At 62.4% G+C, this 57,671-nt stretch carries 51 protein-coding genes and 1 tRNA gene (2 of these 52 cut by a window edge); 32 read left to right on the top strand and 20 right to left on the bottom strand.

What is annotated here, in order from left to right; all coding sequences use genetic code 11:
* From J2W46_RS09510 to lpxC, 14 genes are all read left to right on the top strand, one after another.
* On the top strand, positions 1-1,226 hold the 3' portion of the coding sequence (locus tag J2W46_RS09510) for a peptidoglycan D,D-transpeptidase FtsI family protein (RefSeq protein ID WP_087751758.1). It extends 640 nt beyond the left edge of the window; only the last 1,226 of its 1,866 coding nucleotides appear in the window; its start codon lies beyond the left edge, outside the window; its stop codon occupies positions 1,224-1,226.
* Positions 1,223-2,794, top strand: a complete 1,572-nt coding sequence (locus J2W46_RS09505) for a UDP-N-acetylmuramoyl-L-alanyl-D-glutamate--2,6-diaminopimelate ligase (protein WP_310353045.1) — start codon at positions 1,223-1,225, stop codon at positions 2,792-2,794. Before J2W46_RS09510 ends, J2W46_RS09505 begins: the two co-directional genes overlap by 4 nt.
* Positions 2,791-4,218, top strand: coding sequence for a UDP-N-acetylmuramoyl-tripeptide--D-alanyl-D-alanine ligase (locus J2W46_RS09500; RefSeq protein WP_310353043.1), 1,428 nt, complete (start codon positions 2,791-2,793; stop codon positions 4,216-4,218). Before J2W46_RS09505 ends, J2W46_RS09500 begins: the two co-directional genes overlap by 4 nt.
* 17 nt (positions 4,219-4,235) lie before the next feature.
* Positions 4,236-5,405 (top strand): phospho-N-acetylmuramoyl-pentapeptide-transferase, encoded by a 1,170-nt coding sequence (gene mraY, locus J2W46_RS09495; RefSeq protein WP_020071217.1) that lies wholly within the window; start codon positions 4,236-4,238, stop codon positions 5,403-5,405.
* Between the two features lie 23 nt (positions 5,406-5,428).
* Complete coding sequence (gene murD, locus J2W46_RS09490; protein ID WP_310353039.1) at positions 5,429-6,943, top strand: UDP-N-acetylmuramoyl-L-alanine--D-glutamate ligase; 1,515 nt, start codon at positions 5,429-5,431, stop codon at positions 6,941-6,943.
* Positions 6,940-8,208, top strand: a complete 1,269-nt coding sequence (gene ftsW / locus J2W46_RS09485; RefSeq protein ID WP_310067264.1) for a putative lipid II flippase FtsW — start codon at positions 6,940-6,942, stop codon at positions 8,206-8,208. The genes murD and ftsW overlap by 4 nt, the downstream gene beginning before the upstream one ends.
* A gap of 121 nt (positions 8,209-8,329) precedes the next feature.
* Entirely contained in the window at positions 8,330-9,448 is a 1,119-nt protein-coding gene (murG, locus tag J2W46_RS09480) for an undecaprenyldiphospho-muramoylpentapeptide beta-N-acetylglucosaminyltransferase (RefSeq protein WP_087751763.1), read from the top strand.
* On the top strand, positions 9,445-10,848 hold the full coding sequence (gene murC / locus J2W46_RS09475; protein ID WP_020071222.1) for a UDP-N-acetylmuramate--L-alanine ligase: 1,404 nt from the start codon (positions 9,445-9,447) through the stop codon (positions 10,846-10,848). The genes murG and murC overlap by 4 nt, the downstream gene beginning before the upstream one ends.
* A gap of 1 nt (position 10,849) precedes the next feature.
* A complete protein-coding gene (locus J2W46_RS09470; protein ID WP_310353035.1) occupies positions 10,850-11,803 on the top strand; it encodes a D-alanine--D-alanine ligase in 954 nt (317 codons plus the stop codon).
* A gap of 49 nt (positions 11,804-11,852) precedes the next feature.
* Complete coding sequence (locus tag J2W46_RS09465) at positions 11,853-12,605, top strand: cell division protein FtsQ/DivIB (protein WP_020071224.1); 753 nt, start codon at positions 11,853-11,855, stop codon at positions 12,603-12,605.
* A 27-nt stretch (positions 12,606-12,632) separates the two neighbouring features.
* A complete protein-coding gene (gene ftsA, locus J2W46_RS09460; protein ID WP_012434417.1) occupies positions 12,633-13,865 on the top strand; it encodes a cell division protein FtsA in 1,233 nt (410 codons plus the stop codon).
* A 149-nt stretch (positions 13,866-14,014) separates the two neighbouring features.
* Positions 14,015-15,211, top strand: coding sequence for a cell division protein FtsZ (ftsZ, locus tag J2W46_RS09455; RefSeq protein ID WP_020071225.1), 1,197 nt, complete (start codon positions 14,015-14,017; stop codon positions 15,209-15,211).
* A gap of 217 nt (positions 15,212-15,428) precedes the next feature.
* Positions 15,429-15,932 carry a peroxiredoxin gene (locus J2W46_RS09450; RefSeq protein ID WP_020071226.1) on the top strand — a complete coding sequence of 168 codons (504 nt, stop codon included), beginning with the start codon at positions 15,429-15,431 and terminating at the stop codon, positions 15,930-15,932.
* 295 nt (positions 15,933-16,227) lie between these two features.
* Entirely contained in the window at positions 16,228-17,145 is a 918-nt protein-coding gene (gene lpxC / locus J2W46_RS09445) for a UDP-3-O-acyl-N-acetylglucosamine deacetylase (RefSeq protein ID WP_020071227.1), read from the top strand.
* A gap of 84 nt (positions 17,146-17,229) precedes the next feature.
* On the opposite strand, the gene J2W46_RS09440 is transcribed toward lpxC, so the two are convergent.
* A complete protein-coding gene (locus J2W46_RS09440) occupies positions 17,230-17,715 on the bottom strand; it encodes a DciA family protein (RefSeq protein WP_020071228.1) in 486 nt (161 codons plus the stop codon).
* Between the two features lie 1,216 nt (positions 17,716-18,931).
* Between J2W46_RS09440 and ltrA the strand changes: the two genes are divergently transcribed.
* The 5 genes from ltrA (at position 18,932) to J2W46_RS09415 (ending at position 26,379) form a co-directional block, all read left to right on the top strand.
* On the top strand, positions 18,932-20,632 hold the full coding sequence (ltrA, locus tag J2W46_RS09435) for a group II intron reverse transcriptase/maturase (RefSeq protein ID WP_310353030.1): 1,701 nt from the start codon (positions 18,932-18,934) through the stop codon (positions 20,630-20,632).
* Positions 20,633-20,834: 202 nt separating this feature from the next.
* Positions 20,835-23,645 (top strand): preprotein translocase subunit SecA, encoded by a 2,811-nt coding sequence (gene secA, locus J2W46_RS09430; protein WP_310353026.1) that lies wholly within the window; start codon positions 20,835-20,837, stop codon positions 23,643-23,645.
* A gap of 163 nt (positions 23,646-23,808) precedes the next feature.
* Positions 23,809-25,050, top strand: coding sequence for a bifunctional glutamate N-acetyltransferase/amino-acid acetyltransferase ArgJ (argJ, locus tag J2W46_RS09425; RefSeq protein WP_310353024.1), 1,242 nt, complete (start codon positions 23,809-23,811; stop codon positions 25,048-25,050).
* A 40-nt stretch (positions 25,051-25,090) separates the two neighbouring features.
* Positions 25,091-25,960 (top strand): ATP-binding protein, encoded by an 870-nt coding sequence (locus J2W46_RS09420; protein ID WP_020071231.1) that lies wholly within the window; start codon positions 25,091-25,093, stop codon positions 25,958-25,960.
* A complete protein-coding gene (locus J2W46_RS09415) occupies positions 25,957-26,379 on the top strand; it encodes an NUDIX domain-containing protein (RefSeq protein ID WP_310353021.1) in 423 nt (140 codons plus the stop codon). Before J2W46_RS09420 ends, J2W46_RS09415 begins: the two co-directional genes overlap by 4 nt.
* A 31-nt stretch (positions 26,380-26,410) precedes the next feature.
* Here J2W46_RS09415 and yacG read toward each other — a convergent pair whose 3' ends face one another.
* The 9 genes from yacG to J2W46_RS09370 all read right to left on the bottom strand — a co-directional run bounded on the left by yacG (position 26,411) and on the right by J2W46_RS09370 (position 34,577).
* Positions 26,411-26,608: a DNA gyrase inhibitor YacG gene (yacG, locus tag J2W46_RS09410; RefSeq protein ID WP_020071233.1), complete on the bottom strand. Its 198-nt coding sequence runs from the start codon at positions 26,606-26,608 to the stop codon at positions 26,411-26,413.
* 124 nt (positions 26,609-26,732) lie between these two features.
* Positions 26,733-27,488 carry a cell division protein ZapD gene (gene zapD, locus J2W46_RS09405; RefSeq protein WP_020071234.1) on the bottom strand — a complete coding sequence of 252 codons (756 nt, stop codon included), beginning with the start codon at positions 27,486-27,488 and terminating at the stop codon, positions 26,733-26,735.
* A 180-nt stretch (positions 27,489-27,668) separates the two neighbouring features.
* Positions 27,669-28,280: a dephospho-CoA kinase gene (gene coaE, locus J2W46_RS09400; RefSeq protein WP_310353019.1), complete on the bottom strand. Its 612-nt coding sequence runs from the start codon at positions 28,278-28,280 to the stop codon at positions 27,669-27,671.
* Positions 28,281-28,283: 3 nt separating this feature from the next.
* Positions 28,284-29,237 (bottom strand): prepilin peptidase, encoded by a 954-nt coding sequence (locus J2W46_RS09395; protein WP_310353017.1) that lies wholly within the window; start codon positions 29,235-29,237, stop codon positions 28,284-28,286.
* A gap of 28 nt (positions 29,238-29,265) precedes the next feature.
* Positions 29,266-30,495 carry a type II secretion system F family protein gene (locus J2W46_RS09390; RefSeq protein WP_310353015.1) on the bottom strand — a complete coding sequence of 410 codons (1,230 nt, stop codon included), beginning with the start codon at positions 30,493-30,495 and terminating at the stop codon, positions 29,266-29,268.
* On the bottom strand, positions 30,492-31,790 hold the full coding sequence (locus J2W46_RS09385) for a GspE/PulE family protein (protein WP_310353014.1): 1,299 nt from the start codon (positions 31,788-31,790) through the stop codon (positions 30,492-30,494). Before J2W46_RS09385 ends, J2W46_RS09390 begins: the two co-directional genes overlap by 4 nt.
* A 159-nt stretch (positions 31,791-31,949) precedes the next feature.
* Positions 31,950-33,248, bottom strand: a complete 1,299-nt coding sequence (locus J2W46_RS09380; RefSeq protein ID WP_088175759.1) for an HlyC/CorC family transporter — start codon at positions 33,246-33,248, stop codon at positions 31,950-31,952.
* Positions 33,249-33,458: 210 nt separating this feature from the next.
* A tRNA-Pro gene (locus J2W46_RS09375) sits at positions 33,459-33,535 on the bottom strand.
* Between the two features lie 49 nt (positions 33,536-33,584).
* The gene (locus J2W46_RS09370) at positions 33,585-34,577 is read right to left on the bottom strand and encodes a polyprenyl synthetase family protein (RefSeq protein ID WP_020071241.1); all 993 of its coding nucleotides are present in this window, start codon (positions 34,575-34,577) and stop codon (positions 33,585-33,587) included.
* 229 nt (positions 34,578-34,806) lie between these two features.
* Here J2W46_RS09370 and rplU point away from each other — a divergent pair, with 229 nt between their 5' ends.
* The 4 genes from rplU (at position 34,807) to proB (ending at position 37,929) form a co-directional block, all read left to right on the top strand.
* Positions 34,807-35,118, top strand: a complete 312-nt coding sequence (gene rplU / locus J2W46_RS09365; protein ID WP_006051835.1) for a 50S ribosomal protein L21 — start codon at positions 34,807-34,809, stop codon at positions 35,116-35,118.
* Positions 35,119-35,143: 25 nt separating this feature from the next.
* Positions 35,144-35,407 carry a 50S ribosomal protein L27 gene (gene rpmA, locus J2W46_RS09360; RefSeq protein WP_020071242.1) on the top strand — a complete coding sequence of 88 codons (264 nt, stop codon included), beginning with the start codon at positions 35,144-35,146 and terminating at the stop codon, positions 35,405-35,407.
* A 213-nt stretch (positions 35,408-35,620) separates the two neighbouring features.
* Positions 35,621-36,742, top strand: coding sequence for an Obg family GTPase CgtA (cgtA, locus tag J2W46_RS09355; RefSeq protein ID WP_310353011.1), 1,122 nt, complete (start codon positions 35,621-35,623; stop codon positions 36,740-36,742).
* Positions 36,743-36,810: 68 nt separating this feature from the next.
* Positions 36,811-37,929 (top strand): glutamate 5-kinase, encoded by a 1,119-nt coding sequence (gene proB, locus J2W46_RS09350; protein ID WP_027779645.1) that lies wholly within the window; start codon positions 36,811-36,813, stop codon positions 37,927-37,929.
* Between the two features lie 90 nt (positions 37,930-38,019).
* Here the strand turns inward: proB and J2W46_RS09345 are convergent, their stop codons facing one another.
* A complete protein-coding gene (locus tag J2W46_RS09345) occupies positions 38,020-38,577 on the bottom strand; it encodes a CNP1-like family protein (RefSeq protein ID WP_087751775.1) in 558 nt (185 codons plus the stop codon).
* A 94-nt stretch (positions 38,578-38,671) separates the two neighbouring features.
* Positions 38,672-39,415 (bottom strand): RNA pyrophosphohydrolase, encoded by a 744-nt coding sequence (locus J2W46_RS09340; RefSeq protein ID WP_310353009.1) that lies wholly within the window; start codon positions 39,413-39,415, stop codon positions 38,672-38,674.
* A 298-nt stretch (positions 39,416-39,713) separates the two neighbouring features.
* Here J2W46_RS09340 and J2W46_RS09335 point away from each other — a divergent pair, with 298 nt between their 5' ends.
* Together J2W46_RS09335 and J2W46_RS09330 are read left to right on the top strand one after the other, a co-directional pair.
* Positions 39,714-41,450 carry a proline--tRNA ligase gene (locus tag J2W46_RS09335; protein WP_020071247.1) on the top strand — a complete coding sequence of 579 codons (1,737 nt, stop codon included), beginning with the start codon at positions 39,714-39,716 and terminating at the stop codon, positions 41,448-41,450.
* 12 nt (positions 41,451-41,462) lie between these two features.
* Entirely contained in the window at positions 41,463-42,062 is a 600-nt protein-coding gene (locus J2W46_RS09330) for a MarC family protein (RefSeq protein WP_020071248.1), read from the top strand.
* A 153-nt stretch (positions 42,063-42,215) separates the two neighbouring features.
* Here the strand turns inward: J2W46_RS09330 and J2W46_RS09325 are convergent, their stop codons facing one another.
* Positions 42,216-42,767, bottom strand: coding sequence for a hypoxanthine-guanine phosphoribosyltransferase (locus tag J2W46_RS09325; protein WP_020071249.1), 552 nt, complete (start codon positions 42,765-42,767; stop codon positions 42,216-42,218).
* 120 nt (positions 42,768-42,887) lie between these two features.
* Positions 42,888-44,255, bottom strand: a complete 1,368-nt coding sequence (gene ffh, locus J2W46_RS09320; RefSeq protein WP_020071250.1) for a signal recognition particle protein — start codon at positions 44,253-44,255, stop codon at positions 42,888-42,890.
* An 81-nt stretch (positions 44,256-44,336) separates the two neighbouring features.
* On the opposite strand from ffh, the gene J2W46_RS09315 reads away from it, so the two are divergent.
* The 7 genes from J2W46_RS09315 to J2W46_RS09285 all read left to right on the top strand — a co-directional run bounded on the left by J2W46_RS09315 (position 44,337) and on the right by J2W46_RS09285 (position 52,763).
* Entirely contained in the window at positions 44,337-45,290 is a 954-nt protein-coding gene (locus J2W46_RS09315; protein WP_020071251.1) for a cytochrome C assembly family protein, read from the top strand.
* 9 nt (positions 45,291-45,299) lie between these two features.
* Positions 45,300-45,617, top strand: coding sequence for a PP0621 family protein (locus J2W46_RS09310; protein WP_310353004.1), 318 nt, complete (start codon positions 45,300-45,302; stop codon positions 45,615-45,617).
* Positions 45,614-46,210 (top strand): 1,6-anhydro-N-acetylmuramyl-L-alanine amidase AmpD, encoded by a 597-nt coding sequence (ampD, locus tag J2W46_RS09305; protein WP_310353002.1) that lies wholly within the window; start codon positions 45,614-45,616, stop codon positions 46,208-46,210. Before J2W46_RS09310 ends, ampD begins: the two co-directional genes overlap by 4 nt.
* 538 nt (positions 46,211-46,748) lie before the next feature.
* Positions 46,749-49,772: a ribonucleoside-diphosphate reductase subunit alpha gene (locus J2W46_RS09300; protein ID WP_310352999.1), complete on the top strand. Its 3,024-nt coding sequence runs from the start codon at positions 46,749-46,751 to the stop codon at positions 49,770-49,772.
* 670 nt (positions 49,773-50,442) lie between these two features.
* The gene (locus J2W46_RS09295) at positions 50,443-51,675 is read left to right on the top strand and encodes a ribonucleotide-diphosphate reductase subunit beta (protein ID WP_027779653.1); all 1,233 of its coding nucleotides are present in this window, start codon (positions 50,443-50,445) and stop codon (positions 51,673-51,675) included.
* 86 nt (positions 51,676-51,761) lie between these two features.
* Positions 51,762-52,088 (top strand): hypothetical protein, encoded by a 327-nt coding sequence (locus tag J2W46_RS09290; protein WP_020071258.1) that lies wholly within the window; start codon positions 51,762-51,764, stop codon positions 52,086-52,088.
* A gap of 30 nt (positions 52,089-52,118) precedes the next feature.
* Positions 52,119-52,763 carry a histone H1-like DNA-binding protein gene (locus tag J2W46_RS09285; protein WP_020071259.1) on the top strand — a complete coding sequence of 215 codons (645 nt, stop codon included), beginning with the start codon at positions 52,119-52,121 and terminating at the stop codon, positions 52,761-52,763.
* Between the two features lie 283 nt (positions 52,764-53,046).
* Here J2W46_RS09285 and J2W46_RS09280 read toward each other — a convergent pair whose 3' ends face one another.
* From J2W46_RS09280 to accC, 6 genes are all read right to left on the bottom strand, one after another.
* On the bottom strand, positions 53,047-53,523 hold the full coding sequence (locus J2W46_RS09280) for an outer membrane lipoprotein (protein WP_027779656.1): 477 nt from the start codon (positions 53,521-53,523) through the stop codon (positions 53,047-53,049).
* A gap of 24 nt (positions 53,524-53,547) precedes the next feature.
* Positions 53,548-54,486: a carbohydrate kinase family protein gene (locus J2W46_RS09275; RefSeq protein ID WP_310067307.1), complete on the bottom strand. Its 939-nt coding sequence runs from the start codon at positions 54,484-54,486 to the stop codon at positions 53,548-53,550.
* A 93-nt stretch (positions 54,487-54,579) separates the two neighbouring features.
* Positions 54,580-55,080 carry a thiol peroxidase gene (gene tpx / locus J2W46_RS09270; protein ID WP_020071262.1) on the bottom strand — a complete coding sequence of 167 codons (501 nt, stop codon included), beginning with the start codon at positions 55,078-55,080 and terminating at the stop codon, positions 54,580-54,582.
* Between the two features lie 73 nt (positions 55,081-55,153).
* Positions 55,154-56,434, bottom strand: coding sequence for a DUF3426 domain-containing protein (locus tag J2W46_RS09265; RefSeq protein WP_310352995.1), 1,281 nt, complete (start codon positions 56,432-56,434; stop codon positions 55,154-55,156).
* Between the two features lie 48 nt (positions 56,435-56,482).
* On the bottom strand, positions 56,483-57,385 hold the full coding sequence (gene prmA, locus J2W46_RS09260) for a 50S ribosomal protein L11 methyltransferase (protein ID WP_020071264.1): 903 nt from the start codon (positions 57,383-57,385) through the stop codon (positions 56,483-56,485).
* A gap of 3 nt (positions 57,386-57,388) precedes the next feature.
* A protein-coding gene (gene accC, locus J2W46_RS09255) for an acetyl-CoA carboxylase biotin carboxylase subunit (protein WP_020071265.1) crosses the window boundary here: on the bottom strand, positions 57,389-57,671 show its 3' portion. It continues 1,085 nt past the right edge of the window; 283 of the gene's 1,368 nt are visible here — the last part of the coding sequence; its start codon lies off the right edge, out of view; the stop codon is at positions 57,389-57,391.

Here is a 57,671-nt window from a genome sequence, read left to right as displayed (position 1 = left end):
ACATCATCGAGGACGTGGACGAGCAGGTCGTGCCGCACAACGGCCAGGACGTGGATCTGTCGATCGACAGCAAGATCCAGTACATCGCGTACACGAACCTGAAAGCGGCCGTCGAAAAATTCAAGGCGAAGGCCGGCGCGGCAATGGTGATCGACGTGCGGACCGGCGAAGTGCTGGCGCTCGTCAATTACCCGACCTACAACCCGAACGACCGGTCGCACATGACCGGCGACCAGTTGCGCAATCGCATCCTGACCGATACGTTCGAGCCGGGCTCGATCATGAAACCGTTCACGGTGTCGCTCGCGCTCGATCTGCACCGCGTCTCGCCGACTACACTGGTTGATACAGGCGGCGGCCGCTTCGTGCTTGACGGTGCGCCGATTACCGACGACAGCGCGTTCGGTGTCCTGACCGTCGGCGGCGTGATCCAGAAGTCGAGCAACATCGGCGCGACGAAGATTGCGATGCAGCTCAAGCCCGAAGAGATGTGGAATATGTACACGAGCATCGGTCTCGGTCAGGCGCCGAAGGTCGGTTTCCCCGGCGCGGCGGCGGGACGTCTGCGTCCGTGGAAAAGCTGGCGCCGTATCGAGCAGGCGACCATGTCGTACGGCTATGGCCTGTCGGTGTCGCTGTTCCAGTTGGGGCGCGCATATTCGGCCATCGCACACGACGGTCAGATCATGCCGGTGTCGATTTTCCGCACGCCTGGCGACCAGCCGGCAACGGGTCCGCAGATCTTCTCGCCGACCACCGCCCGCGAAGTGCGCGCGATGCTCGAAACGGTCGTCTCGCCGGGCGGCACGTCGCCGGATGCGGCGGTGCCGGGTTATCGCGTCGGCGGCAAGAGCGGTACGGCGTATAAGCACGGTCCGCATGGTTACGACCACTCGAAATATCGCGCGTCGTTCGTCGGCATGGCACCCATGCCGAACCCGCGTATCGTCGTCGCCGTATCGGTCGACGAGCCGACCGCGGGTAGCCACTTTGGTGGCCAGGTGTCCGGCCCCGTGTTCTCGGGCATCGTCGGCGATACGTTGCGTTCGCTGAACGTGCCGCCGCAAATGCCGGTCAAGCAGATGGTGGTATCGGACGATTCCGCGTCTGCCGCACCGTCTGCAACGCCCGCGCCGTCCGCTGCGAAAAAGATCTCGACCAGCGCCGGCGCAAAGAAGATGACGATTTCCGCGAACGCGAAGAGCCATCCGGGAGTCGTTCGATGAGCGCGCTGCGCAACAATCATCCGGCGCATCGGGAGATCGCCGAAGCGCTGAACTGGCTGCGCGCACGGGTGCAGCCGGGCGCGCATCTGCACGCCGACACGCGCTCGCTCGCCGCCGGCGACGCATTCTTCGCCTACGCAGTGGATGGCGCGGACAACCGTCCGTTCATCGACAGTGCAATTGAACGCGGTGCTGCCGCCGTGCTCGTTCAGGCCGAAGGATTTAGCGGCGCGATCGATGCATCTACGACGCTTGCGGTGCCGGCGTTGAACGACCTCGCCGGTTCAATCGCGAGTGCCTGGTACAACGATCCGAGCGACAGCATGCTGACGGTCGGCGTGACGGGCACGAACGGCAAGACTTCGTGCAGTCAGTGGATTTCGGCGGCGCTCACCGCGCTCGGCACGCGTTGCGCGATCATCGGCACGCTTGGCACTGGTCTGCCGGGACAATTGGTGCACACCGGCTTCACGACACCGGACGCGCCGCAATTGCAGCGCAGTCTTGCGCAGCTGCGCGACGCCGGCGCGCGCGCAGTCGCAATGGAAGTGTCGTCGCATGCGCTGCACCAGGGGCGCGTGAACGGCACGGCGTTCGACATCGCCGTGTTCACGAATCTCACGCAAGACCACCTCGACTATCACCGCACTTTCGAAGCGTATGAAGCGGCGAAGGCGCGTCTTTTCGCGTGGCCTGAACTGCGTGCGGCGGTGATCAATCACGACGACGCGACCGGCCGCCGTCTGCTTGCCAGCACTCGAGGTCACGCGCGCACCATCGCTTACGGCCTCGACTCCGCGCAGAACGACGCTTCGCAAAGTGCAGGGCAAAGCACGCCGCAAGCGGACGCGTGGTTGCTCGCGTCGAACGTGCGCGCCACCGCAACCGGCACCGCGTTCCATCTGAACACGTCCGACTGGGGCAAGGCCGACGTCGAAGTACAAACGCTCGGCGCGTTCAACGTGAGCAATCTGCTCGGCGTGCTCGGCGCATTGCTTGCCGCCGACGTGCCGTTCGACGCCGCGCTTGCCCAACTGGCGAAGCTCGAATCGGTGAACGGGCGCATGGAACGCCTCGGCGGCCGCTTGCAGAACGACGAGCCGCTCGTCGTGATCGACTACGCGCACACGCCAGACGCGCTTGAAAAAACGTTGGAAGCGCTGCGTCCGATGGCAACCGCGCGCGGCGGCGAACTGATTTGCATGTTCGGCTGCGGCGGCGACCGCGACGCGACCAAGCGACCGCTGATGGGCGCAATCGCCGAGAAGATCGCGGACGGCGTCGTGGTCACGAGCGACAACCCGCGCAGCGAAGATCCGCAATCGATCATCGAGCAGATCGCAGCGGGAATGAAAGACGCGTCGAAAGCGCGCCGCATCGAAGACCGCGCGAGCGCGATCCTTCAGGCGATCCGCAGCGCCGCGCGGGAAGACGTCATCGTGCTGGCTGGAAAAGGGCACGAAGCCACACAGGAAATCATGGGCAAGAAGCGCGCTTTCTCCGATCAGGACCACGCCCGTCTCGCGCTCGCCGCGCGGGCGACGCAGGCACGCGGAGGTGGCGAATGAGCGGGCAAGGAAATGCAATGTTCTCGCTGCGTGAAGCCGCGGCGCTGATTCCCGGCGCGACCGTGATCGGCGACGACAACGTCACCTTCGAGCGCGTGTCGACCGATAGCCGCAGCGCGGGTCCGGGCGATCTCTTCGTCGCGATCAAGGGCGAGCGTTTCGACGCACATGACTTTCTCGGCGACGTTGCAGCGCGCAACGTGACGGCGGCGCTCGTTTCGCGCACGCCGCAAGACTGGAGCGTGCCGGCGCTGCGCGTGACCGATACGCGTGTTGGATTGGGCGCGCTGGCTCGCGGCTGGCGTCGCAAGTTCGGCATGCCGCTCGTCGCCGTGACGGGCAGCAATGGCAAGACCACGGTCAAAGAAATGATCGCGTCGATCTTCGCCGCCGCCGTCGGCGCGGATGCGCGGCTCGCGACCGCCGGCAACTTCAACAACGATATTGGCCTGCCGCTCACGCTGTTCCGTCTGAATGCGGCGCATCGGCTGGCCGTGGTCGAACTCGGCATGAATCATCCCGGCGAAACGTCGTTGCTCGCGAAGATCGCCGAGCCGACGGTTGCGGTCGTGAACAACGCGCAGCGCGAGCATCAGGAATTCATGGCGACCGTCGAGGCGGTTGCGCTCGAGCATGCGAGCGTGATTCATGCGCTGAATCCGGACGGCGTCGCCGTGTTCCCGGCGGACGACGCTTTCGCCAGCATCTGGCGCGTGGCCGCCACAGGCAACCGGATCGTCGACTTCGCGCTGAACAGCGACGAACGCACGACCGAAGCCGCCGTCACCGGCAGGTTCGACGGCAAGCTGCTCAGCGTCGACACACCGCAAGGCCATGTCGAAATCACGCTGCAAGTGCTCGGCAATCACAACGCGCACAACGCATTGGCCGCGACATCGGCCGCCCTCGCCGCGGGCGTTTCGCTCGATGCGATCAAGCGCGGCCTCGAATCGTTCGGCGCGGTGAAAGGCCGCTTGCAGGTCAAGCATGCCGCGCTCGGCACGCTAGCCGGCGCAACGGTGATCGACGACACGTACAACGCGAATCCCGACTCGATGCGCGCTGCGATCGACGTCCTCGCGTCGCACGCTTCGCCGCGCGTGCTCGTGATGGGCGACATGGGCGAAGTCGGCGACAACGGTCCCGAGTTCCACCGCGAAATCGGCGCATACGCGAAGGAACGCGGTATCGACGCGCTGTACGCCACGGGCGACGCCTCGCGCGACGCCTGCACCGCGTATGGCGCCGGCGCGCATCACGTGGCCGACATCGGCACGCTGGTCGCGCAATTGCAGCAGGCCGGCTTCGGCGCCGCTGCAACGCTTCTCGTGAAAGGCTCGCGCTTCATGCAGATGGAGCGCGTGGTGGACGCCGTTACGAGTCCACAACCCAACGCAGCGGGCGGTACGCCCGCCGCACACTGAAATAGAAGGACCGAAGCATGCTACTGGCGCTGGCGCAATGGCTGCAGAATGACGCAAGCTTCTTGCGCGTGTTCAGTTATCTCACTTTCCGCGCGGTGATGGCGACCATCACCGCGCTGCTGATCGGGCTCGTCTGCGGCCCGGCGGTGATTCGCAAGCTGACCGCCATGAAGGTCGGTCAGGCTGTTCGTAAAGACGGTCCGCAAACGCACCTCGTGAAATCCGGCACGCCGACCATGGGCGGTGTGCTGATTCTGCTCGGCATTGCCGTGGCCACGCTGTTGTGGGCGGACCTGACCAATCGCTTCATCTGGATCGTGATTCTGGTTACGTTCGGCTTCGGCGTGATCGGTTGGGTCGACGATTACCGCAAGGTCGTCTACAAGGACCCGCGCGGCATGTCGTCGCGCGAGAAGTATTTCTGGCAGTCGGTGATCGGTCTGTTCGCCGCGGTGTACCTCGCGTTCAGCGTGTCGGAGGCGAGCAACGTGCGCGTGTTCGACCTGTTCATGGCGTGGGTGCGCAGCGGCTTGTCGATGGGCTTGCCCGCGCGTGCCGACCTGATGTTGCCGTTCGTTAAATCGATCAGCTATCCGCTCGGCGTGTGGGGCTTCATCGTGCTGACGTATCTGGTCATCGTCGGCGCGAGCAATGCGGTCAATCTCACTGACGGTCTCGACGGGCTCGTGATCATGCCGGTCGTACTGGTCGGCGCATCGCTCGGCGTATTCGCTTACGTGATGGGCAGCTCGGTCTACTCGAAATACCTGTTGTTTCCGCATATCGCCGGCGCGGGCGAATTGCTGATTTTCTGCTCGGCAATGGGCGGCGCGGGGCTCGCGTTTCTCTGGTTCAACACGCATCCGGCGCAAATGTTCATGGGCGATGTCGGCGCGCTCGCGCTCGGCGGCGCGCTCGGCACGGTCGCGGTGATCGTGCGCCAGGAAATCGTGCTTTTCATCATGGGCGGCATTTTCGTCGCGGAAACGCTTTCCGTGATGTTGCAGGTGGCGTGGTTCAAATTCACCAAGCGGCGTTTCGGCGAAGGCCGGCGTCTCTTCAAGATGGCGCCGCTGCATCACCACTTCGAATTGTCGGGTTGGAAGGAGACGCAAGTTGTCGTGCGCTTCTGGATCATCACGTTGATGTTGTGTCTGTTCGGATTGTCCACGCTCAAGTTGCGTTAAGCAGGTATTAGGGGAAGCAGGCGATGTTCGGCGAGAAGTTTCGGGATCGGCAAAAGCCGATGGTGCTCGTGCTGGGACTGGGTGAATCCGGTCTCGCGATGGCGCGCTGGTGCGCGCGGCACGGCTGTCGGCTGCGTGTGGCCGATACGCGCGAAGTACCGCCGAATCTGTCCGCACTGGAAGCGCACGGCGTCGACGCTCCTTTTGTCGGCGGCCCGTTTTCGCCTGTGTTGCTCGAAGGCGTGGAACTCGTTGCGATCAGCCCGGGTTTGTCGCCGCTCGCCGCCGACCTGCTGCCGCTGATCACCGCGGCCCGCGAGCAGGGCATCCCCGTGTGGGGCGAGCTCGAACTGTTCTCCCAGGCGCTGAAAACGCTCGGCGAGAGCGGCTACGCGCCGAAAGTCATCGCGATCACCGGCACCAACGGCAAGACCACGACTACCAGCCTGACGGGCCTGCTGTGCGAACGTGCGGGCAAGAAGGTCGCGGTGGCGGGCAACATCAGCCCCGCGCTGCTCGACAAACTGAGCGAAGCGATCGACAACACCGCGCTGCCCGACGTGTGGGTGCTCGAACTGTCGAGCTTCCAGCTTGAAACAGCGCATACGTTCGAGCCCGACGCCGCGGCAATTCTCAACATCACGCAGGATCACCTCGACTGGCATGGCGGCCTCGACGCGTACGCCGCCGCGAAAGGCCGGATCTTCGGTACACAAACGGTGCGCGTGCTTAATCGCGACGACGCGCGCGTAATGGCGCTCGCGCCTTCCGACGCTAGCGACATCGAAGTCGTGACCTTCGGCGTAACCGAACCGAAGAGCGACGGCGACTACGGTCTGTTGCGCGACAACGGCATGATCTGGCTCGTCGAAGCACACGATCTCGACGCGAGCGACGAACCCGCGCCGAAGCGTCGTCGCAAGAACGAAGCGGTTACGCCGCCGAACATTGCGCTGAAGCGCCTGATGCCGGCGGACGCCTTGCGCATTCGCGGCCTGCATAACGCGGCCAACGCGCTTGCCGCCTATGCGCTCGCGCGCGCCATCGGCCTGCCGGGCGCGCGTCTTTTGCATGGCTTGCGCGAGTATCACGGCGAGCCGCATCGCGTGGAACTGATTGCATCGATCGACGGCATTGATTATGTCGACGACAGCAAGGGCACTAACGTGGGCGCGACGGTTGCCGCACTCGACGGTCTCGCGCAGCGCGTCGTGCTGATTGCAGGCGGCGACGGCAAGGGCCAGGACTTCGAGCCGCTTGCCGCGCCGGTCATGCGCTGGTGCCGCGCAGTAATGCTGATTGGCCGTGACGCGCCGCAGATTCGCGCGGCGCTCGAAGAGACCGGCATCGCGATGACTGACCACGCCACGCTCGAAGAAGCGACGCGTGCGGCAACGGCGCTCGCGCAACCGGGCGACGCCATCCTGTTGTCGCCGGCTTGCGCGAGCTTCGACATGTTCAAGGGTTATGCGCATCGTGCGGCGGTGTTCCGCAGCACGGTAGAAGAAATCGCGGCCGAACGGGGGACGATGATATGAGCTGGTCCGAACGATTCGGTTCACGCGCCACCGCCAACGGCGAGCCGGCAAGCGCCACGCGCGCTGCCGGCCGCACGGGCGGCAGCGGTCTCGCGAGCGCCGTCAACGGTGTGCGGCCGTTGCGCTCGCGCATGCTCGACTACGATCATTCGCTGCTGTGGGTGGTCGTCGCGCTACTCGGCCTTGGCGTGGTGATGGTGTACTCCGCGTCGATCGCGATGCCCGACTCGCCGAAGTACGCGTCGTACCGCGACTACGCGTTCCTCGTGCGCCAGATCATTTTCGTGGTCATGGGCGCGGTGGTCGGCGTCGTGGCGTTCCGCGTTCCGATTTCGACGTGGGACAAATACGCGCCCAAGCTATTCCTGATTTCGCTCGTCGCTCTGGTGATCGTGCTGATTCCGCACGTCGGCAAGGGCGTGAACGGCGCGCGCCGCTGGATTCCGCTCGGCATCACGAACATGCAGCCGTCCGAAATCATGAAGCTCGCGGTGACGATCTACGCGGCGAACTACACGGTACGCAAGCAGGAATATATGCACAGCTTCGCCAAAGGCTTTCTGCCGATGGCGATGGCGGTGGGTTTCGTCGGCGCATTGCTGCTGCTCGAGCCGGACATGGGCGCGTTCATGGTGATCGCGGCGATCGCGATGGGCCTGCTGTTTCTCGGCGGCGTGAACGGCAAGCTGTTCGGTGGGCTTGTCGCGACCGCGGTCGGCACGTTCAGTTTGCTGGTCTGGGCATCGCCGTGGCGGCGCGAGCGGATCTTTGCTTACCTGGACCCGTGGGACGACCGCTACGCGCAGGGCAAAGCCTATCAATTGACGCACTCGCTGATCGCGTTCGGCCGCGGCGAGTGGTTCGGCGTGGGTCTCGGAGGCAGCGTCGAGAAGCTTAACTATCTGCCAGAAGCGCATACCGACTTCATTCTCGCGGTGATCGGCGAGGAACTCGGCTTTGTCGGCGTGCTCGTCGTGATCCTGATGTTTTACTGGATCGTGCGCCGCGCGTTCGAGATCGGCCGTCAGGCGCTCGCGCTCGACCGCACGTTCGCGGGCCTGGTCGCGAAGGGCGTCGGCATCTGGTTCGGCGCGCAGACGTTTATCAACATGGGCGTGAACCTCGGCTTGCTGCCGACTAAAGGTCTGACGTTGCCGCTCGTCAGCTATGGCGGCTCCGGCATCTTGCTGAACTGCGTCGCCGTCGCGGTGTTGATGCGCGTCGACTATGAAAATCGTGTGTTGATGCGTGGGGGGAAGGTATGACCCTCACGCAGCAACGCACGATTTCGGCGAAGGCTAACTTCGTGCGCAAGGCGCGCGAAGTTAAGCGAAGCGGCCGCAGCCACAACCGGTTTTCATTCATGTTGATGCGTGGGGGGAAGGTATGACCCCCATGCAGCAACGCACGCTGATGGTGATGGCCGGCGGCACCGGGGGACACGTGTTCCCCGGGCTCGCGGTCGCGCATCTGATGCAGGCGTGGGGCTGGAAAGTCGTATGGCTCGGCAACCCTGCCGGCATGGAAGCCACGCTCGTGCCGAAGCACGGCATTCCCATGGAATACGTACGCTTTGGCGGACTGCGCGGCAAGGGCCTGAAGACCAAGTTGATGTTGCCGCTGAATCTGCTGCGCGCATGCACGCAGAGTCTGAGTGTGCTGCGTCGCGTGAAGCCGGATGTCGTGCTCGGCATGGGCGGTTACATCACGTTTCCGGCCGGGCTGATGACCGCATTGAGCGGCCGTCCTCTCGTGCTGCATGAACAGAATTCGATTGCAGGGCTCGCGAACAAGGTCCTTGCGAAGCTCGCCAAGCGGGTGCTGGTTGCATTTCCGAATGCGTTGCCGCACGGCGAATGGACCGGTAATCCGATTCGTGCGGAACTTGCGCGCGCGATTGCGCCCAAAGCACGCTATGCAGAACGCAACGGTCCGCTGAATGTGCTGGTGGTCGGCGGCAGTCTCGGCGCTGCGGCGCTCAACGAAGTCGTGCCGCGCGCGGTCGCGCTGCTCGGTGCGAACGAACGGCCGCGCATCGTGCATCAGGCCGGCGCCAAGCATATCGACGCGCTGCGCGAGAACTACGCGGCGGCTGGCTTGCAAGCGGGCGCGGACGTGCAACTCGTGCCGTTCATCGACGACATGACGAGCGCCTATGCGAAAGCCGATCTCGTGATTTGCCGCTCGGGCGCAATGACAGTGTCCGAAATTTCAGCAGTAGGTGTGGCCGCGTTGTTCGTGCCGTTCCCGTATGCGGTGGACGATCATCAGACCACTAATGCAGCGTTTCTCGCCGATAACGGCGCAGCGCTGGTCGTGCAGCAACGCGATCTGTCGGCGGAAAAACTCGCCGACTGGTTGCGCAGCCAGACGCGGGAAAGTCTCGCGGAGATGGCAGAGCGTTCGCGCTCGCTCGCGAAACCCGACGCCACGGAACAGGTCGCGAAGATTTGCGCGACTGTGGCGGGTTCGATTTCGGGCGCGAGCCCAGAAGGAAAGCAATGAAACACATCGTCAAACATATTCACTTTGTCGGCATCGGCGGTGTCGGCATGAGCGGCATTGCGGAGGTGCTGGTCAACCTCGGCTATCAGGTGAGCGGCTCGGATCTGTCGAGCAATGCGGTGACCGATCGACTCGCCGCGCTCGGCGCGCGCATTGCGATCGGTCATGCCGCGGAGAACATAGAAGGCGCTAACGCTGTGGTCGTCTCGACCGCCGTACGCAGCGACAACCCCGAAGTGCTGGCGGCGCGTCATCGCCGTATTCCGATCGTGCCGCGCGCGGTGATGCTCGCGGAACTGATGCGCCTGAAACAGGGCATTGCGATTGCCGGCACGCACGGCAAGACCACGACCACGTCGCTGGTGGCAAGCGTGCTCGCCGCGGGCGGGCTCGATCCGACCTTCGTGATTGGCGGCAGGCTGATCAGCGCGGGCGCGAATGCGCGCCTCGGCACCGGCGACTTCATCGTTGCCGAAGCGGACGAGTCCGACGCGTCGTTCCTGAATCTGTTTCCGGTGATCGAAGTCATTACGAACATCGACGCCGATCACATGGACACCTACGGCCACGACTTCGCGCGGCTCAAGCAGGCGTTCATCGAATTCACGCACCGTTTGCCGTTTTACGGCATCGCAGTGCTGTGCGTCGACGATCCGAACGTGAAGGAAATTCTGCCGTTCGTGTCGAAGCCGATCATTCGCTACGGCTTCGCTCCGGATGCACAGGTGCGGGCAGTGAACGTTCAGGCACGCGACGGCAAGATGCATTTCACGGCAATGCGCGAAGACGCGCCGCCAATCGACATCGTGTTGAACCTGCCCGGCGAGCACAACGTGCAGAACGCGTTGGCCGCGATCGCGATTGCGACCGAACTCGAAGTGAAAGATGCCGACATCCAGCGGGCGCTGGCCGATTTCAACGGCGTGGGCCGGCGTTTTCAGCGCTACGGCGAAGTGCCCGTGGTCGGGGAAGGCAACACGTCGGGCGCCTACACGCTGGTCGACGACTACGGTCATCACCCTGTCGAAATGGCGGCAACGGTTGCGGCGGCGCGCGGTGCATTCCCGGGGCGGCGTCTGGTGCTCGCATTCCAGCCTCACCGCTTCACGCGTACGCGCGACTGTTTCGAGGATTTCGTAAAGGTGCTGTCCACGGTGGACGCGCTCGTGCTGACCGAAGTCTATTCGGCGGGCGAAGCGCCGATCGTCGCGGCGGACGGCCGCGCGCTCGCGCGTGCGTTGCGCGTGGCGGGCAAGGTGGAGCCCGTGTTCGTCGATACGGTGGACGAAGTGCCGGACGCGCTTGCAGCACTCGTGCGCGACGGCGATGTAGTGATCACGATGGGCGCGGGTTCGATCGGCAGTGTGCCGGGTCGTCTCGCTCTCGAAACGAAGGTGTGAGATGAGCAGTATCCAGTCAGATCAACTCGCTAAACAATTCGGCAAAGTGGCCGTGCTGCTCGGTGGAAATTCCGCCGAGCGCGAGGTGTCGCTCAATTCCGGGCGCCTCGTGCTGCAGGGACTGCGCGATGCCGGCGTCGACGCACATCCGTTCGATCCGGCCGAGCGTCCGCTTGCCGCGTTGAAGGAAGAAGGCTTCGTGCGCGCGTTCAATGCGCTGCACGGCGGCTATGGCGAAAACGGCCAGATTCAGGGCGCGCTCGACTTTTACGGCATCAAGTACACGGGCAGCGGCGTGCTTGGCTCGGCGCTCGGGCTCGATAAATTCCGCACCAAGCTCGTGTGGCAGCAACTCGGTATTCCGACGCCGCCGTTCGAAGCCGTACTGCGCGGCGACGACTACGAAGCGCGCGCAAAAGACATCGTCGCGAAGCTCGGATTGCCGCTTTTCGTGAAGCCGGCAAGCGAAGGCTCGAGCGTCGCGGTCATCAAGGTGAAAAGCGTCGACGCATTGCCGGCTGCGCTCGTGGAAGCGGTCAAGTACGACAAGATCGTGGTGGTCGAAAAGAGTATTGAAGGCGGCGGCGAATACACGGCGTGCATCGCGGGCGACCTGGATTTGCCGGTGATCCACATCGTGCCGGCCGGCGAGTTCTACGACTATCACGCGAAGTACATCGCGAACGACACGCAGTATCTGATTCCGTGCGGTCTGGCGGCAGACGACGAAGCGCGCCTGAAAGTGCTGGCGCGACGTGCGTTCGACGTTCTGGGCTGCACCGATTGGGGCCGCGCCGACTTCATGCTGGACGCCGACGGCAATCCGTATTTCCTCGAAGTGAACACGGCGCCCGGCATGACCGATCACTCGTTGCCGCCGAAAGCGGCGCGCGCGGTGGGCATCAGCTATCAGGAACTGGTTGTCGGCGTATTGGCGCTGACGCTCAAGGATTAACGGGCAGCACTAACCGAAGCACTAACCGGGGCAACCCGAAAGCAACACCATGTGGAACAACGTTCGCCAGCTCAATTTCGCCGCCAACGCATTGCATGCGTTGCTGGTGCTCGTGCTGCTGGCGGCGGGCGGTTACTGGCTGATCCAGCGCCCGAATTTCGCGCTGCGCGAAATCCAGATCGACGGCGATACCGAGCATATCAATTCGCCGACGGTGCGCGCAGGCGTGGTCGGGCGGCTGAAGGGCAACTTCTTCACGGTCGATCTCGACGTCGCGCGCCAGGCGTTCGAGCAGATGCCGTGGGTGCGTCACGCGAGCGTGCGGCGCGTCTGGCCGAATGCGCTCGCTGTCACGCTCGAAGAGTACAAACCGCTTGGCACGTGGGGCAGCGATCAACTGGTGAGCGTCGACGGCGATCTGTTCACCGCGAACCAGGGCGAGCTGGAGCAGGACCTGCCCGCGTTCGACGGCCCGGACGGTACGGCGAAAGAAGTGGTCGCGCGTTATCACGATTTTCAGAAGTGGTTCGCGCCGCTTGGCGCGACGCCCGAAGAAGTGACGTTGTCGCCGCGTTACGCGTGGACCGTCAAGCTGTCGAACGGCATGCAGGTGGAGTTGGGGCGCGAGCGCAATCAGGACACGCTGCTCGATCGGAGCAAGCGCCTAACCGCGGCCTGGAACGCGGTGACGCAACGTTGGGGAAAGGATATCGAGTATGCGGACTTGCGCTATCCGAACGGTTTCGCGATTCGTGCCGCTGGCATGCGCTTTATCAGCGAACCCGACAAGGGCAAGAAGTAAACGGACATCACACGCAATGAGCACGCTATGAGTAAAGACTATAAAGATCTGCTGGTCGCCCTCGACATCGGGACGTCGAAGGTGGTGGCCATCGTCGCCGAGCTGAAGGGCGAAGGTCACTACGAGGTGATCGGCCTCGGCCAGAGCGAATCGAAGGGGCTCAAGAAAGGCGTGGTGGTGAATATCGAAGCCACCGTGCAGTCCATTCAGCGCGCGCTCGAAGAAGCCGAGCTGATGGCCGACTGCAAGATCACGAACGTCTTCACCGGCATTGCCGGCAGCCATATCCGCAGCTTCAATTCGAGCGGCATGGTGGCGATCAAGGAAAAGGAAGTCACGCAGGCCGATGTGGCGCGCGTGATCGAAACGGCGAAGGCGATCAACATTCCGACCGACCAGCAGGTGCTGCATATCCTCACGCAGGAATTCATCATCGACGGTCAGGAAGATGTGCGCGAGCCGATCGGCATGAGCGGCATCCGGCTCGAAGTGAAGGTGCATATCGTCACGGGCGCGGTGAGCGCGGCGCAGAACATCGTGAAGTGCGTGCGCCGCTGCGGGCTCGAAGTGAACGATCTGATTCTGCAGCCGCTTGCGTCATCGCTCGCGGTGCTGACGGAAGACGAAAAGGAACTGGGCGTGGTGCTGGTCGACATCGGCGGCGGCACGACGGACATTGCGATTTTCAGCGAAGGCGCGATCCGTCATACGGCGGTGATTCCGATTGCCGGCGACCAGATCACGAGCGACATCGCGATGGCCTTGCGCACGCCGACGCCGGACGCGGAAGACATCAAGGTCGACTACGGCATCGCCAAACAGGCGCTGGCCGATCCGGACGAAATGATCGAAGTGCCGGGTCTCGGCGAGCGCGGCCCGCGCACGCTGTCGCGCCAGGCGCTGGCGGCGGTCGTCGAACCGCGTGTCGAAGAACTGTTTTCGCTCGTGCAGCAGGTGGTGCGCGAGTCGGGTTACGAGGAACTGCTGAGCTCCGGCGTGGTGCTGACCGGCGGCGCGTCGATGATGCTCGGCATGGTCGAGCTGGGCGAAGACATTTTCCTGAAGCCCGTGCGTATTGGCGTGCCGGAATACGCGGGCGGTCTTGCCGACGTGGTGCGCAACCCGCGCTATTCGACGGCGATGGGCCTGCTCGTCGAAGGACGCTCGCAACGCATGCGCGGCCGCAAGGTGGCGGTGCAGTCGGGTTCGATGGGGCAAGTGTTCACGCGCATGAAGGACTGGTTCCTCGGCAACTTTTAAGAATTTGTTTTACCGAGCAGGTTTTAACGGGTTTTCGACAGTTTCAGAAATACGCGCCGGTGCCGGCGGCCGGCGCGCGACAGGGGGTTGCCCGATCTCTTGCCGAATAACGGCCGAGTGGCTGAATTTTTTATCTTGACGGAGGCAACATGGAATTCCAGATGCTGGAAACCGAAACGAACGGCACCATCATCAAGGTGGTCGGAGTAGGTGGCGCTGGCGGCAATGCCGTTCAGCACATGATCAACAAGGGCGTGCAAGGCGTCGACTTCATCGTGATGAACACGGACGCACAGGCTTTGTCGCGTTCGCGCGCCACTGCGGTGATCCAGTTGGGCAACACGGGTTTGGGCGCCGGCGCCAAGCCGGAGATGGGCCACGCCGCCGCGCAGGAAGCACGTGAGCGCATCGCCGACGCATTGCGCGGCGCGCACATGGTCTTCATCACGGCCGGCATGGGCGGCGGCACGGGCACGGGCGCGGCGCCGGTGGTCGCGCAGATCGCGAAGGAAATGGGGATCTTGACCGTAGGCGTGGTCAGCAAGCCGTTCGAATTCGAAGGCGGCAAGCGCATGCGTGTGGCAGAAGCCGGTTCGCAGCAACTGGAGGATCACGTCGACTCGCTGATCGTCGTTCTGAACGACAAGCTGTTCGAGGTGATGGGCGATGACGCCGAGATGGACAAGTGCTTCCAGTGCGCAGACGACGTTCTGAACAACGCAGTTGCCGGCATCGCGGAAATCATCAACGTCGACGGTCTGGTGAACGTCGACTTCGAAGACGTGAAGACGGTGATGGGCGAGCAGGGCAAGGCGATGATGGGCACGGCGACGGTTGCCGGCGTCGATCGCGCGCGTCTCGCTGCCGAGCAGGCTGTGGCCAGCCCGCTGCTGGAAGGTGTGGATCTGTCGGGCGCGCGTGGCGTGCTGGTGAACATCACGTCGAGCCGTTCGCTGCGTCTGTCTGAAACGCGCGAAGTGATGAACACCATCAAGAGCTATGCTGCAGAAGACGCAACCGTGATCTTCGGCGCGGTGTACGACGATGCAATGGGCGACGCGCTGCGCGTGACGGTCGTGGCAACGGGTCTCGGCCGTGCGGCGAAGAAGCAGCAATCGGCACCCATGACGCTGCTGCGCACCGGCACCGACAATCAGCCGATCAGCACGCAACACGCGGCCTACGCAACGCCGTCGCACGCGAGCACCGCCGACTACGGCGCGCTGGACACGCCGGCTGTGTGGCGCACGTCGCGCGACACCGCGGCTTCGCACGTGCAGGCGCTGCAGGAAAAGGGCGTCGACACGTACGACATTCCGGCATTCCTGCGCAAGCAGGCGGACTGAGCGCACGGGCAGGCTTTCGCTGCCGCGCCTGTTCCTGGGCGTTGGCGGACGAATGCACGAGCGTGGCGGGTGAACGGCAAACAAGCCGCGTATCGTCGGATTCGCGGCAAGGACAAGTGCCCTCTTCGGAAAACGAAGCGGTTTGGGCAACTGTCGCCGATTCACTGCGACACGATGATGTGCGAGAGACGCTTCGCATCGATGCAAAGGACTGAGCATGATTCAAGCTGGTGACAAGCTGCCCGACGCTACGCTCTTCGAGTATGTCGAAGACGAGCGCGCGGGCTGCACGATCGGGCCTAATAGCTTCGACGTGCGCGAGCAGACGGCGGGCAAGCGTGTGGTGATCTTCGGATTGCCTGGCGCGTTCACGCCGACCTGTTCTGCCAAGCACGTACCGGGTTATGTCGAATACGCCGAGCAGTTGCACGCGCTCGGGGTCGACGAAATCTGGTGTGTGTCCGTGAACGACGCGTTCGTGATGGGCGCGTGGGGACGCGATCTGCACGCCTCGGGCAAGGTGCGCATGATGGCGGATGGCAGTGCGGCTTTCACACGAGCGCTTGGTCTCGAGCAGGATTTGTCGGCGCGCGGCATGGGAATCCGTTCCCAGCGCTACGCGATGGTTGTCGACGACGGCGTGGTCAAGACGCTGAACGTCGAGGCTGCGGGCAAATTCGAAGTGAGCGATGCAAGGAGTATCCTCGCTACGTTGAGCTAGTTATGGCGGCGTCATCACGCTGACGCGGCGCGCGGGAAACCGCGTTGTACCGCGGCAACAGTGAATGCGACGCTTTTGTGACAGGCCGTTACGCGGGCCGACGACCGGAAACGCCTCCGTTCCGGACGTCGGCCCGTCACGCTTTCCCTCACGGGCGCCCAATGAATAATGTGGGTAACGCAGCGAAACAGATTGATACGTTCCGTGCGAAGACGCTTCTTAGGGTTATGGAGTATAATTCGTGCTATGGAACAAAAAGTCCCGATTGGGATTTTCAATCGAATAAAAGATCACCATGTTGAAGCAGCGCACCATCAAATCAATCGTCAAGACGGTCGGCATCGGCTTGCACTCCGGCCGTAAGGTCGACCTGACGCTTCGCCCGGCAGCGCCGGACACGGGCATCGTGTTTTCGCGCGTGGATTTGCCCACGCCGGTAGACATCCCCGCGTCGGCAATGGCGATCGGCGATACACGTCTCGCTTCCGTGTTGCAGAAAGACGGCGCGCGCGTCTCGACCATCGAGCATTTGATGTCCGCTTGCGCCGGACTGGGCATCGACAACCTGTATGTCGACGTCACCGCTGAAGAAATTCCGATCATGGACGGCAGCGCCGGCTCGTTCGTGTTTCTGATTCAATCGGCGGGAATCGAAGAGCAGAACGCAGCGAAGAAATTCATCAAGGTCACCAAGCCGGTCGAGATTCGTGACGGCGATAAATTCGCCCGGCTCGATCCGTATTTCGGTTTCAAGCTCAAATTCACGATTGATTTCCGTCACCCGGCTGTCGATAAAACCGGCCAGGCGCTGGAAGTCGATTTCGCCAATACGTCGTACGTTCGCGAAATCGCTCGCGCTCGCACGTTCGGTTTTGCGCACGAAGTGGAAATGATGCGTGAGTTGGGCCTCGCACGCGGCGGCAGCATGGACAACGCGATCGTGCTCGACGAGTACCGCATTCTGAACAACGACGGTTTGCGTTACGACGACGAGTTCGTCAAACACAAGATGTTGGACGCGATCGGCGACCTGTACGTGGTGGGCCATCCTTTGCTGGCTTCGTACAACGCGTACAAATCGGGCCACGGCTTGAACAACGCACTGCTGCGGGAACTGCTCGCGCATGAAGATTCGTACGAGATCGTCACTTTCGACGACACGCGCAAGGCGCCGCGCGGCTTCGCTTATGAGACGCAGACGGCTTTTGCGTAACGAATTAACTTCACCTCTTCGGTGAAATCTCCGAAGCGAACACACGAAAAATAAGCGGCTCCAACGAGCCGCTTTTTCTTTTGTTCAGCGATTTCTCCGATGCCGCGCTGCCATTTTCGCCAACGCTTCCTGCAGCGGCGAGGGCGCAAGCGATTCGCTGAGCGCGTGTAACGCCTCGGCGCCGACGGGCGTCATGCGCGCCTGCTTGACCGGCGGCGGCTCCTTAGCGGGCTGCGGCCGCACACGGATACGCAACGCGTTGACCGGCCAGCCGCGCTGCTGCAGGTCCGACAGCAACCGCGGCTCCAGATGCCGCAGTCGCGCCGCCAACGCGTTGTGGGCGGCGAAAAGCGCCAGCACGCCTTCCTTGATAAAACTGGGTTCCACGCTCGTCGCCAGGTAATCGGGCAGCAGGTCCCGCAGGTCTTTCTCCAACGCGGCAATCTGCTCGACGCCCGCCCGCAGCGCGGCAAAAGCGTCGGTGCGATTGAGCACTTCGGCTACCGGCTGAGGCCGGCGCACGTTGAACTGCTTTGGCGGCGGCCTTGAAAACGAGGGGAAACGGCTCATGTTTGACAGTGGCGGCGCGTTCGCACCCAATGCGCGAACACGCCCCGATTGTACCGCGCGGGATGCACGCAGACCCGCCCGTGTGTACGCCGTCGAAGGGCGGCGCGGCGGGCTCCGCTGCCTTGCCGGCGTCGCGCTGGCGACATCAGCGCAGGCGGGGGCGCGTGCTAAAATGCCCGATTCGGTGCGACACGCACGCTCGTGTCCGACTGCTCCACGTTACGGAGCATCGACTAGAGGGTTATTGAGGCAACTCACCATGCCCTCCGCAGGCGGCCCCCTTGTGGGCCGCACTTTAGGAAGCAGATGCAACCCTCTGGGAAGCATCCTTGTAGTGAAATTGGAAACCGGAGCAATCAGCCGGGAACCTTGTTGCATGGGCCTGATTACCGTCAGGTCCCGCCCAGTCAGCGGCTTCACCTCCGCCGACAGGGCGGGGTGATGTTTGCAATTCCCTCGCCTTCAAGCAAGGGTTTCGCTAAACGATACGAGCGAAAAGCTCGGTGTGTCATTGTTCGTCCTCGTTTGCTGGACGACGAGGGTAGTGAACCTGCTGTACGACCAGCAGTAGCCTAGGAAGACATGCGTCACTGGCAACGGTGGCGTGTGAAGCTCTTCTGACAATGTAGCCCCCGGACGTTTCGGGCAGATTGGTTCCGCGAGGAGCGGTCTGGATACTCCTAGCAGCAAGGGGGTAAGGCGCTAGGCTGGCTGATAGGGTTAACGGAAGTGAACTGCTGATAAACCTCGTTAGCATTGTGTGCCAAAGCTGCTGATAGGCACTAACCAAAAGGTATGCGGTTGGATAGCCCGCTCGAATCTCGGGTTACGTCGTTCGTGATACCGCCGGGGAATAGGCAGAACCTAAGTCAGTCGTGTGACATGCCGGGAACGTGGTAAGCCTGTATGGTTGCCAGCGCAGTAAGGCTGGCAGGCGAACCGCAAGGGACGCTGTTGATTGTGCAGGTATGGGAGGACGGAAAAAGCGAAAGCCGGGCTGTAATGGCTCGGATAGGGGTTGGAACATCACCCCACGCGAAAGCGGGCAGACTTCCGTCTGGTCTACCGTCGCAAGACGGCTGACTACCCTCTGTAACTTGGTCACATGCAGGTGCATGCGCCTGCATTGAGTTTTGTTGTTCCCCAGCGGGGTGTATCTACCCCGCTGGGGGAGATGCGCCTTCTGTCTGGGGACTTTTCCAGGGAGGAGAGCAGCATGAAAGTATCTGGTCGAAAGACCGGATCTGCGCTTTCCCGCGCGCCGGACAACTGGTACGCCGTAGATTGGCGACGGGTTGAGCGGAACGTGAGAGGGATGCAGATTCGAATTGCGAAGGCGACGCGGGAAGGTGACTGGCGTAGGGTGAAAGCCCTGCAACGGATGCTAACTCGCACGTTGTCTGCGAAGCTGTATGCGGTACGACGTGTTACGCAAAACCAGGGTGCGCGAACGGCTGGAGTCGATCGCGAGCTATGGGATTCGCCTGACAGCCGGTGGGAAGCCATCGGCAGGTTGAAGCGGCGCGGATACAAGCCTCTGCCATTACGGAGAGTCTTTATCCCCAAGGCCAATGGGAAGGAACGCCCTCTGGGCATTCCGACCATGCGGGACAGGGCGATGCAAGCTCTGCATCTGCTGGCTTTGGAGCCAGTATCGGAATCGACGAGTGACCTGAATTCCTACGGGTTCAGGCAAAATCGTTCGACAGCTGATGCGATGGCCCAAATCCGCGTTTGTATGTCCCAAAAGGCTTCTGCCAAATGGGTCCTCGAAGCGGATATCAAGGGATGCTTTGACCATATCAGTCATGACTGGTTGGAAAACAATGTCCTGATGGACAGAGTAATCCTCCGGAAATGGTTGAAGGCTGGCCTGATTTATAAGGGGCAGCGACAGGCGACTGAGGCCGGTACGCCGCAGGGAGGCATCATCTCCCCGACATTGGCAAACGTAACGCTGAATGGGCTGGAGCGAGAACTGGAAGTGCACCTCGGTGCAAAACTAGGGATCATGAAAGCTCGAAGGCTCAAAGTGAATGTGGTGCGGTACGCGGACGACTTTGTAATCACCGGCGACTCGCGTGAGTTGCTGGAGTGCGAAGTCCGACCTTGGGTAGAGGCATTCCTTGCGGTTCGGGGGCTGCAGTTATCGGAGGAGAAGACGCGGATCACTCACATTGACGACGGCTTCGATTTCCTTGGGTGGAATTTCCGAAAGTACTCCGGAAAGATGCTCATCAAACCGAGCAAGAAGAACGCGAAAGCGTTCTACAGCAAGGTGGCGGAAACGATTCGCAGCAACAAGACGGTGAAGCAGGAGGAGATGATCCGACTGCTAAATCCAATGTTGCGCGGATGGGCGCAGTATCACCATCCGGTTACGGCCAAAAAGGCGTACACCCACATGGAGCATCTGGTGTTCCGGAGGCTCTGGTGGTGGTCCAAGCGGCGACATCCCCGAAAGAGCAGCAGTTGGGTGCGACAGAAGTACTTCCACTCAATCGACGCTCGACAGTGGGTGTTTGCGGTCCGGACGGTTCGAGACGATGGCAGTTGGGGCCTGATGGAGTTGTACCAACTCAGCGGTACGGCGATCAGGAGACACAAGAAGATCCAAGGAGAATTCAATCCCTTTGATCCGAAGTGGGAGCAGTATGGCGAGCAACTGCGGCAGACGCGTCTGTGGGATTCGATGCGCTACCGGAAACAGTGGGCAAAGCTGTACATGTCGCAGAGCGGGCTGTGTGCGCACTGCGGCTGTGCCTTGACGGACGAAACAGGCTGGCACGACCATCATCTGGAATATCGGATGCATGGCGGGTCAGACAAGTTGTCCAACCGGGTCTTGCTTCACCCGCACTGTCACCAGCAGGTACACGTTGGTAAACTTGTAGTAACTAAGCCGGTTCTGTCGTAGACAGAACTTTGTTTGTAGATTTGAGCCGTATGCGGGGAAACTCGCACGTACGGTTCTCGGGGGGCCCGATCTTCGTAAGAAGGTCGGGCTACCCGACAATTCACTCTTGGACTAAGCCGCCGAGGCCACTCCGACCCCGGAGCGCGCGTGCTTTAATTGCACGCCGCAACCCAGCCGAAGCCGCGACGCAGACACCGATCCGATGACCACCGGTTTTCTACAGAAGATTTTTGGCAGCCGCAACCAGCGGCTAGTCAAGCAATATCAAAAGACCGTCGCGGCGATCAATGCGCTCGAACCGCAGATCGAGCAATTGACGGACGATCAACTGCGCGCGAAAACGGACGAGTTCCGCCAACGCGTCGCGAGCGGCGAGTCGCTGGATAAACTGCTGCCGGAAGCGTTCGCGGTCTGCCGCGAGGCGAGCAAGCGGGTGCTGAAAATGCGCCACTTCGACGTGCAGCTGATCGGCGGCATGGTTCTGCACTACGGCAAGATCGGCGAAATGCGCACCGGCGAAGGCAAGACGCTCGTCGCCACGCTGCCGGTGTATCTGAATGCGCTGTCGGGCCGCGGCGTTCACGTCGTCACGGTGAACGACTATCTGGCCCAGCGCGACGCCGAGTGGATGGCGCGCCTCTACAACTTCCTCGGTATGTCCGTCGGCATCAATCTGTCGCAGATGGACCACGAGATGAAGCAGCAGGCATACGCGGCCGACATCACGTACGGTACGAACAACGAGTTCGGCTTCGACTACCTGCGCGACAACATGGTGTACGAGCCGGAAGCCCGCGTGCAGCGAGCGCTGAACTTCGCCGTGGTCGACGAAGTGGACTCGATCCTGATCGACGAAGCGCGTACCCCACTGATCATCTCCGGTCAGGCAGAAGATCACACCGAACTCTACGTGCGCATGAACGCGCTGCCGCCGCTGCTCGAGCGCCAGATTGGCGAAGAAAAGGCTGACGGCACAGGCGTGGAAAAGCCGGGCGACTACACGCTCGACGAGAAAGGCCGCCAGGTCTTCCTGACTGAATCGGGCCACGAGAAAGCGGAGCGCCTGCTCGCCGAGTGGGGCCTGATCGGCGAGGGCGAAAGCCTGTACGCGCCGCAGAACATCACGCTGATGCACCATGTGTACGCCGCATTGCGCGCACACACGCTGTTCTACAAGGACCAGCACTACGTGGTGCAGAACGGCGAGGTGATCATCGTCGACGAATTCACCGGTCGTCTGATGGCCGGCCGCCGCTGGTCGGACGGCTTGCACCAGGCTGTCGAGGCGAAGGAGCACGTGAAGATTCAGAGCGAGAACCAGACGCTCGCTTCGATCACGTTCCAGAACTACTTCCGTATGTACGCCAAGCTGTCCGGCATGACCGGCACGGCCGACACCGAAGCGTATGAATTCAACGAGATCTACGGTCTCGAGACGGTCGTGATCCCGACTAACCGTCCGCCGAAGCGGATCGACAAGCAGGATCAGATCTACAAGACCGCCAAGGAACGTTACGACGCGGTGATCCGCGACATCCGTGACTGCTACGAGCGCGGTCAGCCGGTGCTGGTCGGCACCACGTCGATTGAAAATTCGGAACTGCTCTCGCATCTGCTGAAGCAGGCCGGTTTGCCCCACGAAGTGCTCAACGCGAAGCAGCACGCGCGTGAAGCGGAGATCGTGGCGGAAGCGGGCCGTCCGAAGCGCATTACGATCGCCACGAACATGGCCGGTCGCGGCACTGACATCGTGCTCGGCGGCAATGCGGAAAAACAGGCGTCGTTCATTGAACTCGACGAGACGATCCCCGACGACGAAAAGCAGCGCCGCATCCAGAAGCTGCATGACGAATGGCAGGCGTTGCACGATCAGGTGAAGGCCGCGGGCGGTCTGCACATCATCGGCACGGAGCGCCACGAATCGCGGCGGATCGACAACCAGTTGCGCGGCCGTGCGGGCCGTCAGGGCGACCCGGGTTCGTCGCGCTTTTACCTGTCGCTGGAAGATCCGCTGCTGCGCATTTTCGCGGGCGACCGTGTGCGCGCGATCATGGACCGCCTGAAGATGCCGGAAGGCGAGGCGATCGAAGCGGGCATCGTCTCGCGCTCCATCGAATCGGCGCAGCGCAAGGTTGAGGCGCGCAACTTCGACATCCGCAAGCAATTGCTCGAATACGACGACGTCTCGAACGATCAGCGCAAGGTGATCTACCAGCAGCGTAACGAACTGCTCGAGGCGAACGACATTACCGAAACCATCGGCGCGATGCGTCATGGCGTGATCGCGGAGATCGTTCACCAGTTCGTGCCGGCGGGCAGCATTGAAGAACAGTGGGACGTGCCGGAACTGGAGGAAGTGCTGCGCAACGAATGGCAGCTCGACCTCGCGATCCAGGAAATGATCAACGAGTCGAACTCGATCACGTCCGACGAAATTCTCGAAGCGGTGCAAGCCGCCGCAGACGAAGCATACGAAGCCAAAGTCGAACTGGTCGGCCGCGAGTCGTTTAGCGCGTTCGAACGTTCGATCATGCTGCAAACGCTCGACCGCAGCTGGCGCGAACATCTCGCCGCGCTCGACCACTTGCGTCAGGGCATCCATCTGCGGGGTTATGCGCAGAAAAACCCGAAGCAGGAATACAAGCGCGAGGCGTTCGAACTGTTCGCCGCCATGCTCGACGCGGTGAAGCTCGAAGTCACTCGCGTGGTGATGAACGTGCAGATCCAGTCGCCCGAGCAGTTGGAGCAGGCGGCCGAACAGATGGAAGAGCAGGGCGGCCACCTCGAGAACGTCGAGTTCCGTCACGCTGAATTTGCCGAAGCTTCGTCCGCGGCGCCTGCTGCAGCAGAGGCCGCAACTGCCGCGATGATCGGCGACGCGATGAGCCACGGCTCCTCGCCGCAAACGGCGTCGCCTGTCGGCGCGGACAATGTGCCGAAGGTCGGCCGCAATGATCCGTGCCCGTGCGGCAGCGGCAAGAAGTACAAGCAGTGTCACGGCAAGATCGCATAATGCCTTGGGCGGCGCGCTGACAGGCGCGCCGCGTCGCATGGCGCAGTCTTTCCTGACCGTGTTGTGTTGCTGATTTCGCGGTGGTCCGGCATCTGGCCGAGCTACTAGTTCCGTTTCCCTCAATGCCGGCACTCGCCGGCATTTTCTTCGACAGGTCGCGACCATGGCTGTCAATTTCCCCTCGATCGATCCCGCTCAACTGCATCCCGTCGCCGGCGTCACGCTCGGTTGGGCGGAGGCGAACATTCGCAAGCCGAACCGCAAGGACGTGCTCGTCATTTCCGTCGACGAAGGCGCGACGGTAGGCGGCGTCTTCACGCAGAACCGCTTTTGCGCGGCGCCGGTCACGGTGTGCCGCGAGAATCTGGAGCGCGTGCGCGCCGGCGGCAAGCCGATTCGCGCCCTGGTGATCAACACCGGAAACGCGAACGCGGGCACCGGCGAACCGGGTCTCGTCGCGGCGCGCGAAACCTGCGTGGAACTCGCGCGCCTCGCCGACATCGCGCCGGAGCAGGTGCTGCCGTTTTCAACGGGCGTGATTCTGGAGCCGTTGCCGGTCGATCGTCTTAAGGCGGGTTTGCCGGCCGCGCTCGCGAACCGCAAGGAAGCCAACTGGTACGACGCCGCGCAGGCGATCATGACCACCGACACGTTGCCAAAGGCGACCTCGCGCCAGGTCACGATCGACGGCCACACGGTCACGCTGACCGGCATCAGCAAGGGCGCCGGCATGATCAAACCGAACATGGCGACCATGCTCGGCTTCCTCGCGTTCGACGCGGCGCTTGCTCAGCCGGTGCTCGACGCGCTGGTCAAACACGTTGCAGACCGGTCGTTCAACTGCATCACGATTGACGGCGATACGTCGACGAACGATTCGTTCATCCTGATCGCGTCGGGCAAATCGAGCCTGCCGGCGATCACGTCCACCGACTCGCCCGCTTACGCAGCGCTGCGCGACGCGGTGACCGAAGTCGCACAGACGCTCGCGCAGCTGATCGTGCGCGACGGCGAAGGCGCGACCAAATTCATGACGGTGCACGTAGAAGGCGGTTCGAGCGTCGGTGAATGCCGGCAGATCGCGTACGCGATCGGCCACTCGCCGCTCGTGAAGACAGCCTTTTATGCATCGGACCCGAACCTCGGCCGCATTCTGGCGGCTATCGGCTATGCCGGCATCGACGATCTCGACGTCGGCAAGATCGATCTGTATCTGGACGACGTGCTCGTCGCGACTGCCGGCGGCCGCAATCCGGCGTACCGCGAAGAAGACGGCCAGCGCGTCATGAAAAAGAGCGAGATCGGCATTCGCGTCGTGCTCGGCCGCGGCAATGCGCAAGCCACGATCTGGACTTGCGATCTGTCGCACGACTACGTGAGCATCAACGCCGACTACCGCTCGTAACCAGGTTCATCATGCGGCTTCTGGCTGCTCACTCATTGTTATGGACAAACTCGAACAGTTTCTGACACGGGCCGAAGCCGTGCTCGTCCGCCTGGAAGCGATGCTTCCGCCCGCCGCGCCTGAGATCGACTGGGCGGCGGCGGTTGCTTTCCGCTGGCGCAAACGCCAGGGGCGCGGCTACCTGCAGCCGGTGCCGGCCATCTCCGACATCACGCTCGACGATCTGCAAAACATCGACCGTCAGAAAGCGCTGATCGAACAGAACACGCGCCAATTCGTCCACAAGCTGCCGGCCAATAACGTGCTGTTGACGGGCGCGCGGGGCACCGGCAAGTCGTCGCTGATCAAGGCGTGCCTGAACGCGTATGCGAAAGACGGCTTGCGCCTGATCGAAGTGGACAAGGACGATTTGCACGATCTGGGCGACATCGTCGATCTGATTGCGAAGCGGCCGGAGCGCTTCGTGGTGTTCTGCGACGACCTCTCGTTCGAAGACGGCGAGTCGGGCTACAAGGCGCTGAAAGTTGCGCTCGACGGCTCGGTTGCCGCGCAATCGGACAACGTGCTCATTTACGCGACGTCGAACCGCCGCCATCTGTTGCCGGAGTACATGAGCGACAACGAGACCTATAAGCACACGTCAGACGGCGAGATTCATCCCGGCGAGCTGGTCGAAGAAAAGATCTCACTGTCGGAACGTTTCGGCCTGTGGGTCAGCTTCTATCCGTTCAAGCAGGACGACTACCTGTCGATCATCGGCCACTGGCTGCGGCATTTTGGCTGCAATGACGCTGAAGTCGAAGCCGCGCGCGGCGACGCGCTCGTGTGGGCACTCGAGCGCGGTTCGCGCTCGGGGCGCGTCGCGTGGCAGTTTGCGCGCGACTGGTCTGGCCGGAAATCCGAAGCATGAGCGACGCGCAGACGAACTCGGCCGGTCGTCTGGTGACGGAAGTTGCCGTGGGCGTGCTGGTGCAGCCGGACGGGCGCTATCTGCTCGCGCAGCGTCCGGCGGGCAAGCCGTACGAGGGCTACTGGGAATTCCCGGGCGGTAAGCTGGAGACGGGCGAATCGGTCGAGGCGGCGCTTGCCCGCGAGTTACACGAAGAGCTGGGCATCGAAGTGGAAGCGTGCCACCTTTGGCATACGCTCGAACACGATTATCCGCATGCTTATGTGCGGCTCTTTTTCTGCAAGGTGACGCAGTGGAAGGGCGAGCCGCACGGCCGCGAAGGCCAGGCGTTCGTGTGGCAGGCGCTGCCGGCCGAGGTTGCGCCGCTCCTGCCGGCGACCATTCCCGTGCTGGAGTGGCTCGCGTCGGAGAAACGCTGACAGGTTCAAGCGGACGACGCGCCCCGCGCGCTCAATGCGGGTTGTAGTCGCCGCCAGGCGTCTCGTCTGACGGCGCTTCCTGATCGGTCCCGCCGATTTTGTACTTTTCAGCGGCCCACGCGCCGAGATCGATCTGTTTGCAGCGGTCCGAGCAGAACGGGCGGAAGCGGTTTTCGGGTGTCCAGCGGACGTCCTTTCCGCAGGTGGGGCATTTGACGACGGTTGGCATACGGTCAGGCGGTCAGTACAAATGGAACAAGTAACGAATATAGGGGCTTTTGCTGCCGCTTTAAAGGCGCGGCGAGCAAGCCGACCGCTTTATTGAGTCCGTGCAGCGCTCGCGAAGGGCTTGCTTACAGGCTGCAAAGCGTGAGCTGGAAGGGCACATCCACATCGACGGCACGTGGACGCAAATCGCCGTCCTGCACCGTGAAGCGCACCCACAGCATGTATTTGTTGGCGCTGGCCTCGGGAATCACGCGCAATTCCGGCGCCACGCGCACCTGCATCAACTGATACGAGCGGCCCGACAGCATTTGCTGATAGCTGCCTGCCATGGCCATAACCTTCGACGCCTGCCCCGACTCCCGTGCAAGCCTCAGCACAATGGTGGCTGCGTCGCGCAAAGGCAGCAGCGGCGTGACCCACTTGGCGATGTCCTGACGCCGCTGATCCGGATGCAGTTGCTGCCACGCGTAATAAGAGGGCAGGTCGAATTTGCAGGTGCCGCCCGGAATGATCGCCCGGCTGCGGATGCTCGCGAGCCATTCGTTCTCCGCAAGATGCTGGCCCGTCTTGCCCTGCATCTGCGAAAGTCCCGCCAATGTGTGCTCGATTTCGCCGAGCACTGCTTCAAGCGCGCTCTGCTCGATTCCCGGATTGCCGCGAAACGGTGCGAGCGTTTGCCGCTGCCGCTCGAGTTCCTTCATCAGATCGGACTTGAGATCCGCGCGACCCGCCACCTCTGTGATTTCGAACAGCGTGGTCAGTGCCACATGATGTTCCCTGGCGTCTTCTTGCGTCAGAAAAAACGTGAAGCGCTCGAACAGGTCTTCGAGGCGCAATAGCGTCCGGATTCGCTCGTTGAAGGGGTACTCGTAAAGGATCAAGCGGGCTCGCCTCGGGCGTGGTCGGTGACGGGAATGCAGGACATTCTAATGCCGTGGGACTACCCTAGCAATCACGCGCTTTTCCTGCGGGTTTTTGCACATTTTCGGGCGCGTTTTTGATGATTTTCCGCTGCTTCGGCATACAGCTAAAGCCAAAGTTCAACGTTTCGCGCCAATCGATCACGTCGGCTCTGCGCGCGCCAACGCCAGGTATGCGCGATGCTGCGCCTCGACCTGCGCTTCGAGCGCACTGAGCGGCGCGTTGTCGTTGACGATCACGTCATCTGCGGCGGCGAGACGCGCTTCGCGCGTAGCCTGGCGGGCGATGATCGCGAGCACCTGTTCGCGGCTGAAACCATTGCGGTTCATTACGCGCGAGATTTGCGTCTCCACGCTGCAATCCACGGCGAGTACGCGATTCACGCGGGTTTTCCAGCTGCCCGACTCTACCAGCAGCGGAACCACAACGATCACATAGGGGCCGGTGGCCTCGCGTTGCTCGCGTTCCGTTTCTGCGCGAATCAGCGGATGGGTGATGTTTTCGAGTCGTTTGCGCGCCGCGTCGTCGCTGAATACAAGCGTGCGCATGCGTGCGCGGTCGAGCGAGCCGTCCGCGGCGACGAACTCGTTGCCGAACTCGGCGGCGATCTGGGGCATCGCCATGCCGTGCGGCGCGGTGATGCGATGCGCGATCAGATCGGTATCGACGAGCGGCACGCCATGCGCCGCGAACAGATCGGCAACAGTCGATTTGCCGCTGCCGATGCCGCCTGTGAGTCCCACGACGAACATGCTTCAGCCTCCGAGAGCCAGGTAAAGCGGTGTGCCGAAAAACAAGGTGAGAACGCCGCCCGCCGCAAGAAACGGCCCGAAAGGCAGCGGCTCTTCAAAGCGCATGCGGCCGCGCCACGTTGCCGCGAGACCGACGACCGCGCCCGCGACGGCGGCGACCAGCACGATCTGAGGGAGTGCCGCCCAGCCAAGCCACGCGCCGAGCGCCGCGAGCAGTTTGAAGTCGCCATAACCCATGCCGTCGATACCTCGCACGAGCCGGAATAGCCAATGCACGGCCCACAGCACGAGATAGCCGAAAATGGCGCCGAGCACGGCATCCTGGAGACTCGCGAACACGCCGTAGTAGTTGACGATGATGCCTGCCCAAAGCAGGGGCAACGTCATCGAGTCCGGTAGCAGATGCGTGTCGATGTCGATGGCGCTCATCGCGAGCAGGGCGGCGCACAGCCCGAACGCGGCGAGCGCGGCGAGCGTCGGACCGAACAGCGCGAGAGCGCCGGCCGCGAGGGCCGCGGTGCAGAGTTCGAGTAGCGGATAACGTGCGCTCACGCGAGCCCCGCATGCGGAACAGCGACCGCGCAGCAGCAGATAGCTGAGCAGCGGCAGGTTCTCCCATGCGTGCAGCACATGCCCGCAATGAGGACAGGCGCTGCGTGGCACCCACAGGTTGTACCGCGCCGGCAGGCCGTCTTCTTCGAGAGGTTGGTTAGTCGCCTCGCTCACTTCCAGACGCCATGCGCGTTCGAGCATGATCGGCACTCTATGCACGACAACGTTCAGGAAGCTGCCGATGACGAGCCCGAATACGATCGCAAAAGCAAACTGCAAGGCGGCCGGCAGGCTGCCGAATGCCTGACCGAGACCCGCTGCGAAATGATCCGGCAGCAGGTTCGAAAGCGAGCCCGAAAGCAGGTTGGAGGAGGTTTCTGGCACGAGTGAGTGAGCTGCCTGCATGGACGATACGGTGGATTCGGCTGCGATGCTACACCACGTTGCCGAGTTGAATAATGGGAAGATACATCGCGATGACAAGCCCGCCGACCAGCGCCCCCAGCACAACGATGACGAGCGGTTCGCACAGACTCGACAGCGTGCCGATCTTTTCGTCTACCTGACGATCGGCCAGCGACGCCACGTCGAGAAGCATGGTGTCGAGTGCTCCGGACTCCTCGGCAACGGCGACCGGCTGCACGACATCTTGCGGGAAGCAGCTTGCCGAACGCATGGCCGCTGCAAGCCGTTCGCCGCGCCGCAGGCGCGCCGCGATGTCCCCCGTTGCGCGATCGAAAAAGGCGTTGCCCGTGGCGTGAGTCAGCGAATCGAATGCGTCGGCGAGCGGCGTGCCGGCCGACAGCAAGGTGCCGAGCGCGTGGCTCCACCGAGCGGCGCAGAGCGTGGCCAGCAGTGAACCGGCAACCGGTATTTTCAGCGATAAACGCGCGAAGCGGATGCGCGCCGTTTCGGAACGCCGCAGAAGAAACGTCGCCGCGAAATACGCCGCTACGATGACCGCGATGGCGGGCACACTCCGTTGCGCGGCACCCGACGACAGCGCTAGTACGAACTGCGTTGGCACGGGCAAACGCGCGCCAAATCCGTCGAAGATCTGTTTGAAAGTCGGCACCACCCAGACGAGCAAAGCGGCAGTGATCGCCAGAGCCAGCAGCAGGATTACGACAGGATAGGTCAACGCCGCGCGCACTTTCGCCCGTTGCGCGGCGGCGCGCTCGCGGTCGTCGGCGATACGCGCTAGAACCGCGGGCAGAGCGCCAGCGGCCTCGCCCACTTCGACGAGTTGACAATACAGAGCGTTGAACTGCAAGGGATGCTGTTGCAAGGCAGCCGAAAATCGCAGGCCGGCAGTGATGTCGCGAGCCAATGCGCCGACGATCCGCGGCATGCCCGGACGGCGCGAACTTTGCGCTTGGCCCAATAGGTCCAGTGCGGGAGCGAGCGGCAAGCCGGCGCGCAGCAGGCTTGCTAGCTGGCGTGTGAACAGCGTGACGTCTGCGGTAGTCGCTCTCGGGCGCGGCGCTGGTCCGTGGGCTTTCAGATCGACCACGAACAGGTTGTCGCGCTTGAGCAGAGCGCGAGCGGTGCCCGCATCCGGCGCAATGAGCAAGCCCGTTCTATGGTTGCCGTCGGGATCGACACCGTGCCATCGGAAGCGCGTGTCGGTCGACGTAGGGCGATGTGTAACGGTATTGCTCACGCGACCTCGGTGGCGGCGAGTGCTTCGGCGAGGCTCGTCGTGCCGTCGCGCACGCGAGCCAACGCGGCGTCGCGCAGCGTGCCGATGTGTTCGCTGCGCGTCTGCCGCGCGAGCTCGTGCGTTCCCGCTCGCGCGACGATCAACTCACGCATGGCATCGGACACGGGCATAACCTGATGGACGCCGACGCGGCCCCGATAGCCAATGCCGTGACAAGCCGCACAGCCCTTCGCAGCGTAGGGCTGCCAACCGTCGATCTGTTCTTCGGCAAAGCCCGCTGAACGAAGTGCCGCGGCGGAGTGTGGCGCGGGCGTCCGGCAAGCTGTGCACAGGCGGCGCACCAGCCGCTGCGCCGTCACCATGCGCAGGGCGGCCGCGAGGTTGTACGGCGCCACGCCAATGTCGATCAGACGCGCGGCAGCGGCTGGCGCGTCGTTCGTGTGCAACGTGGACAGCACCAGGTGGCCGGTTTGCGCGGCCTTAACGGCGACATCGGCGGTTTCCTCGTCGCGTATTTCGCCGACCATGACGACGTCCGGATCCTGGCGCAGAAAGGCGCGCAGCGCGACAGCGAAAGTGAGCCCGGCCTTTTCACGCACGCTGACCTGATTGATGCCGGCCAGCTGGATTTCCGCCGGATCTTCGACGGAGCATAGATTGCGCGACTCGCTGTTGAGCAGATTCAGGAAGCAGTACAACGACAATGTCTTGCCGCTGCCCGTCGGCCCCGTGACGAGCACGAGGCCGTGCGGCGCGCGAATTGCAGAATCGACGGCATCGCGCTGCCGTGCATCGAGCCCGAGCGAGTCGAGCGAAAGATCGGTTGGCAGCGCGTCGAGCCTGCGCAATACGAGCTTTTCCCCGAACAGTGTGGGCAGCGAGTTGACGCGGTAGTCCTCGATCCGTCCCGGCGACGTGGCGAGCCGAAGTCGGCCGTCCTGTGGAACACGCCGCTCGGCGATGTCCATGCGCGCCAGAACCTTCACGCGCGTGATAAAGGCGTCCCGCAGATGGGCGGGCGGCGTCGCTATTTCATGCAGCACGCCGTCGATGCGCAAGCGCACCCGCCAGCCGTTTTCCGCTGGTTCGATGTGCAGATCCGATGCGTTGCGGCGTGTTGCTTCCCGCAGCGTGTCAGTGAGCAGACGCACGGCGGGGGCGTTGTCAGGATCGTGGGCCAGTGCGGCAACGCCGTCGGTTTCGCCGGTGCGCGCGTTTGGCTTATTGCGAGAGGCGCTTTCGCTGCCTGCCGGTAGTGGCCGCAGCAAGGCCGCGGGTTGAAAAGAAGCTTGCATGAAGAGCCGGCGACTAGCCGCCTGTAGAACACGACGGCTTCATCTTCGAGCAAGGCGGCCGGCGCCGCCAGTCGGCCATTCGGCTAATGGCACCCGGCACGGGCTTATGCGATGCTGGGATGTGCGCCGGGCCTCTACCTCGACCTCAACCGGTAGGCTTTAGCCCAGCAGCGCCTTGCCGCCCTTCCCGCGCGCTGGCGGCTTGAACAGCTTGACGGTGCGGATCGCCTGGTCGTCGCTGCGCATCACTTCGAGCTTTACATCGCCGATCTGCACACAGACGTCGCCATCGGGAATGTCTTCGAGAATTTCCAGGATCAGCCCGTTAAGCGTTTTCGGGCCGTCGGTGGGCAGCGAAAGTTGCAACCAGCGGTTCAGTTCACGCAGCGGCATGCTGCCCGCGACGATGCATTCGCCGAGTTCGTTCCAGCCCCCGCGCGAATTGGCGCCGCGCGGGATCGACGTGGTGAACTCGCCGATCAGTTCCTCGATGATGTCTTCCGGCGTCACGAGCCCTTGCAACTCGCCGTATTCGTTGACGACGAGCGCGATGCGATGGCGGCTCTCCTGGAAGTACTGCAATTGCTGGAACACCGGCGTGCCGGTCGGCACGAAGTACGGCTCGGCGAGCAGCTCGCGCAGCGTCTCGCGCTCCAGTTCCTGGTTGTGCAGAGCGGCCAGTGTCTTGCGAACGTGCAGCACGCCGAGCACGCGGTCAATATCGCCTTGGTAGACGACCAGCTTGTTGTGATAGCAGGTTTCGAGCTGATGCAGAATCTGCTCGAACGGCGCGTCGAAGTCGAGCGCTTCGATGCGTCGGCGCGGGATCATCACATCGTCGACGGAAATGTTTTCGAGGTCGAACAGGTTGAGCAGAATGCTGCGGTGCTTGGTCGGCATGAAGCTGCCGGACTCGAGCACGATGGTGCGCAGTTCTTCTGTGGAGAGGCGCTGATCGCGCGCGCCTTGTGTGTTGATGTGCAGCACCCGCAGGATGCCGGTGGCGAACAGATTGACGAACCAGACGAGCGGCCTGGCGATGCGCATCATCGGCGCGATAAGCAGGCTGGCGGGCAGCGCGATCTTTTCGGGAAACGTCGCGCCGACGATCTTCGGCGTGATCTCGGCAAAAACGATAATCAGAAACGCGACGATGCCGGTCGCGATAGACAGCACCACGTTGTTACGACCGAACGTATGCAGCGCGATCGAAGTGGTCAGCACCGGAATGATGGTGTTGAACAGATTGTTGCCGATCAGCACGACGCTCAGCAGTTGATCCGTGTGCGCCAGGAGACCCTGAGTGGTCTTCGCGCCGAGCGCATTCTTGCTGGCAAGGTGCTTCAGGCGATGGCGGTTGAGCGCCATCATCGCCGTTTCGGAAATGGAGAAAAAGCTCGAGCAGATAAGCAGCAGAAAGACGGCGCCAATCTGCGCCCATAAGGGAAGTTGTTCCACGCGTCGTGAAGGATAGAAGAGGGGAAAAGGATGGGGAGAATATAGCAGAGGGGGCGGCGCAACCCGCCACCAGGGAAGTTGCGAGCCGGGCGGCTTCAGCCAGAACTGCGTGCGGGCGCGGTGAGCAGGGCGGCAAGATCTGGCCGCAAAAACAAAAAACCGCCGAGCAAGCTGGGCGGTTTTTCGAGCCTTGAACTAACAAGGCGAATCTGGTCGGGGTGAGAGGATTCGAACCTCCGGCCTCTACGTCCCGAACGTAGCGCTCTACCAGGCTAAGCTACACCCCGATGTGTACTGCAGACTCGATTTCAGACTGAACCGGCGTTTGAGTCTTGTTTAAGACTGTCTCGCCGTCGAGTAAGAACATAATTCTAGCAGGCTTTCTTTGTAAATGGAATCAGGAAACGAACAAATCGCGGCTGCCGCGGCTTGTGCTTCCTGTTTCGCGCATTCGAGCGTGTGATCCAGCGCGCCGGAACGTGTGATCGCCTCGAAGATCGTGTCGAAACGGTCAGTGCCGCCTTGCTCGATGGCCTCGCGAGCGAGAGCCGACTGCTCGGGCGTGCCGCGCTCTATCAAATAGATGAGCGGCAGCGTGGGCTTGCCCTCGCGCAGATCGTCGCCGGCATTTTTCCCCATCGACTCCGCCGTGCCCGTGTAGTCGAGCCAGTCGTCCATGATCTGGAAAGCCGTACCGATGCGCCGGCCGAATTCCGCGGCCGCTGCTTCGGTTCTGGCATCTGCGCCGGCCAGCACCGCGCCGAGCTGGGCCGCGGCCTCGAAGAGCTTGGCCGTCTTGTAGCGGATCACCTGCATGTAGCGGGCTTGGTCCACGTCGGCGTCGTGCATGTTCAGCAGCTGCAGCACTTCGCCTTCGGAGATGATATTGGTGGCTTCCGACAGAATCTCCATGACACGCATCTTGCCCACGCCCACCATCATCTGGAACGAGCGCGAGTAGAGAAAGTCGCCGACCAGCACGCTCGCCGCATTGCCGAACAGCGCGTTGGCGGTCTGGCGGCCGCGCCGCAGATCCGATTCGTCGACCACGTCGTCGTGCAGCAGGGTTGCCGTGTGAATGAATTCGACGACCGCCGCCAGTTCGTGCCGGTGCCCCGTGGTTTCGCCGAGCGCGCCGGCCACCAGGAGCAGCAGCGCCGGCCGCAGCCGTTTGCCGCCGGCACTGATGATGTACTCGGAAATCTGGTTGATCAGCATCACCTCGGACGCAAGACGGTGCCGGATGACGCGATTCACCTGCTGCATGTCTTCGGCGATCGGAGCGAGCAGGCTGGCGGCGTTGGAGGAGGTGGTGGCAGTCGACGACATGATGGCTGAATTGGGTAGTGCCGCGAATTATAAGGCGAATCGCGGTTGTTCCGGGTCGCGGACTGCCGCGCGGCGCGCTCGTGGACACCGCCAGGCGCTGGGCTGCGCGTCGCGCGGGCGGAACGCAGGGCCGCTCTGAATGAGTTTTGACCGAGCAGCTAACTCTATGTATAATCACGGGTTTCCGCGCGCGGTGCGTGGAAAAAATGAACACAGAGTGAGGTTCTCAATGTACGCGGTCATAAAAACCGGTGGCAAGCAGTATAAAGTTGCCGTCGGCGAAAAACTTAAAGTAGAACAGATACCGGCAGACATTGACGCTGAAATCACGCTCGACCAGGTTCTCGCAGTGGGCGAAGGCGAATCGATTAAGTTCGGTGCGCCGCTGGTCAGTGGGGCTTCCGTCAAGGCTACCGTCGTGTCGCAAGGTCGTCACAAGAAAGTGACCATCTTCAAGATGCGTCGCCGGAAGCACTACCAGAAGCATGGCGGCCACCGCCAGAACTATACCGAACTGCGCATCGACGCGATCAACGCGTAAGCGCACCGGTTAAGGAGCAAATCAAATGGCACACAAAAAGGCAGGCGGATCGTCCCGGAACGGCCGCGACTCCGAGTCGAAGCGACTTGGCGTGAAAGTGTACGGCGGTCAGGCTATCAACGCTGGCGGCATCATCGTTCGTCAACGTGGCACGCGTATGCACGCTGGCGAGAACGTCGGCATCGGCAAGGATCACACCTTGTTCGCGCTGACGGACGGCCACGTTCAGTTCTCGACGAAAGGCGCCGCGAAGAAGCACATGGTCAACGTCGTCCCGGCAGCAGTCTGAGTTCACTCAGGCACGGGCTTCAGGACCGGAAAAAGGCCCCGCGAAGTTAGCGGGGCTTTTTTTATTGCGGCAAGGCACGTTGGCGCTGCAATTCCGGCGCTGCGCCTATGCCGTTCGGTCGATTGATCATCGCGCGGCGGGCGCGGCAAAATAGCAGCATCCAGTAGTATTCAGCAGCACCATCTGGCAGTACACCACGGGACGGAGTTACGCATGAAGTTCATTGACGAAGCGAGGATTGAAGTCATCGCCGGCGACGGAGGGGATGGCAGCGCGTCGATGCGCCGCGAGAAGTTCGTTCCGTTCGGCGGCCCGGATGGCGGCGACGGCGGCCGGGGCGGCAGCGTCATTGCGGTAGCAGACCGCAACATCAACACGCTGATCGACTACCGCTACGCGAAAAAACATATGGCGCGAAACGGCGAGAACGGCCGCGGCGCGGACTGCTACGGCAAGGGCGGCGACGACATCACGCTGCGCATGCCGGTCGGCACCACGATTACCGACATGGAAACCGGCGAACTGATCGCCGATCTGACCGAGCACAATCAGAGCGTGCAGATCGCGCAGGGCGGTGCGGGCGGTCTCGGCAATCTGCACTTCAAATCCAGCACCAACCGCGCTCCGCGTCAGAAAACCGACGGCAAGCCGGGCGAGCGACGCATGGTGCGCCTCGAGTTGAAGGTGCTGGCCGACGTCGGCTTGCTCGGCATGCCGAACGCAGGCAAGTCCACGTTCATCTCTTCCGTGTCGAACGCGAAGCCGAAGATCGCCGACTATCCGTTCACTACGCTTGCGCCGAATCTCGGCGTGGTTCGCGTTGGTCCGAGCCGCAGCTTTGTGATCGCCGACATTCCAGGTCTGATCGAAGGTGCCGCGGAAGGCGCGGGCCTCGGCCACCAGTTCCTGCGGCATTTGCAGCGCACGGGCTTGCTGCTGCACATCGTCGACCTGGCACCGTTCGACGAAGCGGTCGATCCAGTCGCCGAAGCCAAGGCGATCGTGAACGAACTGCGCAAGTACGACGAGCTGTTGTATCAGAAGCCGCGCTGGCTCGTGCTCAACAAGCTCGATATGGTGCCTGAAGACGAGCGAGAAGCGCGCGTTTCTGCGTTTATCGAGGGCTTCGGCTGGGACGGCCCCGTCTTCGAAATCTCGGCGCTGACCGGTCAAGGTTGCGAGAACCTCTGCTATGCGGTGTTCGACTACATCGCGGCCCATTCGGAAGCGCAGCGCGCGGCCGAAGCCGAAGATCTCGCCGCCGACGTACGCTTTCGCGAGAAGCCGGAAGCACCTGCCGCCGCTGGCGAACCCGGCGCCGACCCGCAGGGGTAAACAATTGGGGCGCCGCGCCTTTGCGGGTTGGCGGCGCGCGTCAGGCGTCATCTTGGGAGCTGCGCACAATGCGTTCCGTCATCGCAGATTCACGGCGATTGGTAGTGAAAGTCGGCTCGAGCCTCGTCACGAATGACGGGCGCGGCCTCGATCATGCTGCGATCGGCCGTTGGGCTGCGCAGATTGCCGCACTGCGCGCGCAGAGCAAGGAAGTGGTGCTAGTCAGTTCCGGCGCCATCGCCGAAGGAATGCAGCGGCTCGGTTGGAGCAAGCGCCCGCGCGAGATCGACGAATTGCAGGCCGCCGCCGCTGTCGGCCAAATGGGCCTCGCGCAGGTATACGAAAGCCGCTTCGCCGAACATTCGATTCAAACCGCGCAAATCCTGCTGACTCATGCCGACCTTGCGGACCGCGAGCGCTATCTGAACGCGCGTTCCACGTTGCTGACGCTGCTGCGCCTCGGCGTGGTGCCGATCATCAACGAGAACGACACGGTGGTCACCGACGAAATCAAGTTCGGCGACAACGACACGCTGGGCGCACTGGTCGCGAATCTCATTGAGGGTGACGCGCTCATTATCCTCACTGATCAGCAAGGGCTTTTTACCGCCGATCCCCGGAAGGACCCGAACGCCACGCTCGTTCAGCAGGCAGATGCCGGGGCGCCGGACCTGGAAGCTATGGCTGGCGGCGCGGGCTCAAGCCTCGGTCGCGGCGGCATGCTCACCAAGATTCTGGCCGCAAAGCGCGCCGCTCATAGCGGCGCAAACACGGTGATCGCGAGCGGGCGCGAAGCGGACGTGCTGTCGCGGCTCGCGTCTGGCGAGGCGATCGGCACGCAGTTGATCGCTCGCACCGCGCGCATGGCGGCGCGCAAGCAATGGATGGCCGATCACTTGCAGGTGCGCGGCCATGTCGTGATCGACGACGGAGCCGTGGAGAAACTGACGGCAGGCGGAAAGAGCTTGCTGCCCATCGGCATTGTCGGCGTGCAGGGCGCCTTTGCTCGCGGCGAGGTGATCGCGTGCCTCAACGCAGCCGGCCGGGAAGTAGCGCGCGGCCTCACCAACTACAGCAGTGCAGAGACAAAACTGATCCAGCGGCGTCCGAGCGGCGAGATCGAATCAGTGCTCGGCTATATGCTGGAGCCCGAACTGATTCATCGCGACAACCTGGTGCTGGTTTGAGTAGCTAACCGGCTCACGCGCAACATGTGAAAAAGCCGTTCCAGCGAAGTGCAGGAACGGCTTTTTTTCTGGCGCGTCGGCGAAGAAGCGTCAGTGAATCAACGAAGTCGCCGTGCGCTTATAGCGGATGTTTTCCACAATCGTCTTTGCGCTCCCCGTCGGGATCTTGTTCGCGCACAGATAATCCTGATACAGCGCCGCGTGATACGCGTTCAGCGCGCCATTCTCGATACGCGTGAAGTCGTTCGCGACCGTCCTGTCCCAATCGTCGTGATCCGCGTTCAGGCCGGCATACAGGCGCCATTCATAGGTGTCGCAGCGAATGCCTTCGTAGTTCACGTTGCGGGCGCCGCTCGGGCTCGTCACCACCACGGTATAGCGCACGACGCCGTCGGAGCCGACGGTCAGCGAGTTCTTGTCGATAGCGAAATGTAGCGGCGTATTGCCTGACACCTCGAAAGGCAGCAGGTTCGAGTCCTGCGGCAGCGGTGGCAAAGTCTCGACCTTGTTTTCGACCCAATTGCTCGGCCGGTCCAGCAGATAGGCAAAGGCGCTGTCGTCCTTGTTGGTGGCTTTGCCGGCGCTCGAACAGCCAGTCAGCAGGGCGCCGGTGGCGACGCACGCCACGACGAGAGCAAGTGCTTTCAATATGGTTTCCTCGAAAAAGCGGGCGCGGCTCAAGAAGCCGCGCCCGCATAGACGACATAGACGACATAGACGACGTAGACGGCCGTGCAGAAGGTCAGTTGCGCACGCCGTGATGACGGAAGATCGAACCCGCAGCCTCGCGAGCCGAGTCGTCGTCGAGTTCCGATACGGTGCCGGCCTCGTTCCCCGAGCCGGCGGCTTCGCCGCAATCGGACACGCTTGTCGTGTGAACCGAAGTTTCGATTCTGACGGACGTAACCGTGGTTACCGTCATTACCGTGGAATCCGGCGGACTTTCCATTGACGACGCTATCCGGGGATAACGCGGCCCGTGGTGCCCGCTGGGTTTTTCCGCACGCGGCGCAGTGCGGCGCATGAAACGGGATAGCTCCGTCAGCGCCAACTGATAAACATCCCGCTTGAACTCGATCACACAGTCGAGCGGTACCCAATACTCGTTCCAGCGCCAGGCATCGAACTCCGGGTGGTCTGTGGCGCGCAAGCAGATGTCGCAATCGCGCCCTACCATTCGGAGCAAGAACCAGATTTGTTTCTGGCCGCGGTAGTGACCGCGTACCTCGCGCTTGATGAACTTGTCAGGCACCTCGTAACGCAACCAGTCGCGCGTGCGACCAATCACCTTGACGTGCTCCGGAAGCAGACCGGTTTCTTCGTGTAACTCCCGATACATCGCTTGCACGGGGGTCTCTCCGTACTTGATGCCCCCCTGCGGAAACTGCCAGGAATGTTCACGGAGCCGTTTGCCCCAAAACACCTCGTTGTGCGCGTTCAAGAGGATGATGCCGACGTTCGGGCGAAAGCCTTCACGATCCAGCATACAACCACCTTCGAATCCTTTAAAATTGCTTTGATTATAAACAGATAACGGACCCGACGCACCGATTCGCACCAGATTGGAACGATTCGCCGCAAAAGGCCTGCTTTGCGGTAGCCTGTCCGTCTTTGCGTGCCTGATCCCTTGTGCGAAAGACTTTGCGCGGCGGCTTGTGCGCCCCGGCGGCGGCCCTTGCGCCGGAATGGCAAACCGGGCGGCCCCAGCCAGGCAGCCGTATCGATTTCCCCGTTTTTACCCTTTCGGGCGGTCCCTCCGGAGCCGCCGCTTTTGGAAAATCTGAATGAAAGCTTCCCGTTTCTTTATCGGCACCCTGAAAGAAGCTCCGGCCGACGCCGAGATCGTCAGTCACAAGCTCATGGTGCGTGCCGGCATGATCCGCCGCGTCGCCGGCGGCATCTATAACTACCTGCCGATCGGCTTGCGCTCGATCCGCAAGGTAGAAGCGATCGTGCGTGAGGAAATGAACCGGGCAGGCGCGATCGAGCTGCTGATGCCGGCCGTGCAGCCGGCCGAGCTATGGCAGGAGTCGGGTCGCTGGGAAAAATACGGCCCTGAACTCCTTCGCTTCAAAGACCGCAAGCAATCAGACTTCGTGATCGGACCGACCCACGAAGAAGTGGTGACGGACATCGCGCGTGGGCAGATCAAGAGCTACCGTCAGCTGCCGGTCAACTTCTATCAGATCCAGACGAAGTTCCGCGACGAAATCCGTCCGCGTTTCGGCGTAATGCGCGGCCGCGAGTTCATCATGAAAGACGCGTACTCGTTCGACAAGGACGCGGCAGGCCTGCGCGAGTCATATCGCAAGATGTACGACGCGTACGTGCGCATTTTCACGCGCCTCGGTCTCGATTTCCGCGCGGTCGCGGCGGACAACGGTTCGATCGGCGGCAGCGGCTCGCATGAATTCCACGTGATCGCCGATACGGGTGAGGACGCAATCGCCTACTGCCCGACGTCCGACTTCGCTGCGAACGTCGAAGCGGCCGAAGCTTTGCCGCTCTACGCACAGCGCGCGGCGCCCACCGAGCAGATGAAAAAGACGCCCACGCCGGGCAAGGCAAAGTGCGAGGCCGTCGCCGAGCTGCTGAACATTCCGCTCGAGCGCACCATCAAGTCGATCGTGCTCGCCACCGAAAACGAAGGCGCCGAGCCGACCATCTGGTTGCTGATGCTGCGCGGCGATCACGACCTGAACGAGATCAAGGCAAGCAAGTTGCCGGGCCTCGCCGATTTCCGCATGGCGACCGAGGCCGAGATCATCGAGACGTTCGGCACACCGCCGGGCTATCTCGGTCCGCTCAACACAAAGAAGCCGGTGAAAGTCGTCGCGGACCGCACGGTCGCGAACATGAGCGACTTCGTGGTGGGATCGAACGAGGTGGACTACCACACCACGGGAGTGAACTGGGGTCGCGATCTGCCGGAACCGGTCGTTGCCGATATTCGCAACGTGAAGAAGGGCGATCCGTCGCCGGACGGCAAAGGCGTGATCGACATTTGCCGCGGCATCGAAGTCGGCCATGTGTTCCAGCTCGGCACCAAGTATTCGGAAGCGATGAACGCAACGTGCCTCGACGAAAACGGCAAGCCGCAGCCTATGGAAATGGGCTGCTACGGCATCGGCGTCACGCGTATTCTGGGCGCCGCGATCGAACAGAATTTCGACGACAAGGGCATCATCTGGCCGGAATCGATCGCGCCGTTCGAAGTCGTGCTGTGCCCCATGGGCTATGACCGCAGCGAGGCTGTGCGCGAGCAGGCCGACAAGCTCTACGCGGAACTGGTCGAAGCGGGCATCGACGTGATTCTCGACGATCGTGGCGAGCGCCCCGGCGTGATGTTCGCTGACTGGGAACTGATCGGCGTGCCGCATCGTCTCGTGATCGGCGATCGTGGCCTGAAGGAAGGCAAGCTCGAATATCAAGGCCGCCGCGACGCGGAGGCGACCTTGCTGCCGGTCGATGAAGCCGCACAAACGGTCATCGGGAAGGTTCGCGCGGCGTTGGCGCGTTAAGCGGGGCGGACGGTGGAGTACACCTTCCTGTCCGCGACCGTGCTGCTGATCCTGATCACTGACCCGCTCGGCAACATTCCGCTCTTCATCAGTTGTCTGCGCGGTGTGTCGCCGAAGCGGCGCACCGCGGTGATTCTGCGAGAAGTCGCGATCGCGTTTGCGATCCTGCTGGTGTTCATGGTCGTCGGCGACGCGTTTTTGCGCATGATGAGTCTCACCGACCAGTCGTTGCGCATCGGCGGCGGCATCGTGTTGTTTCTGATTGCTCTGCGTATGGTGTTCCCGCATCCGGACGGCCCTTTTGGCGGCGACGTTCGCGGCGGCGAACCGTTGATCGTGCCGCTTGCCATTCCGGCGCTGGCAGGGCCGTCGGCGCTGGCAACCGTGATGCTGCTGACGTCGCAGGCGCCCGGCAAGATGTTCGAGTGGATCGGCGCGCTGACCGTCACCATGATCGTCTGCGCAGTGGTGCTGATGCTGGCCGAGCGTATTCAGGCCTGGCTCGGCGAGCGAACCATGATGGCATTCGAACGGCTAATGGGACTCGTGCTGGTGGCGATCTCGGTGGAGATGATGCTTGGCGGTATCCGCGCGTTCGTGCATCAACTGTGAGTAACGCGCGCTGTCTGTCGAAGCGGCACTTGGCAACACCTAGACGGATCTCTAGCCGATTTAGCTGAGTGAAACCCGCAAGCAACGTTCGACGCAACAAAAAGCGGCCCAGTGGGCCGCTTTTTTTATCTCGTGATTTGCGCGCCGGGCGACTCAAGCGCCTTCGGTCAATGCGCGAATAGTCGGCAGGTTGCGCCAGTAGCCTTTGGCGTCCATGCCGCAGCCGAAAACATAGCGGTCCGGCACTTCGAAGCCGCAGTAATCGGGGCGCAACGGCTTGGCTTTCGGAATGATCTTTTCGCACAGCACGGCGCTCAGGAAGCGCTTGGCGCCCATTGCAAGGATGCGGTCGCGGATCGCGGCCATCGTCTCGCCTTCGTCGAGGATGTCGTCGAGCACCAGCACCACGCGATCCTTCACCGACTCAGCCGGCGCCACGCGCCATTGCATCTCGTTGCCGCCCTTCGTGGTGTTGCGATAGCGGGTGAGGTGGATGTAGTCGAACTCGAGCGGGAAATCGAGGTGCGGCAACAGCATGCCGGTGAAGACCGCGGCGCCGCCCATCACCGACAGCACGAGCGGAAAGTCCTCGCTCATTTCGTTGCGGATGGAGGTCGCCATGCCGCTGATCGACGCGTTGACCTCGTCGGCCGAAACGATTTCTTCGGAGTGGCTAAAAATGTGGAGAGCTTCTTCGCGGTTCATGACGTCTGGCGGGCGGTAACTGTATACATAGTGTGAGTGGGAACGCCCTGAAGGAAGTTCCCATGGTGACGGTGGCTGCGGGCCGGGTTGGCAACCCGCGCGCCGCCGTCTTGCTAAAGCTTAGCGCATGCCGGGCAACATGCCCTTCATGCCGCGCATCATCTTTTGCAGATTGCCGCCTTTCAGCTTTTTCATCATGGTGCGCATCTGATCGTACTGGTTCAGCATGCGGTTGACTTCCTGCACCTGCACGCCCGCACCCGCGGCGATGCGGCGCTTGCGCGTGGCCTTGATGAGATCCGGCTTGGCGCGCTCGAGCGGCGTCATGGAATTGATGATGCCTTCCATGCGGCGCATCTGCTTTTCAGCCTGGCTCATGTCGGCGCCGGCGGCGGCCTGCTGGAATTGCGCGGGCAGCTTGTCCATCAGCGAAGAGAGACCGCCCATGCCCTTCATTTGCGTTAGTTGCGCGCGGAAATCGTTGAGGTCGAAGTCGCCGCCTTTCTTGACCTTATCGGCGAGCTTCTGCGCGGCTTGAACGTCCACGCCGCGTTGCGCTTCCTCGACGAGAGCGAGAATGTCGCCCATGCCGAGAATCCGGTTCGCCATACGATCCGGGTAGAAGACTTCAAGGCCATCGAGCTTTTCCGCGACGCCGACGAACTTGATCGGCTTGCCCGTGACGTGACGCACCGAGAGTGCGGCGCCACCGCGCGAGTCGCCGTCGAGCTTGGTGAGCACCACGCCGGTGAGCGGCAGCGCGTCGCTAAATGCTTTGGCGGTGTTGACCGCGTCCTGGCCGAGCATTGCATCGACGACGAACAGCGTTTCCGCCGGCTTCAACGTGGTGTGCAGCGCGGTGATTTCCTGCATCATCGCTTCGTCGATACCTAGACGGCCGGCCGTGTCGACCAGCAGCACGTCGTGATAATGACGCCTCGCCCAGTCGACCGCGGCACGCGCGATGTCCACCGGCTTCTGATCCGGTTCCGACGGGAAGAAGTCCGCGCCAACCTGCTCGGTCACCGTCTTCAACTGCGCGATAGCAGCGGGGCGATAGACGTCGCACGAAACAGTCAGAACCTTTTTCTTGTACTTCTCGCGCAGCAGCTTGGCGAGCTTGCCGACCGTGGTCGTTTTACCCGCGCCTTGCAGACCCGCCATCAGAATGACGGCCGGCGGAGTGACGGCGAGATTCAGCTCAGCGGCTTTGCCTTCATAGTCGCCGCCGATCACGGCGGTCAGCTCGCGCTGCACGACGCCGACGAGCGCCTGACCTGGCGACAGGCTGCTAATCACTTCTTCGCCGAGCGCCTTCTCTTTCACCTTGGCGATGAACTCGCGCACGACGGGCAGCGCCACGTCCGCCTCGAGCAGCGCCAGACGCACCTCGCGCAGCATTTCCTGGGTGTTCGCCTCGGTGAGCCGGGCTTCGCCGCGCAGCGTCTTGACGACGCGCGCCATCCGTTGAGTCAGATTGTCGAGCATGGGGAGCGATGAACAGTGCGGCCCCGGGCGAGCGCGAAGTGGAAGACGTCGCGGATCAGGGGCCTAGTGTAAACTTCGAATATGGATATTGTACTGTATGCCCTCACTGCGCTCCTGTACGGCGGACTCGCCGTAGCCGGCTGGCGCTCGCACCGGCACGCCGGGTCGCGCCCCATGCTGGAAAGCGTTCCGCCAATGCCGGCTGCCGCGACCACCGGCGCGAACACGCAGGCACAGTCCGGGTTCGCCGGCTCGGCGGCTTCGGGCATGAGTTCGTCCGGCCGCGCGTTGCTGTTCGTCGCGCTGCTCGCGCACGGCGTGCTGCTGCACACCACGATCTTCCCGCAGAACGCCATGGTGTTCGGCTTTGCGTTTGCACTGTCCGCCATGTTCTGGCTCGGCGCGGGCATCTACTGGATAGAAAGCTTCTTTTTTCCGCTCGACGGACTGCGTCTGCTGGTGTTGCCGCTCGCCTGCGTCGCCTCGTTATTGCCGCTCGCGTTCAACGGCGTGCGTGTGCTGCCGTATTCGGCCGCACCCATGTTCAAGCTGCATTTTCTGATCGCCAACATCGCCTATGGTCTGTTCGCGATCGCAGCGCTGCACGCCATTCTGATGCTGCTCGTCGAGCGGCGTCTTCATGCAATGCGCGGCGGAATCGCGCAACGGAACGTGGCTGCGGCAGGCAACGGTTGGCTCTCCAGCTGGCTCGACACGCTGCCGCCGTTGCTCACGCTTGAGAAGCTGCTGTTCCGTCTGATCGGCGCCGGTTTCGTGCTGCTCACGCTCACGCTCGTGTCGGGCATCCTGTTCAGCGAGCAACTGGTCGACCGCGCGCTGCGTCTCGATCACAAGACCGTGTTTGCGATTCTTTCGTGGGTCATGTTCGGCGCGCTTCTGACTGCGCGCAAGGTGTCCGGCTGGCGCGGCCGTGCTGCATTGCGCTGGGTGCTGGCGTCGTTCGTCGCGTTGCTGCTGGCGTACGTCGGAAGCCGTTTTGTTTTCGAGGTGCTGTTGCACCGTGCTGTAGTGTGAGCGTGCCCCATGCGACAAATCTTTCTGCTCATCATATTGTTCTTCGTCGGCCAGTGGCTCGTGAAGGCGCTGCGCCGTCATGACGCGCACTCGGCACAACGCACCGGCGCCGACGGCGCGCGAGGCGCATCGGGCGCCGCCGGCAATGGCAACGGTGCCGCGCGTCCCGCACAACCGCCTCAACTCGCCGAGCCGATGATCCGTTGCGTCGAGTGCGGCGTGCATGCGCCTAAGAGCGACTCGGTGGTCGTCGCCGGGCAGCCGTTCTGCAGCGCCGCTCACGCGCGGCGGCACGGCGCACGACCCACAGGCCGCGACGCCCGATGAGCATCGCGTTCGCCGTCGACGCAGACGGTTGGGTCGCACAAGCGCGCAGGCTGCCATCGCCGAATTTCGAAGCACGGCCGCAAGGCGCGGTGCCGACTCTGATCGTGGTCCATAACATCAGCCTGCCGCCTAACCAGTTTGGCGGCACGGCGATCGCCGAACTGTTTCTCAATACGCTCGATTGTGACGCGCATCCTTATTACGAAGCGCATCTGCGCGGCGTGCGGGTGTCCGCCCATTTCGTGATTCATCGCGACGGCGCGCTCGAGCAGTTCGTGTCGTGCAATGAGCGCGCATGGCACGCAGGCCCATCGAACTTCTTCGGCCGTGAGCGTTGCAACGATTTCTCGATCGGCATCGAGCTGGAAGGCAGTGACACGACTCCTTTCGAGGCGGCGCAATACCGCACGCTCGGCTCGCTCGTCAGTGCGCTGACGGCTCGTTATCCAATCGAAGCGCTTGCCGGGCACTCCGACATTGCGCCTGATCGCAAGACTGATCCAGGACCACATTTCGAGTGGGCGCGTCTGCAACGCGATACGTTGCTGGCGGATCGGTATTTCCCCTATCTCAAGTTTTCCAGAACGCTGTAACGGCACTGTGCGCGACGTCGCGCGTGAGCCGCAGAGCGAGGCTCTGCCTGCTTCTGCGGGTGGAGCGCTTCGCGCCGCGCGGTGCAAAAGTCAAGACTTCAAAAGCAAATAAAACCGTTTGACCTGTCTCGAATCTCCACTATACTTGGTGCCACAAATTCAGTTACGCACTAGATATTGTGTGTCCTGTGCATAACTGTGTGAATAACCGAGTGCATAACTACGTGCACAAGTCGCGGCGCCCCGCTCTTTGAGCACGGCGCCGCAAGCATTCCAGGCAGCGAAAAATAATCCTGCAGCGCAGCCGGACCTGACCAGCCGGCGGCAACCAAAAGCATCAGGAAAGGGGCTGAGAGTGATCGCGACACATACGACGAAGACCGTTTTCAATTCGAATCAGGCTTCATCGCAGTCGCATCCCGCCAGCCGCCCAGGCCGGTCTTTTTCCTGCACCTCCTCGCATGCGCACGCGGCGGCGCAGCGTTCGTTTTAATCCGCGGCACTCGCCGCAACATTTCCAGGACCAGGAGCTTTGCACATGCAAACCACCGACAACGTGACGACCCGGTATGAGGGATCACCGACTGGCCAGGCGTTCGGCCAGGCACAAGGCACTCAAGCGCTCGCGCCGCAAGCGACGTACGCCGACTACAAGGTGATCCGTCGTAATGGCAGCGTGGTGTCGTTCGAACCGTCGAAGATCGCCATCGCCGTGACGAAGGCATTTCTCGCCGTCAACGGTGGTCAAGGCGCGGCGTCGGCGCGTGTGCGTGAACTGGTCGAGCAACTGACGCAGAACGTGGTGCGCGCGCTGCTGCGCAGCCGTCCGAACGGCGGCACGTTCCATATCGAAGACATTCAGGATCAGGTCGAACTCGCGCTGATGCGCGGCGGCGAGCACAACGTCGCACGTGCGTACGTGCTGTATCGCGAGAAGCGCACGCAGGCGCGCGCTCATGACGATCACGCTGCCGTCGGCACGCCGGGCCTCACGGTCACGGACAACGGCGTCACGCGTCCGCTCGACCTCGCTGCACTGCGCGGCATTATCGAGTCCGCTTGCGCGAACCTGGGTGACGCGGTGAGCGCGGAGCCGATCGTCGCGGAAACGGTGAAGAATCTGTACGACGGCGTGCCGATGAGCCAGGTCTACGACTCGGCGATTCTGGCTGCACGTACGATGATCGAAAAAGATCCGGCCTACAGCCAGGTCACCGCTCGCATCCTGCTGCACACCATCCGCCGCGAGATTCTCGAAGAAGAAGTCACGCAAGCCGAAATGGGCGAGCGTTACGCCGAGTACTTTCCGCAGTTCATCAAGCGCGGCGTGCAAGCCGAGCTGCTCGACGACAAGCTGCTGCAGTTTGACCTGAAGCGCCTGGGTGCCGCGCTCGACAACAATCGCGATCTGCAATTCGGCTATCTCGGTCTGCAGACGCTGTATGACCGTTACTTCCTGCACCACGACGGCGTGCGTATCGAAATGCCTCAGGCATTCTTTATGCGTGTCGCAATGGGCCTGTCGCTGAACGAGATCGACCGCGAAGCGCGCGCGATCGAGTTTTACAACGTGCTGTCGAGCTTCGACTTCATGTCGTCCACGCCGACGCTGTTCAATTCGGGCACGCGCCGCTCGCAGCTGTCGTCGTGCTACCTGACCACGGTCGACGACGACCTGGACGGCATCTACGAAGCACTGAAGGAAAACGCGCTGCTCTCGAAGTTTGCCGGCGGTCTCGGCAACGACTGGACGCGTGTGCGTGCGCTCGGCTCGCACATCAAGGGCACCAATGGCAAGTCGCAAGGCGTGGTGCCGTTCCTGAAGGTCGTCAACGACACGGCTGTCGCCGTGAACCAGGGCGGCAAGCGCAAGGGCGCAGTGTGCGCGTACCTGGAAACGTGGCACCTGGACATTGAAGAGTTCCTCGAGCTGCGCAAGAACACCGGCGACGACCGTCGTCGCACGCACGACATGAACACGGCGAACTGGATTCCCGACCTGTTCATGAAGCGCGTGATGGAAGGCGGCGACTGGACGCTGTTCTCGCCGTCCACCTGCCCGGACCTGCACGACAAGTTCGGCGCCGAGTTCGAAGCGGCTTACACGGCTTACGAAGACAAGGTCGCGCGCGGCGAGATCAAGCTGTTCAAGAAGGTGCCCGCGGCGCAACTGTGGCGCAAGATGCTCGGCATGCTGTTCGAAACCGGCCACCCGTGGATCACGTTCAAGGATCCGTGCAATGTGCGCTCGCCGCAACAGCACGTCGGCGTCGTCCACTCGTCGAACCTTTGCACGGAAATCACGCTGAACACGAGCGACTCGGAAATCGCGGTCTGCAACCTGGGCTCGGTGAACCTCGTCGCGCATCTGAAGGAACAGGCCGACGGCACGCTCGCGCTCGACCACGACAAGCTCAAGCGCACGGTCAGCGTTGCAATGCGCATGCTCGACAACGTGATCGACATCAACTATTACGCAGTTGCCAAGGCGCGTAACTCGAACCTGAAGCACCGTCCGGTCGGAATGGGCATCATGGGCTTCCAGGACTGCCTGCATCTGCTGCGCACGCCGTACGCGTCTGAAGAAGCGGTCAAGTTCGCCGACACGTCGATGGAAGCGGTCTGCTACTACGCTTACTACGCGTCGACCGAACTGGCGCAGGAACGCGGCCGCTACTCCAGCTACCGCGGCTCGTTGTGGGATCGCGGCATCCTCCCGCAAGACTCGGTCAAGCTGCTGGCCGACGCGCGTGGCGGCTATGTCGAAGTCGATTCGAGCGAGTCGATGGACTGGACGGAACTGCGCGAGCGCATCGCCACTTACGGCATGCGCAACTCGAACTGCATCGCGATCGCGCCGACGGCGACGATCTCGAACATCATCGGCGTGTCGGCTTGTATCGAACCGACGTTCCAGAACCTGTATGTGAAGTCGAACCTGTCGGGCGAGTTCACGGTGGTCAACGACTACCTGGTGCGTGACCTGAAGGCGCGCGGCCTGTGGGACGAAGTGATGGTCGCCGACCTGAAGTACTTCGACGGCACGCTCTCGCGCATCGACCGTATCCCGGCCGACCTGCGCGCGATCTACGCAACCGCGTTCGAAGTCGATCCGAAGTGGCTCGTCGAAGCGGCGTCGCGCCGTCAGAAGTGGATCGACCAGGCGCAGTCGCTGAACATCTACATGGGCGGCGCATCGGGTAAGAAGCTCGACGAGATCTACAAGCTTGCATGGGTCCGCGGTCTGAAGACCACGTACTACCTCCGCACGATGGCGGCAACGCACGTCGAGAAGTCGACGGTCGCTCACGGCGCGCTCAACGCAGTGAGCTCGGGCGGCGGTGAAGGCACGGGTGGTGTCGGCGGTGGCGCGGCAGGCGGTTTCGGCGCGAGCGGCGGTGCCGGTGGTGCACTCGGCAATGGCGGCGGCCTTCAGGCAGCAACGGCAGCAACAGCGGCAGCGTCGGCAGTCGCAGTGGAAGCGGCGCCCGAAGCAGACGGTCCCGTCTGCATGATGCGTCCGGGCGACCCTGGCTTCGACGAATGCGAGGCTTGCCAGTAAGCGTCGAGCAGTAAGCGTCGAGCAGCAAGCGGGTTCGTTGCTTGCTGACGGGTTCCAGGTAAAGACCCGCATGCAGCGATCAACGAACCTGATAGAGATGAAGCAGATATAAACCGACGAGCGGCGCGGCAAGCAAGATAGACGAAGTCAGCGAGGCCGCACCGCTCATCGACGCAACGAAGCGAAGCATCCACGCAACGAAGCTTAGGCACGAAGTCGGGCAACGAAGCAACGAAGCCAGGCAACGAAGCAACGAGTCGGCACTTCACGAAGCGCGCGAGACAACATCCGAGCGCGCGACCCAACGCTTCGACCGATGGAGCGAACAACGCAGTCGGCCACACGCATCGCCACGCATTGCATTGAACTTCATCTCGCTAGCGCTGACGGACCGGCAACTCGCAGAGAAGTGCAAGACACAGCAAACGCACTCCGCAATACAGATAGATAGAGCAGCGAAACGACGCTTCAACGCGTTGCTCTTCGAACTCGCGAAGCACCTCGACGACACACGTTCAACTTGCTTCATACGAGGCAACGCACACAGTCTGTTGAACAAAGTGTTGTATGAACGTAGCAACGCGAATCGAAAACAGGATTTTTCGCGAGTGGACTCTTTTATCGCTCGTGAAAAGATGGTACAAACCGTTCTAAATTGATGGTGACATTTATGCTCAACTGGGATGACGAGATCACTGCCGTAACTCCCTCGAGCGCTACGCAACCGAACGTGTTGCGCAACGCTGCGGGACCGGCTGTCGGTTCGCAAGTCGGAACGCGTTCCGCTCCTCATGCTCCCTCGGCTCAAGACATCTTCGCGAACGACATCGCTGTCGCTCCCGCTGCTACCGTTGCTCATGCTGCTGGAACTGCTGCAGTTTCAGAAGCGCGAGTGAATGTCGCCGACAAGCGCATCATCAACGGCCAGACTGACGTGAATCAGTTGGTGCCGTTCAAGTACAAGTGGGCTTGGGAAAAGTATCTGGCTGGTTGCGCCAACCACTGGATGCCGCAAGAAGTGAACATGTCGCGCGACATCGCCCTCTGGAAAGACCCGAACGGGCTGACCGAAGACGAGCGCCGCATCGTCAAGCGCAACCTGGGCTTCTTCGTCACGGCCGACTCCCTCGCCGCCAACAACATCGTGCTGGGCACCTACCGCCACATCACGGCTCCCGAATGCCGCCAGTTCCTGCTGCGCCAGGCGTTCGAAGAAGCGATCCACACACACGCCTATCAGTACATCGTCGAATCGCTCGGCCTCGACGAGGGCGAAATCTTCAACGCGTATCACGAGGTCTCCTCGATCCGCGCGAAAGACGAATTCCTCATTCCGTACATCAACGTGCTGACCGATCCGGGTTTCCAGACCGGCACGCTCGAGACTGACCAGACGCTGCTGCGCTCCCTGATCGTGTTCGCCTGCGTGATGGAAGGCTTGTTCTTCTACGTCGGCTTCACGCAGATCCTGGCGCTCGGCCGTCAGAACAAGATGACGGGCGCGGCGGAACAGTACCAGTACATCCTGCGCGACGAGTCGATGCACTGCAACTTCGGCATCGACCTGATCAACCAGATCAAACTTGAGAACCCGCAACTCTGGACGGCTGAGTTCCGCGCGGAAATCCGCGAGATCTTCCAGCAAGCGGTCGAACTTGAATATCGTTACGCAGAAGACACGATGCCGCGCGGGGTGCTCGGCCTCAATGCGTCGATGTTCAAGAGTTATCTGCGCTTCATCTGCAACCGCCGTTGCCAGCAGATCGGTCTCGATCCGCTGTACCCGAACGAGGAAAACCCGTTCCCGTGGATGAGCGAGATGATCGACCTGAAGAAGGAGCGCAACTTCTTCGAGACGCGTGTGATCGAATATCAGACTGGCGGCGCGCTGACCTGGGAGTGATCCGGGTTCGTGTCGTAGATGCATTCATCGATGGGGATGCCGTGGGCCTCGGCCGCGGCAATTATGTTTAGGAGCTGAACCGCCTGATGCAAAGCGTGCCCGGTGCGCCGCGTGCCTTCGCGGCCCACAAACATGACAGGCACTTTGCGAACCCTTCAGTGGGATGGGCAAACTTCCCCCCGGAAAAAGTCGCCGGCGTTATCGCCGGTGGCTCGATCAAGCAATTACCGGTGTTGAAACCCAACACCGATGACATTTGGCGCGCGGTGCCTTCGGGCACGGCGCGCCTTACCGCATTCATTAGCGTAAGCGCGCGGCACCTGCGTACGCCGATGAATAGCCCGCTTCGTAGCGCGCGCCCTGAGAAGCGTCCGCGGGAAGCGGGTTTTGACGAAGGGTGTAGTTTGAACTGACTCTCATCTGAAAACCTGAAGGAGAAAATGATGGCAACTGCAAAGAAAGCCGCCGCTAAGAAGCCTGCAGCAAAGAAGGTCGCAGCAAAGAAGGCAGCTCCGGCGAAGAAGGCAGCACCGGCAAAGAAAGTAGCAGCGAAGAAGGCAGCGCCGGCCAAGAAGGTCGCGGCAAAGAAAGCAGCACCGGCTAAGAAGGTAGCAGCGAAGAAAGCTGCACCGGCTAAGAAGGTTGCAGCCAAGAAAGCCGCACCGGCAAAGAAGGTAGCAGCGAAGAAGGCAGCGCCGGCTAAGAAGGCCGCAGCGAAGAAGGCAGCACCGGCGAAGAAGGCCGCAGCGAAGAAGGCTGCACCGGCTAAGAAGGCCGCAGCCAAGAAGGCCGCGCCTGCGAAGAAGGCTGCTGCGAAGAAAGCCGCGCCTGCTAAGAAGGCTGCCGCCAAGAAGGCTGCGCCTGCGAAAAAGGCTGCTGCTAAAAAGGCTGCGCCTGCCAAGAAGGCTGCTCCTGCGAAGAAGGCCGCTGCTCCTGCGAAGAAGGCTGCCCCTGCGAAGAAGGCTGTCGCCAAGAAGGCTGCGCCTGCACCCGCTGCGACTTCTGTTTCGAGCGCACCGGCGGCGACGGTGAAGACCGCGCTGAACCCGGCAGCGGCATGGCCGTTCCCGACGGGCAGCCGTCCGTAACTCGGGCAGTTAGCAGGTCAGTAAGAAGTAGGAGTGCATGGACGCATCGCACGATGCGTCCAATGATCGAGTGGCGCTCAACGTAGCTTCGCGAGTGCTACTCCGTCAGGGTCCCGTTGCCGGTTTCCGGCGACGGGATTTTTTTCGTCGGTGCATAACGGGGAGCGTCGGCACGCCCGGATGCAGTCACTGCGCGCAGGCGAAAAAAAACGCATGCACAGGGGAGGGCATGCGTGTGAGGTCGACGCGGCCGCGTTATGCCTGGCCGTTCGAGAGGGGAACCTTAGTGCGTGACGCGCGTCACGCCGCCGCTGGAAAGAAGCCGAACGCGCTCGCCTGCGCGGAAGATCTCGCCGGTTGAGCTTTGCGTGATTGCGCGGATGTCGCCGTTATCGAGCCGCACGGTAACTTCCAGACCGTCGTGCACGGCCACCCGGTTCTCGACCGAGTTGCCGGCCACCGCACCCGCCAGACCGCCAATAATCCCGGTGATGATCGAGCCCGTGCCGCCGCCGATAGTGCTGCCCGCCACTGCACCGAGAGCGCCGCCGCCGATTGCGCCGATGCCGCTCGGCTGACCGTTGTTCGAGCTGATCTTGACTGCGCGCACACTGTCGACCGTGCCCATGCGGACCGTTTCTTCGCGCTGTGCCTGCGACGCCGTGTAAACGTCGGCAGAGCTGCTGTTGTATGCGCACCCCGACATAGCCAGCGAACCGGCGATCAAGGTGGCCACTATCAGGCGACTCGTTATTCTCATTCCCTAACTCCAATAGCTTCGGTATTACGGCAGGTCGTACCCGAACGCCTGCTTGAACCGTTCGTTGATCTGCGCCCGGGTAGGCGCATAGTTTTGCGGGCCCTGATGCTCGATCTTCAGCGCGCCCATCAGGCTCGCGAGACGGCCGGTGGTCGCCCAGCCGATCTTGTTCTCGATGCCGTACAGCAAGCCGCCGCGAAACGCGTCGCCGCATCCTGTGGGGTCCAGCACCTGCTGTGCCTTGACGGCCGGAATCTCTTCGACGCCGCCCGTGTGATGAATCTGCGCACCGTGTTCGCCGAGCGTGACGATGAGCGCTTCGACCTTGCCGGCGATCTCTTCGATCGACCAACCTGTCTTGTTGCTCACAAGTTTGGCTTCGTAATCGTTGACAGCTACGTAAGTCGCAAGTTCAATCATGCGCCGCAGTGCAGCACCGTCGAAGAGGGGCAACCCTTGACCTGGATCGAAGATGAACGGCACGCCGGCCGCGGCCAGGTGCTCCGAATGCTGAACCATGCCGTCGTAGCCGTCGGGCGCGACGATGCCGAGCGTGATGCCTTTCGCTTCGTCCGCGCGGTTCAGGTGCGACTGCATCATCGCGCCCGGATGGAACGCGGTGATCTGATTGTTTTCGAGGTCGGTGGTGATCATGGCCTGCGCCGAATAGGTGCCCGGCACGACCAGCACGTTTTCCGTCGATAGCCCGAGTTGCGCAAACCGGTCCATGTACAACTGGGCGTCGACCGCGCCGAGCGTGCCCATGATGCGCGCGTCGCCGCCCAGCAGGTTCAGCGAATACGCGATGTTGCCTGCGCAGCCGCCGAACTCGCGGCGCATCGTCGGCACGAGAAAGCTCACGTTCAGGATGTGGACCTGCTCCGGCAGGATGTGCTCCCGGAAGCGGCCTTCGAAGGTCATGATGTTGTCGTAGGCGAGCGAGCCGCAAATCAGCGTAGCCAAGGCGAGCGTCCTGTAAAAAATGAAGAATAGGTAGTGAGGACGTGACAGCGCCGCGCGTGAAGCGCGGCGCCGGAGTCTTCGGGTGCTGAGGTTTTACTTCAGCGCGGCAAGTGCTGCGTCGTAATTCGGTTCGTTCTTGATTTCGTCGACCAGTTCCGCATGAACCACCTTGTCGTTCTCGTCGATCACGACAACCGCGCGCGCCGTGAGACCCGTGAGCGGACCGCTCGTCACGTCGACGCCGTACGCCTGCGCGAATTCATGGCCGCGGAAGGTCGACGCCGTCACGACGTTTTCAATGCCTTCCGTCGTGCAAAAGCGCGAGGCGGCGAACGGCAGGTCGCCCGACACGACGATCACAGCCGTGTTGCTCAGCTTCGCAGCGGCTTCGTTGAACTTGCGGGTCGACGTCGCGCAGGTCGGCGTGTCGAGGCTCGGGACAATGTTCAACACTTTGCGCTTGCCGGCGAAATCGGCGAGCGACAGCGGCTTGAGATCCTTGCCGACCAGCGAGAAAGCGGGAGCGCTCTGACCCACCGACGGGAAAGTGCCGGCTACATCGATCGGGTTACCACCCAGCGTGACTTGACTCATGTTGTTGTGCTCCGAAAGTTCGTCTGTGATGACGGTGAACGCGCCCGCTCGACGCGAGGCGCGCAGGGATGCGTTACGGATAGAAGATCTGTACGCGGAAATTGGAGGCGACAGCGTTGCCGGTATCGAGGTGCACGATCATGGTTTGCGTCATGTGCGGCGGCAGGCCGGCTGCGATCGGCGTACCCGGAGCAACGTAGTCTTGCGGGAACAGCACGCGGCGCAACGCCACGTTGTTCTGATCGTCGAGAAGCGTGAGTTCGATCGCCGGATAGGCCAGCGCGACGTTGAAGCGGTTGCGCAGCGGCATCCGCAATTCGAGCTTGTGCGGCCCGTCGATTTGCCGCAAATCGGACGGCTCTACCTGCAAGCCGTCGATGTCGTGCGGCGCGGTGAGCTGGCAGCCGAGCGATGCGCACACCTTCGCGTACAGCGCCTGGGTACCCGGCAGATAGACGAGTACCGTCTCACGCTGCCACCACGCGAGTTGCGCAAGCAACGCGACGACGAGCAGGACTGCCGCCACCGATCCGCCGACGATCCATGCGAGGCGCCGTGGTTCTGCGGCACGCGTCTCCCGCGTGACCGGAAACGGATCCATGTCGTCGCCGAGCGGCGGCTGCACCGAGAACGGCTCACCGCTCGGCGTCGCAGCCGCGCGGGTCGGCCCACGCAGTTCGGGATCGGCGGGATTGGCGGAATAGGGATGCGGATGCGTTGCGCCGAGGCCGGCCGCGCCTACGCCGGTCGTTCCGAAATGCGGTTCGTTATCGGAGAACCCATGGAACGCAGCCGACTCGTTGAGCACCGGTTCGTCGATCGGAAAATCCGAAGGGCGTTCGGCCTTGTGCCACACGCGCGGCGGTTCTTCGGCGGGCGGCTCTGCTTCATAGGCGAAGGGTTCGAGCGGCGCGTCCGCGAGCAGCGGTTCGTGGTCGGCCGGCGTCGCCGTGCCGGATGCGCCGGGTGGCAACGTGGGCTCCGTCGCGGCATGGCCAGGCGCGCCAGCGGTGCCTGCGCCGGTGTAGCCGGGCTGGGCCGCGACGTTCTGTGCGTTATGACGGAAGCGTTCCTCGAAGAGCGGCGTGGGGCGCGGCGCCCAGGGATCCCAGGCGGCGGGGCTAAAGTCTGCGCCGCTCGGGCGCACGCCGGAGAGCGCCTCGATTGCCGCGGCTGCGGAGACCTGTCTGGCGGTGGAGAAGTCGCCGCCCTCGCTTATGTCGAAGAGGCTGCCGGATGCGTCGAACACTTCATGGCATTGCCCGCAACGCACGAGGCCGCGGCGCAGCGCCAGCTGCGTCGGTTGCAGGCGGAAGACGGTTTCACAGAAGGGACAGCGCGTCGCCAGAAGCATATTGAGCCGGTTAGCCGAGGGGCCGTTGGTTGGACAATACGCCTTATTCTAATGGCTTTCGCGGCGTGTTCCCGTCAGACATACCCACCCTTCGTGTTCGCGCCATACGCCGATGTCGATCCATCGCGCGTACACCTGCGCGACTTCATCGGCCTGACGCGCCAGAATGCCCGACAGTGCGATGCGGCCGCCCGGCTTGACCTTCGACGAGAGCATCGAGGCCATCAGCTTGAGCGGATTGGACAGAATATTGGCAACGACGATGTCGAACTCGCCGGCGGGGCATTCGTTGGGCAGACCGTAGGTGACTTCGGCGCGGTTGCGCTCGCTGTTATGACGCGCCGACTCGACCGCTTGCGGATCGATGTCGATGCCGTACACAGGATCGGCGCCGCATTTTTTCGCGAGAATCGCAAGAATGCCGGAGCCGCAACCGTAGTCGAGCACGGATTGTCCGGGCTTCACCGATTGCTCCAGCCACTCCATGCACAGACGCGTGGTGGGATGGCTGCCGGTGCCGAACGCGAGGCCGGGATCGAGTTCGAGCACCAGCGCGTTGGGATCCGGCGCGTCGTGCCATGAAGGCACGACCCAGATGCGCTCGCCGATCGGGATCGGATCGAACTGCGACTGCGTGAGACGCACCCAATCCTGTTCTTCGACGTCACGCACAGTGAACGACGGCGCCGCCGGAAGGCCGACCTCGTTCGCAGCGGCGGCGAGCAGCACCGCCGGTTCATGTTCCGCCGCGAGCAGCGCGATCACGCGCGAACGCTGCCAGGCGGTGCGGTCGGGCGTGAGACCGGGCTCGCCAAAAAGCGGCTGCTCGTCGGGCGTGTCGGCGTCCGCATCTTCGACCGATACGGACAGCGCGCCCAACTCGAGCAGCGCGTCGGAAAATTCCTCCGCATGCTCGCGAGCCAATTCGGCGACCAGTTCCCGGTAACTCATGACTTACGCTTCTTCCGGCGCGGCCTGCAGCTTCGCGGCCAACCGGTTTTCGAGGTAGTGAATGCTCGTGCCGCCTTCGACGAACTTCGCGTCCAGCATCAGCTCGCGATGCAACGGAATGTTCGTCTGGATTCCTTCGACGACCATTTCCGACAGCGCGATGCGCATCCGCTTGATCGCCTGCTCGCGTGTGGCGCCGTAAGCGATCAGCTTGCCGATCATCGAATCATAGTTCGGCGGCACGAAATAGCCATTGTAGGCATGCGAATCGACGCGAATGCCGGGA

This window comes from Paraburkholderia strydomiana, from assembly GCF_031456815.1.
GTDB lineage: Bacteria > Pseudomonadota > Gammaproteobacteria > Burkholderiales > Burkholderiaceae > Paraburkholderia > Paraburkholderia caledonica.
This window is presented reverse-complemented; position numbering and strand designations above follow the sequence as displayed.

What these genes read in the sequence shown, in the direction of transcription:
- J2W46_RS09505 (WP_310353045.1), top strand. Translation starts at nt 1,223, where the DNA reads ATGAGCGCGCTGCGCAACAATCATCCGGCGCATCGGGAGATCGCCGAA.
- J2W46_RS09500 (WP_310353043.1), top strand. Translation starts at nt 2,791, where the DNA reads ATGAGCGGGCAAGGAAATGCAATGTTCTCGCTGCGTGAAGCCGCGGCG.
- mraY (WP_020071217.1), top strand. Translation starts at nt 4,236, where the DNA reads ATGCTACTGGCGCTGGCGCAATGGCTGCAGAATGACGCAAGCTTCTTG.
- murD (WP_310353039.1), top strand. Translation starts at nt 5,429, where the DNA reads ATGTTCGGCGAGAAGTTTCGGGATCGGCAAAAGCCGATGGTGCTCGTG.
- ftsW (WP_310067264.1), top strand. Translation starts at nt 6,940, where the DNA reads ATGAGCTGGTCCGAACGATTCGGTTCACGCGCCACCGCCAACGGCGAG.
- murG (WP_087751763.1), top strand. Translation starts at nt 8,330, where the DNA reads ATGACCCCCATGCAGCAACGCACGCTGATGGTGATGGCCGGCGGCACC.
- murC (WP_020071222.1), top strand. Translation starts at nt 9,445, where the DNA reads ATGAAACACATCGTCAAACATATTCACTTTGTCGGCATCGGCGGTGTC.
- J2W46_RS09470 (WP_310353035.1), top strand. Translation starts at nt 10,850, where the DNA reads ATGAGCAGTATCCAGTCAGATCAACTCGCTAAACAATTCGGCAAAGTG.
- J2W46_RS09465 (WP_020071224.1), top strand. Translation starts at nt 11,853, where the DNA reads ATGTGGAACAACGTTCGCCAGCTCAATTTCGCCGCCAACGCATTGCAT.
- ftsA (WP_012434417.1), top strand. Translation starts at nt 12,633, where the DNA reads ATGAGTAAAGACTATAAAGATCTGCTGGTCGCCCTCGACATCGGGACG.
- ftsZ (WP_020071225.1), top strand. Translation starts at nt 14,015, where the DNA reads ATGGAATTCCAGATGCTGGAAACCGAAACGAACGGCACCATCATCAAG.
- J2W46_RS09450 (WP_020071226.1), top strand. Translation starts at nt 15,429, where the DNA reads ATGATTCAAGCTGGTGACAAGCTGCCCGACGCTACGCTCTTCGAGTAT.
- lpxC (WP_020071227.1), top strand. Translation starts at nt 16,228, where the DNA reads ATGTTGAAGCAGCGCACCATCAAATCAATCGTCAAGACGGTCGGCATC.
- J2W46_RS09440 (WP_020071228.1), bottom strand. Translation starts at nt 17,715, where the DNA reads ATGAGCCGTTTCCCCTCGTTTTCAAGGCCGCCGCCAAAGCAGTTCAAC.
- ltrA (WP_310353030.1), top strand. Translation starts at nt 18,932, where the DNA reads ATGAAAGTATCTGGTCGAAAGACCGGATCTGCGCTTTCCCGCGCGCCG.
- secA (WP_310353026.1), top strand. Translation starts at nt 20,835, where the DNA reads ATGACCACCGGTTTTCTACAGAAGATTTTTGGCAGCCGCAACCAGCGG.
- argJ (WP_310353024.1), top strand. Translation starts at nt 23,809, where the DNA reads ATGGCTGTCAATTTCCCCTCGATCGATCCCGCTCAACTGCATCCCGTC.
- J2W46_RS09420 (WP_020071231.1), top strand. Translation starts at nt 25,091, where the DNA reads ATGGACAAACTCGAACAGTTTCTGACACGGGCCGAAGCCGTGCTCGTC.
- J2W46_RS09415 (WP_310353021.1), top strand. Translation starts at nt 25,957, where the DNA reads ATGAGCGACGCGCAGACGAACTCGGCCGGTCGTCTGGTGACGGAAGTT.
- yacG (WP_020071233.1), bottom strand. Translation starts at nt 26,608, where the DNA reads ATGCCAACCGTCGTCAAATGCCCCACCTGCGGAAAGGACGTCCGCTGG.
- coaE (WP_310353019.1), bottom strand. Translation starts at nt 28,280, where the DNA reads ATGTTCGTCGTGGGACTCACAGGCGGCATCGGCAGCGGCAAATCGACT.
- J2W46_RS09395 (WP_310353017.1), bottom strand. Translation starts at nt 29,237, where the DNA reads ATGCAGGCAGCTCACTCACTCGTGCCAGAAACCTCCTCCAACCTGCTT.
- J2W46_RS09385 (WP_310353014.1), bottom strand. Translation starts at nt 31,790, where the DNA reads ATGCAAGCTTCTTTTCAACCCGCGGCCTTGCTGCGGCCACTACCGGCA.
- J2W46_RS09370 (WP_020071241.1), bottom strand. Translation starts at nt 34,577, where the DNA reads ATGTCGTCGACTGCCACCACCTCCTCCAACGCCGCCAGCCTGCTCGCT.
- rplU (WP_006051835.1), top strand. Translation starts at nt 34,807, where the DNA reads ATGTACGCGGTCATAAAAACCGGTGGCAAGCAGTATAAAGTTGCCGTC.
- rpmA (WP_020071242.1), top strand. Translation starts at nt 35,144, where the DNA reads ATGGCACACAAAAAGGCAGGCGGATCGTCCCGGAACGGCCGCGACTCC.
- cgtA (WP_310353011.1), top strand. Translation starts at nt 35,621, where the DNA reads ATGAAGTTCATTGACGAAGCGAGGATTGAAGTCATCGCCGGCGACGGA.
- proB (WP_027779645.1), top strand. Translation starts at nt 36,811, where the DNA reads ATGCGTTCCGTCATCGCAGATTCACGGCGATTGGTAGTGAAAGTCGGC.
- J2W46_RS09340 (WP_310353009.1), bottom strand. Translation starts at nt 39,415, where the DNA reads ATGCTGGATCGTGAAGGCTTTCGCCCGAACGTCGGCATCATCCTCTTG.
- J2W46_RS09335 (WP_020071247.1), top strand. Translation starts at nt 39,714, where the DNA reads ATGAAAGCTTCCCGTTTCTTTATCGGCACCCTGAAAGAAGCTCCGGCC.
- J2W46_RS09325 (WP_020071249.1), bottom strand. Translation starts at nt 42,767, where the DNA reads ATGAACCGCGAAGAAGCTCTCCACATTTTTAGCCACTCCGAAGAAATC.
- ffh (WP_020071250.1), bottom strand. Translation starts at nt 44,255, where the DNA reads ATGCTCGACAATCTGACTCAACGGATGGCGCGCGTCGTCAAGACGCTG.
- J2W46_RS09315 (WP_020071251.1), top strand. Translation starts at nt 44,337, where the DNA reads ATGGATATTGTACTGTATGCCCTCACTGCGCTCCTGTACGGCGGACTC.
- J2W46_RS09310 (WP_310353004.1), top strand. Translation starts at nt 45,300, where the DNA reads ATGCGACAAATCTTTCTGCTCATCATATTGTTCTTCGTCGGCCAGTGG.
- ampD (WP_310353002.1), top strand. Translation starts at nt 45,614, where the DNA reads ATGAGCATCGCGTTCGCCGTCGACGCAGACGGTTGGGTCGCACAAGCG.
- J2W46_RS09300 (WP_310352999.1), top strand. Translation starts at nt 46,749, where the DNA reads ATGCAAACCACCGACAACGTGACGACCCGGTATGAGGGATCACCGACT.
- J2W46_RS09295 (WP_027779653.1), top strand. Translation starts at nt 50,443, where the DNA reads ATGCTCAACTGGGATGACGAGATCACTGCCGTAACTCCCTCGAGCGCT.
- J2W46_RS09290 (WP_020071258.1), top strand. Translation starts at nt 51,762, where the DNA reads ATGCAAAGCGTGCCCGGTGCGCCGCGTGCCTTCGCGGCCCACAAACAT.
- J2W46_RS09285 (WP_020071259.1), top strand. Translation starts at nt 52,119, where the DNA reads ATGGCAACTGCAAAGAAAGCCGCCGCTAAGAAGCCTGCAGCAAAGAAG.
- J2W46_RS09280 (WP_027779656.1), bottom strand. Translation starts at nt 53,523, where the DNA reads ATGAGAATAACGAGTCGCCTGATAGTGGCCACCTTGATCGCCGGTTCG.
- tpx (WP_020071262.1), bottom strand. Translation starts at nt 55,080, where the DNA reads ATGAGTCAAGTCACGCTGGGTGGTAACCCGATCGATGTAGCCGGCACT.
- J2W46_RS09265 (WP_310352995.1), bottom strand. Translation starts at nt 56,434, where the DNA reads ATGCTTCTGGCGACGCGCTGTCCCTTCTGTGAAACCGTCTTCCGCCTG.
- prmA (WP_020071264.1), bottom strand. Translation starts at nt 57,385, where the DNA reads ATGAGTTACCGGGAACTGGTCGCCGAATTGGCTCGCGAGCATGCGGAG.